At 44.0% G+C, this 57,671-nt stretch carries 47 protein-coding genes and 2 pseudogenes (1 of these 49 running past the window's edge); 32 read left to right on the forward strand and 17 right to left on the reverse strand.

Annotated features, from left to right (window positions below; all coding sequences use genetic code 11):
- Positions 1–683, reverse strand: a pseudogene (locus F0229_RS06170) (hypothetical protein); the annotation flags it as partial.
- A gap of 245 nt (positions 684–928) precedes the next feature.
- Here F0229_RS06170 and F0229_RS06175 point away from each other — a divergent pair.
- The 7 genes from F0229_RS06175 to deoD all read left to right on the forward strand — a co-directional run bounded on the left by F0229_RS06175 (position 929) and on the right by deoD (position 8,275).
- Positions 929–1,084, forward strand: coding sequence for a DUF5363 family protein (locus F0229_RS06175; RefSeq protein WP_171732460.1), 156 nt, complete (start codon positions 929–931; stop codon positions 1,082–1,084).
- Positions 1,065–1,877, forward strand: coding sequence for a TatD family hydrolase (locus tag F0229_RS06180; RefSeq protein ID WP_171732461.1), 813 nt, complete (start codon positions 1,065–1,067; stop codon positions 1,875–1,877). Before F0229_RS06175 ends, F0229_RS06180 begins: the two co-directional genes overlap by 20 nt.
- Positions 1,878–2,081: 204 nt before the next feature.
- Positions 2,082–3,344 carry a NupC/NupG family nucleoside CNT transporter gene (locus tag F0229_RS06185; RefSeq protein ID WP_017058833.1) on the forward strand — a complete coding sequence of 421 codons (1,263 nt, stop codon included), beginning with the start codon at positions 2,082–2,084 and terminating at the stop codon, positions 3,342–3,344.
- A 520-nt stretch (positions 3,345–3,864) separates the two neighbouring features.
- Positions 3,865–4,641, forward strand: coding sequence for a deoxyribose-phosphate aldolase (gene deoC, locus F0229_RS06190; RefSeq protein WP_010436196.1), 777 nt, complete (start codon positions 3,865–3,867; stop codon positions 4,639–4,641).
- A gap of 223 nt (positions 4,642–4,864) precedes the next feature.
- Positions 4,865–6,193, forward strand: a complete 1,329-nt coding sequence (gene deoA, locus F0229_RS06195) for a thymidine phosphorylase (protein WP_017063283.1) — start codon at positions 4,865–4,867, stop codon at positions 6,191–6,193.
- A gap of 76 nt (positions 6,194–6,269) precedes the next feature.
- Entirely contained in the window at positions 6,270–7,490 is a 1,221-nt protein-coding gene (locus tag F0229_RS06200; protein ID WP_171732462.1) for a phosphopentomutase, read from the forward strand.
- A 65-nt stretch (positions 7,491–7,555) separates the two neighbouring features.
- Positions 7,556–8,275: a purine-nucleoside phosphorylase gene (gene deoD, locus F0229_RS06205; protein WP_171732463.1), complete on the forward strand. Its 720-nt coding sequence runs from the start codon at positions 7,556–7,558 to the stop codon at positions 8,273–8,275.
- Positions 8,276–8,372: 97 nt separating this feature from the next.
- On the opposite strand, the gene F0229_RS06210 is transcribed toward deoD, so the two are convergent.
- The gene (locus tag F0229_RS06210) at positions 8,373–8,984 is read right to left on the reverse strand and encodes a YtjB family periplasmic protein (RefSeq protein WP_171732464.1); all 612 of its coding nucleotides are present in this window, start codon (positions 8,982–8,984) and stop codon (positions 8,373–8,375) included.
- A gap of 109 nt (positions 8,985–9,093) precedes the next feature.
- Here F0229_RS06210 and serB point away from each other — a divergent pair, with 109 nt between their 5' ends.
- The gene (serB, locus tag F0229_RS06215) at positions 9,094–10,074 is read left to right on the forward strand and encodes a phosphoserine phosphatase (protein ID WP_017058828.1); all 981 of its coding nucleotides are present in this window, start codon (positions 9,094–9,096) and stop codon (positions 10,072–10,074) included.
- 122 nt (positions 10,075–10,196) lie between these two features.
- Here the strand turns inward: serB and F0229_RS06220 are convergent, their stop codons facing one another.
- Positions 10,197–12,542 carry a PilZ domain-containing protein gene (locus tag F0229_RS06220; RefSeq protein WP_171732465.1) on the reverse strand — a complete coding sequence of 782 codons (2,346 nt, stop codon included), beginning with the start codon at positions 12,540–12,542 and terminating at the stop codon, positions 10,197–10,199.
- 161 nt (positions 12,543–12,703) lie between these two features.
- Between F0229_RS06220 and radA the strand changes: the two genes are divergently transcribed.
- Complete coding sequence (gene radA, locus F0229_RS06225; protein ID WP_017063288.1) at positions 12,704–14,083, forward strand: DNA repair protein RadA; 1,380 nt, start codon at positions 12,704–12,706, stop codon at positions 14,081–14,083.
- Positions 14,084–14,317: 234 nt separating this feature from the next.
- The gene (gene fusA, locus F0229_RS06230; RefSeq protein WP_171732466.1) at positions 14,318–16,405 is read left to right on the forward strand and encodes an elongation factor G; all 2,088 of its coding nucleotides are present in this window, start codon (positions 14,318–14,320) and stop codon (positions 16,403–16,405) included.
- A gap of 257 nt (positions 16,406–16,662) precedes the next feature.
- On the opposite strand, the gene F0229_RS06235 is transcribed toward fusA, so the two are convergent.
- A complete protein-coding gene (locus F0229_RS06235) occupies positions 16,663–16,875 on the reverse strand; it encodes a VF530 family DNA-binding protein (protein WP_012604684.1) in 213 nt (70 codons plus the stop codon).
- Positions 16,876–16,920: 45 nt separating this feature from the next.
- Positions 16,921–17,871, reverse strand: a complete 951-nt coding sequence (locus F0229_RS06240; RefSeq protein ID WP_171732467.1) for a LysR substrate-binding domain-containing protein — start codon at positions 17,869–17,871, stop codon at positions 16,921–16,923.
- Positions 17,872–17,974: 103 nt separating this feature from the next.
- On the opposite strand from F0229_RS06240, the gene F0229_RS06245 reads away from it, so the two are divergent.
- Positions 17,975–18,181, forward strand: a complete 207-nt coding sequence (locus F0229_RS06245) for a DUF1127 domain-containing protein (RefSeq protein WP_171732468.1) — start codon at positions 17,975–17,977, stop codon at positions 18,179–18,181.
- A 112-nt stretch (positions 18,182–18,293) separates the two neighbouring features.
- On the opposite strand, the pseudogene F0229_RS06250 reads toward F0229_RS06245, so the two are convergent.
- The 3 genes and pseudogenes from F0229_RS06250 to F0229_RS06260 form a co-directional block, all read right to left on the reverse strand.
- Positions 18,294–19,199: pseudogene (locus F0229_RS06250) on the reverse strand (LysR substrate-binding domain-containing protein).
- 338 nt (positions 19,200–19,537) lie between these two features.
- The gene (locus tag F0229_RS06255; RefSeq protein ID WP_136973756.1) at positions 19,538–21,226 is read right to left on the reverse strand and encodes an AMP-binding protein; all 1,689 of its coding nucleotides are present in this window, start codon (positions 21,224–21,226) and stop codon (positions 19,538–19,540) included.
- Between the two features lie 93 nt (positions 21,227–21,319).
- Positions 21,320–22,063 carry an AraC family transcriptional regulator gene (locus tag F0229_RS06260; protein ID WP_171732469.1) on the reverse strand — a complete coding sequence of 248 codons (744 nt, stop codon included), beginning with the start codon at positions 22,061–22,063 and terminating at the stop codon, positions 21,320–21,322.
- 193 nt (positions 22,064–22,256) lie between these two features.
- Here F0229_RS06260 and F0229_RS06265 point away from each other — a divergent pair, with 193 nt between their 5' ends.
- Genes F0229_RS06265 through F0229_RS06350 form a run of 18 tightly spaced genes read left to right on the forward strand, consistent with a single transcriptional unit; the run spans position 22,257 to position 38,340 of the window.
- A complete protein-coding gene (locus F0229_RS06265) occupies positions 22,257–22,463 on the forward strand; it encodes a Flp family type IVb pilin (RefSeq protein WP_171732470.1) in 207 nt (68 codons plus the stop codon).
- Between the two features lie 6 nt (positions 22,464–22,469).
- Positions 22,470–22,622: a hypothetical protein gene (locus F0229_RS06270; RefSeq protein ID WP_171732471.1), complete on the forward strand. Its 153-nt coding sequence runs from the start codon at positions 22,470–22,472 to the stop codon at positions 22,620–22,622.
- 9 nt (positions 22,623–22,631) lie between these two features.
- Entirely contained in the window at positions 22,632–23,162 is a 531-nt protein-coding gene (locus tag F0229_RS06275) for a prepilin peptidase (RefSeq protein WP_171732472.1), read from the forward strand.
- A 37-nt stretch (positions 23,163–23,199) separates the two neighbouring features.
- Entirely contained in the window at positions 23,200–24,549 is a 1,350-nt protein-coding gene (locus F0229_RS06280; RefSeq protein ID WP_171732473.1) for an AAA family ATPase, read from the forward strand.
- On the forward strand, positions 24,542–25,291 hold the full coding sequence (gene cpaB / locus F0229_RS06285) for a Flp pilus assembly protein CpaB (protein ID WP_059020093.1): 750 nt from the start codon (positions 24,542–24,544) through the stop codon (positions 25,289–25,291). The genes F0229_RS06280 and cpaB overlap by 8 nt, the downstream gene beginning before the upstream one ends.
- 8 nt (positions 25,292–25,299) lie before the next feature.
- Complete coding sequence (locus F0229_RS06290) at positions 25,300–26,754, forward strand: type II and III secretion system protein family protein (protein WP_102319921.1); 1,455 nt, start codon at positions 25,300–25,302, stop codon at positions 26,752–26,754.
- Complete coding sequence (locus tag F0229_RS06295) at positions 26,744–27,016, forward strand: hypothetical protein (RefSeq protein ID WP_061032538.1); 273 nt, start codon at positions 26,744–26,746, stop codon at positions 27,014–27,016. Before F0229_RS06290 ends, F0229_RS06295 begins: the two co-directional genes overlap by 11 nt.
- 16 nt (positions 27,017–27,032) lie before the next feature.
- Entirely contained in the window at positions 27,033–28,301 is a 1,269-nt protein-coding gene (locus F0229_RS06300) for a Tad domain-containing protein (RefSeq protein ID WP_171732474.1), read from the forward strand.
- A 2-nt stretch (positions 28,302–28,303) separates the two neighbouring features.
- A complete protein-coding gene (locus tag F0229_RS06305) occupies positions 28,304–28,732 on the forward strand; it encodes a TadE/TadG family type IV pilus assembly protein (protein WP_105057538.1) in 429 nt (142 codons plus the stop codon).
- Positions 28,732–29,226 (forward strand): TadE/TadG family type IV pilus assembly protein, encoded by a 495-nt coding sequence (locus F0229_RS06310; protein ID WP_061032541.1) that lies wholly within the window; start codon positions 28,732–28,734, stop codon positions 29,224–29,226. Before F0229_RS06305 ends, F0229_RS06310 begins: the two co-directional genes overlap by 1 nt.
- Positions 29,227–29,242: 16 nt before the next feature.
- Positions 29,243–30,457, forward strand: coding sequence for an AAA family ATPase (locus F0229_RS06315; protein WP_171732475.1), 1,215 nt, complete (start codon positions 29,243–29,245; stop codon positions 30,455–30,457).
- A gap of 33 nt (positions 30,458–30,490) precedes the next feature.
- Positions 30,491–31,942, forward strand: coding sequence for a CpaF family protein (locus tag F0229_RS06320; RefSeq protein WP_171732476.1), 1,452 nt, complete (start codon positions 30,491–30,493; stop codon positions 31,940–31,942).
- Positions 31,943–31,951: 9 nt separating this feature from the next.
- Positions 31,952–32,917, forward strand: a complete 966-nt coding sequence (locus tag F0229_RS06325) for a type II secretion system F family protein (protein WP_102319926.1) — start codon at positions 31,952–31,954, stop codon at positions 32,915–32,917.
- A 3-nt stretch (positions 32,918–32,920) separates the two neighbouring features.
- Entirely contained in the window at positions 32,921–33,892 is a 972-nt protein-coding gene (locus F0229_RS06330) for a type II secretion system F family protein (RefSeq protein WP_102319927.1), read from the forward strand.
- Positions 33,889–34,893, forward strand: coding sequence for a lipopolysaccharide assembly protein LapB (locus F0229_RS06335; RefSeq protein ID WP_061032546.1), 1,005 nt, complete (start codon positions 33,889–33,891; stop codon positions 34,891–34,893). The genes F0229_RS06330 and F0229_RS06335 overlap by 4 nt, the downstream gene beginning before the upstream one ends.
- Before the next feature lie 34 nt (positions 34,894–34,927).
- Complete coding sequence (locus F0229_RS06340) at positions 34,928–36,691, forward strand: hypothetical protein (RefSeq protein WP_171732477.1); 1,764 nt, start codon at positions 34,928–34,930, stop codon at positions 36,689–36,691.
- Complete coding sequence (locus F0229_RS06345) at positions 36,688–37,614, forward strand: glycosyltransferase family 2 protein (protein ID WP_171732478.1); 927 nt, start codon at positions 36,688–36,690, stop codon at positions 37,612–37,614. The genes F0229_RS06340 and F0229_RS06345 overlap by 4 nt, the downstream gene beginning before the upstream one ends.
- 12 nt (positions 37,615–37,626) lie before the next feature.
- Positions 37,627–38,340 (forward strand): class I SAM-dependent methyltransferase, encoded by a 714-nt coding sequence (locus F0229_RS06350; protein ID WP_171732479.1) that lies wholly within the window; start codon positions 37,627–37,629, stop codon positions 38,338–38,340.
- Positions 38,341–38,415: 75 nt separating this feature from the next.
- Here F0229_RS06350 and chrA read toward each other — a convergent pair whose 3' ends face one another.
- Complete coding sequence (chrA, locus tag F0229_RS06355; RefSeq protein ID WP_171732480.1) at positions 38,416–39,564, reverse strand: chromate efflux transporter; 1,149 nt, start codon at positions 39,562–39,564, stop codon at positions 38,416–38,418.
- Positions 39,565–39,665: 101 nt separating this feature from the next.
- Between chrA and F0229_RS06360 the strand changes: the two genes are divergently transcribed.
- The gene (locus tag F0229_RS06360; protein WP_171732481.1) at positions 39,666–40,592 is read left to right on the forward strand and encodes a LysR family transcriptional regulator; all 927 of its coding nucleotides are present in this window, start codon (positions 39,666–39,668) and stop codon (positions 40,590–40,592) included.
- A gap of 270 nt (positions 40,593–40,862) precedes the next feature.
- Here F0229_RS06360 and F0229_RS06365 read toward each other — a convergent pair whose 3' ends face one another.
- The 8 genes from F0229_RS06365 to ebgR form a co-directional block, all read right to left on the reverse strand.
- Positions 40,863–42,203 carry an MATE family efflux transporter gene (locus F0229_RS06365; protein ID WP_171732482.1) on the reverse strand — a complete coding sequence of 447 codons (1,341 nt, stop codon included), beginning with the start codon at positions 42,201–42,203 and terminating at the stop codon, positions 40,863–40,865.
- Positions 42,204–42,588: 385 nt separating this feature from the next.
- Positions 42,589–44,982: an alpha-glucosidase gene (ygjK, locus tag F0229_RS06370; RefSeq protein ID WP_171732483.1), complete on the reverse strand. Its 2,394-nt coding sequence runs from the start codon at positions 44,980–44,982 to the stop codon at positions 42,589–42,591.
- Positions 44,983–44,997: 15 nt separating this feature from the next.
- Positions 44,998–46,062 (reverse strand): protein YgjJ, encoded by a 1,065-nt coding sequence (gene ygjJ, locus F0229_RS06375; protein WP_171732484.1) that lies wholly within the window; start codon positions 46,060–46,062, stop codon positions 44,998–45,000.
- 428 nt (positions 46,063–46,490) lie between these two features.
- On the reverse strand, positions 46,491–47,924 hold the full coding sequence (locus tag F0229_RS06380; RefSeq protein ID WP_171732485.1) for an amino acid permease: 1,434 nt from the start codon (positions 47,922–47,924) through the stop codon (positions 46,491–46,493).
- 576 nt (positions 47,925–48,500) lie between these two features.
- On the reverse strand, positions 48,501–49,925 hold the full coding sequence (locus F0229_RS06385) for an amino acid permease (RefSeq protein ID WP_171732486.1): 1,425 nt from the start codon (positions 49,923–49,925) through the stop codon (positions 48,501–48,503).
- Between the two features lie 142 nt (positions 49,926–50,067).
- The gene (locus tag F0229_RS06390; protein WP_017066026.1) at positions 50,068–50,520 is read right to left on the reverse strand and encodes a beta-galactosidase subunit beta; all 453 of its coding nucleotides are present in this window, start codon (positions 50,518–50,520) and stop codon (positions 50,068–50,070) included.
- A gap of 3 nt (positions 50,521–50,523) precedes the next feature.
- A complete protein-coding gene (gene ebgA / locus F0229_RS06395; RefSeq protein ID WP_171732487.1) occupies positions 50,524–53,655 on the reverse strand; it encodes a beta-galactosidase subunit alpha in 3,132 nt (1,043 codons plus the stop codon).
- A 324-nt stretch (positions 53,656–53,979) separates the two neighbouring features.
- Positions 53,980–54,963 (reverse strand): transcriptional regulator EbgR, encoded by a 984-nt coding sequence (ebgR, locus tag F0229_RS06400; RefSeq protein WP_171732488.1) that lies wholly within the window; start codon positions 54,961–54,963, stop codon positions 53,980–53,982.
- Between the two features lie 393 nt (positions 54,964–55,356).
- Here ebgR and galE point away from each other — a divergent pair, with 393 nt between their 5' ends.
- Both galE and F0229_RS06410 read left to right on the forward strand, forming a co-directional pair.
- Positions 55,357–56,376: a UDP-glucose 4-epimerase GalE gene (gene galE / locus F0229_RS06405; protein WP_171732489.1), complete on the forward strand. Its 1,020-nt coding sequence runs from the start codon at positions 55,357–55,359 to the stop codon at positions 56,374–56,376.
- A 333-nt stretch (positions 56,377–56,709) separates the two neighbouring features.
- On the forward strand, positions 56,710–57,671 hold the 5' portion of the coding sequence (locus tag F0229_RS06410) for a UDP-glucose--hexose-1-phosphate uridylyltransferase (protein WP_171732490.1). The gene runs 91 nt beyond the window's last position; 962 of the gene's 1,053 nt are visible here — the first part of the coding sequence; it begins with the start codon at positions 56,710–56,712; the stop codon falls past the right edge of the window.

Below are 57,671 nucleotides of genomic sequence, written 5' to 3' on the forward strand. Positions count from 1 at the left end.
TTACCTTCGATCTTGGCAACAAACTCATTGTTGTGTGAATGAGTAACTACAATCACACCATCAGCGTTGTGGACTTGGTACTGAGTGTCGATTTGAGGTAAGTCAAAGGTCGGTGCATCTAAGTCTGGACGGATAACTTGATCTACTCGGTAAAGCTCGTCTCCATTGATTCCTACTATAAGTTTGCGATCGTTCACGACAATGGTTGCTGTACCATCGTTGTTAAGTGTCACATTGCTTGAATCAACATAAACCTCTTGCCCAGCAAGAGTCACAATATATCCACTATCATTATCCGCGACTTTCCATGTACCAACACTGTCCATTGAAGTAGTGACTGGAAGCTCTGGGATTGTATTACCGTTGTCAGATGAACTGGAAGATGAAGAACTACTTAACAGCCCTGCAACCAACGCAGCCGAGGCGGCACCAACTGCAGCCCAGGTACCGTTAGATTGTTTTTCGTAAGTTACATCATCGACTGTAGCTGTCGTGCCTGGAGTAGCATTGGCATATTGTTCGTTTAATTTATACTGAACAGAAGCATCGATAGCGTTCATCTGCCCGTCAATAAGTTGAAGTGTTTGTTGGTTTGCTAGCTCTACGTCAACTTGAGGTGCAGAAGCAAAAGCAGGTGCTGCTAATACGCTAGAAATTGATATGGCTAAGAGTGATGCTTTCATAAAGTAGGATCTCGTTATTGAATGGAGCGTCTTGCTATCAATGCCTCCTTGGCAAGTGCGTTTATTATTCTCGGTGGTGAGGTTTTCAACAATATAGCCAGCTAGTGTTGATGTATAAATTAGATTTATGCTTTTATGATATTTTGGCTAATCATTAGGCTTTTAAATGATTTGTATGTGTAGTTTGAGTCCTCTACTTTATGTGTTGGCTTTTCATAAGTATTGATAGAAGGCGCGAGGTAAATATGTTCGGTTGGATAAAAGCTTGGATTAGGAAATACGATAAGTGGTGTGAAGAGCTTGGGCTAACGCCTGAAAACAAGCGCAGTTGTGTTCCTTATCGTCGAGATCCTCAAGGGCAGCAAGCTGAGAGTGGGAAAGATGACACAGCAAACAAGTGATTTTCCGCTATTTGATACACATTGCCACGCAGACTTTGAGGCGTTTGAGCAAGGTTTTACCCATGAGCTGAGCATTGAGGGATATATCAAAGAGGCAAAACAGGCTCAAGTTGAGAAGTTACTCATCCCTTCTATCGGTCAAAATAACTGGCATAAGCTTGAGAAAATTGCGCAATCTCACCCCAATGTTTACTACGCATTAGGCTTTCATCCTTACTTTTTAGAGCAAGCGGATGAGATGCAATTTGAAGAACTTCACCAACTACTCGCATCAAAAACACGTCAGTGTGTGGCCATTGGTGAGTGTGGGTTGGACTTTTTTGTGGATGTGGAACAGGAGAAACAAGAGCGCTTTTTCATCCAACAAATGGAGCTTGCGAAGGAGTTTGACCTGCCTTTAATCATCCATGAGAGGAAGTCTTATAACCGACTTATTGAGTTGTTAAAGCAACACAAGTTTACTTTTGGAGGGGTCATTCACGGTTTTTCTGGGAGTGAACAGCAAGCTTTGGCGTGGATCAAGCTCGGTTTCTATATTGGCGTCGGTGGAACGATAACTTACCCAAGAGCGCAAAAAACACGCACAACCATCGCAAAATTGCCCCTTGAATGTCTGGTATTGGAAACGGATGCTCCGGACATGCCGATGTATGGAAACCAAGGAAATGTTAATCATTCCAAATATTTAGTTACGATCTTAAATGAACTTTTTTTGCTTAGAAAAGAGCCAAAGCAATCGATTGCAGCGCAAATTTGGCAAAATAGCCATCGCGCATTCGGTATATGTGAATAAAATCGAAGGTTTTTGTTTATCGTTTGCGTAAATCGCACCGAGCTTGTGATTTGGGTCACATTTGCGTGTGAATGGTACATGAATCTTCTACGAAAGTGTGAGGACGGCATTACTTTATTAGTGGTCGCATGAGTATAATTGCCTCCGCTTTATAGCCCCATTTTGTAACACGCCAATAAATAACTAATAAGGAAGTCATAAACTATGAGCCTGTTTATGAGCCTAGTCGGAATGGTTGCACTGATCGCAATCGCAGTACTACTATCTGACAACCGCAAAGCTATTAATCTAAGAACAGTGGGTGGCGCTTTCGCTATCCAATTCGCACTTGGTGCATTCGTACTTTACATCCCTTGGGGTCGTGATCTACTTGCAGGTTTCTCTGCTGGTGTAGCAAACGTGATCGACTACGGTAAAGACGGTACTGGTTTCCTATTCGGCAGCCTAGTTAACTTCTCAGTTGACGGTATCGGTTTCATCTTTGCTTTCCAAGTACTACCAACTCTGATTTTCTTCTCTGCACTTATCTCTGTACTTTACTACATTGGTGTTATGCAAATTGTAATCAAAGTTCTTGGTGGTGGTCTTCAGAAAGCTCTAGGTACTTCTCGCGCCGAGTCTATGTCTGCAGCAGCAAACATCTTCGTTGGTCAAACTGAAGCACCTCTAGTTGTTCGTCCATTTGTTCCTAAAATGACTAACTCTGAACTATTCGCAGTAATGTGTGGTGGTTTGGCTTCTGTAGCTGGTGGTGTACTAGCGGGTTACGCATCTATGGGTGTACCTCTAGAGTACCTTGTAGCAGCATCATTCATGGCAGCACCAGGTGGTCTACTATTCGCTAAAATCATCAAGCCTGAAACAGATACGCCAGACGACAACATCGCTGACGAAATGGACGGTGGCGATGACAAACCAGCTAACGTTATCGACGCAGCAGCAGGTGGCGCATCAGTTGGTCTACAACTAGCACTTAACGTTGGTGCAATGCTACTAGCATTCATCGGTCTAATTGCTCTAATCAACGGTATCCTAGGTGGCATCGGTGGTTGGTTCGGTATGGAAAACCTAACTCTAGAACTTCTTCTAGGTTGGATCTTCGCACCGCTAGCATTCATCATTGGTGTTCCATGGGAAGAAGCAACTATCGCTGGTTCTTTCATTGGTCAGAAGACAGTTGTTAACGAATTCGTTGCATACCTAAACTTCGTACCATACGTTGGTGAAAACGCTCAAGTTGTTGCAGCAACTGGTCAAGTGATGTCTGAGAAGACTCAAGCTATCATCGCATTCGCACTATGTGGTTTCGCAAACCTTTCTTCAATTGCGATTCTTCTAGGTGGTCTAGGTGGTATTGCACCAAGCCGTCGCCACGACATCGCACGTATGGGTGTTAAAGCGGTAATTGCTGGTACTCTATCTAATCTGATGGCAGCAACAATTGCTGGCTTCTTCCTGTCTTTCTAATTAGTTAGAAATCGATATATAGACGCCATAATAATATCGCCCCGTAGCAAGAAATTGCTGCGGGGCTTTTTTGTTTTTAGGCCTGCCGTTTTTAGTATATGCACGCGCTTATGCTTAGATTCGATGTAGGGTCTAGAATGTTTTTTTGAGATACAAACCGTTTGCGTTCTAAGGAGCACTACAATTTATTGATGGATACCTATAATGTATAAGCTAAAGGGATAGGATGTCTCTGTTGGCAAGAAAGTAACCTCGAAATCAACTCGAACGTTATTCTTCTGGGATTAAGCCAAAATTAGCGATACGCTATAGATGTTAGACACAACATGACTGATTTGTTGTGCCATAGACCAAACTGGTACTGTGCGGTGACAAGGATTGCAATTGGTAGCGAAAGTTATCAAGTCTTCAGGGAACCAAGTCCGTTCATTTGTGGCTACTGAGCATTACTAAAATATCCATCTATACTGGATGGAGGGCGAAGTAGTTAACTATTTGAATATATTGATCGGAGATAGAAATGAGCGATTTAAAAGCAGCAGCTCTACGTGCACTTAAACTTATGGACCTAACTACGCTAAATGACGACGATACTACTGAAAAAGTAGTGGCGCTTTGTCATGACGCGAAGACTGCAGTAGGCAACACCGCTGCAATCTGTATTTACCCTCGCTTTATCCCAGCAGCTAAGAAAGCGTTGCGTGAGCAAGGTACTCCAGAAGTACGCATTGCGACTGTAACTAACTTCCCTCATGGTAATGACGACATCGAAATTGCTGTTGCAGAAACAAAAGCAGCGGTAGCGTACGGCGCAGACGAAGTTGACGTAGTATTCCCATACCGTGCTCTTATTGCTGGCAACGAAGAAGTTGGCTTTGAGCTAGTTAAACAGTGTAAAGCAGCTTGTGGTGACATCACGCTTAAAGTGATCATCGAAACAGGTGAACTGAAAGAAGAAGCACTAATCAAGAAAGCTTCTCAAATCTGTATCGAAGCAGGTGCAGACTTCATCAAAACTTCAACAGGTAAAGTGCCAGTAAACGCGACTCCAGAGTACGCGCGCATGATGCTTGAAGTTATCCGTGACATGGGCGTTGCTAAAACAGTTGGTTTCAAACCAGCTGGTGGCGTACGTACTGCTGAAGATGCAGCACTATACCTAGCAATGGCTGATGAGCTACTAGGCGCTGAGTGGGCAGACAACATGCACTACCGTTTTGGTGCTTCAAGCCTACTAACTAACCTTCTTAATACATTAGAAGTGACAGACCAGACTGCTGATCCAGCAGCATACTAATTTACTCGTCATATTTGACACCGCAGCGTTGTTGACTGCGTAAGTTCCTCCTAATCACATAGAGCCTCTATGCTCATAGGAATGAACTCACTGGTCGCCTAACTGCAACGCCAAATATTTAGAGTATTGAACATAATAAGTCTGTTTGATGGAGTGGCGTCAAGCCACTCCATATTACCTCTTTTCCCTACAAACCATACTCACTAGAGTTTGGGAGGCACTAATGTATCTACCTCAAGAAATTATTCGCAGAAAACGTGACGGTGAAGTCCTAACAGCTGAAGAAATTAACTTCTTCATTCAAGGTGTGGCTAAGAACACGGTTTCTGAAGGCCAAATTGCCGCATTCGCAATGGCTATCTTTTTTAATGAAATGACGATGCCAGAACGTATCGCACTAACGTGTGCAATGCGTGATTCAGGCATGGTGATTGACTGGAGCCACATGAACTTTGATGGCCCAATCGTTGATAAACACTCTACTGGTGGTGTTGGCGACGTTACTTCTCTGATGCTTGGCCCAATGGTGGCAGCATGTGGCGGTTTCGTTCCAATGATCTCTGGTCGTGGTTTAGGCCACACTGGCGGTACGCTAGACAAGCTGGAATCTATTCCGGGTTACAACATTACACCAACCAACGATGTGTTCGGTGAAGTAACGAAAGATGCTGGCGTGGCTATCATCGGTCAAACAGGCGATCTAGCTCCTGCTGACAAGCGTGTTTACGCAACTCGTGATATCACAGCAACAGTCGATAACATCTCGCTGATCACGGCTTCAATCCTATCTAAGAAACTGGCTGCGGGCCTTGATTCTCTAGTGATGGATGTAAAAGTAGGTTCAGGCGCATTCATGCCGACTTACGAAGCATCTGAAGAGCTAGCGAAATCTATCGTTGCAGTAGCAAACGGTGCGGGTACTAAAACAACAGCAATCCTAACGGACATGAACCAAGTGCTGGCTTCTTCAGCGGGTAACGCAGTAGAAGTCCGTGAAGCGGTTCAGTTCCTAACGGGTGAATACCGTAACCCTCGCTTGTTAGAGATCACTCTAGCATCGTGTGCTGAAATGCTGGTGCTCGGTAACCTAGCTAAAGACTCAGACGAAGCGCGCGAAAAACTGATGGCAGTACTGGATAACGGTAAGGCAGCAGAGTGCTTCGGTAAAATGGTAGCGGGCCTTGGTGGTCCAGTTGATTTCGTAATGAACTACGATAACTACCTAGAAAAAGCAGACATTATTAAGCCAGTGTACGCGTTAGAAAGCGGTGTGGTATCAGCAATGGATACTCGTGCAATTGGTATGGCTGTGGTTGGTATGGGCGGCGGTCGTCGTGTAGCAACTGACAGCATTGATTACGCAGTCGGTTTTGATCACTTCATTCGCCTAGGTGAAGTAGCAAGTGAAGATAAGCCATTAGCAATGATTCATGCTCGTAACGAACAACAGTGGCAAGAAGCTGCAACAGCATTACAAAATGCAATCACTGTGGGCGGAGAATATACAGCAACGCCAGACGTTTACCGTCAGATTCGTTCTGAAGACGTGTAAATAACAGGTATCGGTATACCTCGCGTATACCGATAAACAGAGTTCTGGTGCAAAGAGCAATAAGTTGGTGAAGAAAATGAAAAGAGCATTTATTTTAGTTTTAGATTCATTCGGTATCGGTGAAACAGCGGATGCAGACAAATTTGGTGATGTAGGTTCTGACACTATGGGCCACATCGCAGATCATTGTGACCAAGGTCTTGCAGACAATGCAGATCGTAAAGGTTCACTGGCACTGCCAAACCTGTCTAAGCTAGGTCTAGCGATGGCTCACAAAGAGTCTACGGGTCGTTTTGCTCCTGGTATGGATGCAGACGCTGAGATCATTGGCGCTTACGGTCACGCTGCTGAGCTGTCTTCTGGTAAAGACACGCCATCAGGTCACTGGGAAATCGCAGGTGTTCCTGTACTGTTTGACTGGGGCTACTTCACCGACAAAGAGAACAGCTTCCCAAAAGAACTGACTGACCGCATCCTTGAGCGTGCAGGCCTGTCTGGTTTCTTGGGTAACTGCCACTCATCTGGTACGGAAATCCTAGATAACCTAGGTGAAGAGCACATGAAGACTGGCTTACCAATCTTCTACACGTCTGCTGACTCAGTATTCCAAATCGCGTGTCATGAAGAGACATTCGGTCTGCAAAACCTATTAGACCTTTGTCAGATCGCTCGTGAAGAGCTAGAAGAGTACAACATTGGTCGTGTTATCGCGCGTCCGTTCGTTGGTCCGGGTAAAGGTCAATTCGAACGTACTGGTAACCGTCGTGACCTTTCTGTTGAGCCACCTGCAGCTACCATTCTTCAGAAGTTGGTTGATGAGAAGGGCGGTAACGTTCACTCAATCGGTAAGATCTCTGATATCTACGCGGGTTGTGGCATCACTCAGAAAACCAAAGCAACAGGTATCCCTGCGCTATTTGAAGCAACCAAAGATGCGATCAATGAAGCGGGCGACAACACTATCGTGTTCACTAACTTCGTTGATTTTGACTCAGCTTACGGCCACCGCCGTGATGTTGCTGGTTACGCAGCGGCACTTGAGTACTTCGATGGTCGCATCAATGAAATCATCGATATGATGAAAGAAGACGATGTGCTTATCTTAACTGCTGACCACGGTTGTGATCCGACATGGCCAGGTACAGACCATACTCGTGAGCACATCCCTGTGATTGTTTACGGTCAGAAGGTTCCAGCCGGTTCTTTAGGCCGTCGCGATACGTTCGCTGATATCGGTCAAAGCTTAGCGTCATACTTTGGTACATCGCCAATGGGACACGGTACAAGCTTTCTATAATAGTTAACGAAGAGAGAGGGAAACCTCTCTCTTCTTTTTTTGTTTTGAGATTAAGGATATTTTCAATGGCTACTCCACATATTAATGCTGAAATGGGTGCGTTCGCTGATGTTGTTTTAATGCCTGGCGATCCGCTACGTGCTAAATACATCGCTGAAACCTTCTTAGAAGAAGTGGTTCAAGTGTGCGACGTTCGCAACATGTTTGGTTACACCGGTACTTACAAAGGTCGTAAGGTTTCGGTAATGGGACACGGTATGGGCATTCCATCTTGTTCTATTTACGCGACTGAGCTGATCAAAGACTTTGGTGTGAAGAAGATCATTCGTGTAGGTAGTTGTGGTGCAGTGAGCGAAGATATCAAAGTGCGTGATGTGGTGATCGGCATGGGCGCATGTACTGACTCTAAAGTGAACCGTATTCGCTTTAAAGATCATGACTTTGCGGCGATTGCGGATTACAAAATGGTGCGCGCGGCAGAAGATGCAGCCAAAGCTCTCGGTGTCGGCGTAAAAGTCGGTAACCTGTTCTCGGCTGAGCTGTTCTACACGCCAGATCCAGAGATGTTCGAAGTAATGGACAAATACGGCATTGTTGGCGTAGAGATGGAAGCGGCTGGCATCTATGGTGTGTGTGCTGAATACGGCGCAAAAGCTCTAACGATTTGTACTGTTTCTGACCACATTAAGACTGGTGAGCAAACGACATCAGATGAACGTCAAACGACTTTCAACGACATGATGGTTATTGCGTTAGACTCTGTACTTCTTGGTGACCAAGAGTAATTGTTCTTCACTGTGGCTTGATAAAGTAACAGATAACAAAAAGCCCCGTTGCTGCCTGAGCGTCGGGGCTTTTTATTGGATAACGTAATTGCGCTATTTATGAATTTACGTTCTTCAGAAGTAAGTTCTCGCCTGACTTGGTTGGTCTTCTACGAATCAACATAATAAACAGCACACCACTGACGAAGCCCATTAATACCATACCGATCATGTAGCGATCACTTTTGCGGTAGTGGTGATCCGATATCGCTGTCATTTTACCTGTCTCAAAGGTGACGCGGATAAAACCGATGATGGTGTTTTCTTTCGAGTAAATGGGTTCAACGAGTTGTTGCCTACCGATACTCGCGGTTGAAAGTGGCGTATCTAAGCCAAGAACCTCACGTACCGAGAGGGCTTTTTCGCTCGAAGCCAGTCGAATACCCTCTGCATCATAGATGGTGGTATCGAACACCAGTCGGTCTTGAGATAGCTGGTTAGTCAGATCAAGCAATCGCTCTTGGTCTTGTTGCGTGATCATCTTGCTGGCTGAAAGTGATGCCTGAGAGATAAGCAGCTTGGTAAGAGTTTCCAACTGTTTTGCTTGGATCTTCTCGTTACCTTTACTGATCACGACCGTATTTTTAATCGTTACAACGAACATGGTAGCCAACAAAATGAGGGCTAGCATTCGTAAAGCGTTACGTATTGAGAACAATGATTCATTCATGTTTCACGAAGCCTGAAATAAACAAATGTTATGATTAAGACATATTGAGACTTGCGTTTTCAAATTGCAATAGGTTAACGTTTAGCATAGTTAATTAGGAATCATACACATGGACGCTCAGAAATATCTGCCGATAAAAAGGCATACGACATTATTAACTCGACTCCCCGAGACTCGTTTCGCTTCTCAACTCGCTAAATCCAAGGCCAATTGGATTGTGTTTGGTGAGTACCTATCTCCACAATCTTTCGATGACATCGACTTTTTCACTGGCACTTACAACACCATCCTCGATACGTGGAAGGTTGGGCATTATGAAGTGGCTTTGATGTCAGGCAATCTAACGCCAGCACACGAAGAAATCCTCCAAGCGCTAAAGCTTGATTATGCTTGCCTTAGCGAGGTCCCAGACTTATCTAAGCCAGGTTTGATCGTGATGGATATGGATTCCACAGCGATTCAAATTGAATGCATCGATGAGATTGCCAAGCTAGCTGGAGTGGGAGAGTTAGTCTCTGAAATCACAGAACGAGCAATGCAAGGCGAGCTCGACTTTGAACAGAGCCTACGCCAGCGAGTAGGAGCACTGAAAGGTGCGGATGAATCGATATTAGAGCAAGTGCGTCAGTCATTGCCATTCATGCCAGACTTGGTCGGGCTGGTGAATACTCTAAATAAGCTTGGCTGGAAAACGGCGATTGCATCAGGCGGTTTTACTTACTTCTCTGACTACCTGAAAGATACCCTTGATCTAGACCATGCTCAATCAAACACGCTTGAGATCGTCAACGGTAAGTTGACGGGTGAAGTCTTAGGCGATGTTGTTTCGGCGCAGACCAAAGCGGATATCTTGGTAGAGTTGGCTGAAGAGTACGAATTGGAACTACATAATACCGTTGCCGTTGGTGATGGTGCCAATGACTTGGTGATGATGGGCTCTGCAGGTTTAGGCATTGCCTACCACGCAAAACCAAAAGTAGAGCAGCAAGCTCAAACTGCTGTTCGTTACGCAGGTTTAGGCGGTGTGCTGTGTATCTTGTCGGGTGTATTGGCTAAGCAACAGAAGATCAGCTGGCAAGCGAAACCTTAGGGGCTCTACCTAAGTGCTATTGGCTATGTATCTTATTTAGCAATAGTGGCTCAGACACAAAAAAAGCAGGCTATCAGCCTGCTTTTTCAATTTTCATGCTTAAGTTAATACGCCACTCGAGGCTAGCGTGTTAGCTCCAATCGAATCAGCACTTCATCGGTAATGTCCTCTATCTCGCCATAACCGATAAACGCCGTTACCTCATTCTCTAGCTTCTTAGCTTGATGCATACTGATGCGTGAAAGCTCTTCTAAATCCGACTGGAATAAACTCGTTAGCGGATTAAAGATAGGTGCCGTGGTGACTCGCAATACATACACATCACCTAAGTGCTGCGCTTTCTTGATGAATAAGATGCGTTCCTTTGCTGAGGCGAAGTCTTTGACCAACTTGGTGTGTACCGACTGGATTTTGTCGCCAAACTTCACTGCAGCAATGTACACGTCATGATGCTTAGGCTCCGCACCTTCAATTCTTTTTAGTGGCTCAGCCAACAGTGAGTTGGTGTGACCCTTGAAGATTGGCTCGAGTGAGAACTTTTGGTTGTGACCAAGTTTAGCAAGTAACGTTAGATGCTTATTCAGTGGGAAATTCACACCAATGATCTTACAGCGCAGCGTTGAACTTGGCTTATCAATGAATATTGGGTTACTGACCATCTTGCTCAACAAAATGTTGTGCAGTGATTCGAGTAGCGAATGTGTTGGCAGTATCTCTTGCTTCTTAATCAGCTTACTTTGGTTTTGATCGATAAGCCCATTAAGGAAAGCGATGGTACGCATTGTCTTGGCGTTCTCGGCAATAACCAACTGCACGTTGCGACCATTCGGACTCACTCGAATTACGTGGTAAGGCACTGTGCTCAGTGGCAGGTTCTTGTCATAGAGCTGCAGTTCATTGAAGTTCACTAATACCGGATCATTAATCTTGAGTACCATTGGGTGTTCAAGGCTAATGCTCAGTCCACGTTTCGAGATATCTAAGGTGTGTCCGTTCGCCGCTGCGCCATCTTGTGATGTAAGTTGCAACGGTGACTTAAATTGGTATCTCGGCTCTTTACGACGGGTCTGAGAGTCAAAGTAAATGCTTTGAATATTGCCGATGACAGTACGCGGGTGACGGAAGCGGTTCAATTCACTGCTTGGAATGCGTGGCTTTTCACTCAAAAGATAGTCAGCAGCACTTTCGTGATCGCCAATCTCTTGCAAGATTCCGCAATGCGTCAGTTGAGCTGAGCTTTGAGCTAGAGTCTCCGAGTGCTTAGCTAATGCTTGTCGTTCTGTGTCTGACAGTTCGAAAACCGAGAACTTGAACGCCTTCCAACTTTTACGTTTACCACCGATGTGCCAGAACAGCTGTCTTTGTTCACGAGAGGCTTCAGGCAGCATCATTGAATAGAACAAGGTCTTGTTTTGGTGTTCATGGGTAAAAGAGTAGATAACGTTACTGGTTCCCTTCACTCCTGGTTTCGCCAACAGGTTCATACGTTGCTCGTTGAACAGGGTACCCAGCGCTTGTTGATTTCGTTCGTCGTGCCAATATTGCCATAATGGATGGTTGTTATCCGTCAGTAGGGCAAGCTTTAGTTCGCTGCCGCTGAAAAACAGGGGTAGGTTACAAGTATGCTTTAGATAGGTATGTTCGATTCCTCGAGTACGAGTTCGAATAATCCTATCTTGATTCTCATGGCTGGTTTTCTTACTGGTGCTATTTAAAGACTCATCGAGTAAGCGAGCCACAATATTGTTGTCGCTTACCTTGATGGTTCTTAGAAATTTGACCGCGTTGTTCTCATAAGATTCGTCGATACCCAAAACACGAAATTCAACCGCTTGGTTAACATCGTTTTCTTGGGACTTTTCGATAAGCTCTGAGAACTTAACGCTGATGATCTCGCCGAGGTTGTATCGAAAGGCGCTCGGTACTTTGAACTTTGCACCCGACGGGGAGATATCAACCGTTACACCATGTAGGCTTTGCCCTTTCGATGTGGTGATCTCGACCTGCGAGCTAATCTTGAGTCTGTTCTCTTGGCGTTTTAAGTCGTAACCTAGGTTAATAGCTTCCGCTTCGTACGGGCTATTGGCGCTAGTAATGTCGTGGTTACCTTGAGAAGATGTTTTAACAACGCTCAGAGGCTGAGTTCGCGGAGTCATTACTAACTCCCATGCGCCTTCTGTGTAACCTTTAAACTTTTTCGTACCACGTTGATATGCGTTTAAAGCGATATCATCGAGCCAGTGCTTACGGCCATCGAGAGTGAACTGACGACACTCATTATCAATACGCCCGCGTAAATCAATGCTCTTTGTACACGGAGCCATGATACGATTCAGTTCCATTTTAACGAGCAGCTTCAGAGACGGTGATTCCCCTTCTGTCATTTGAGAAAGAAGGAATTCGAAATCTTCGGCGTGGTAAGCCGGGATTAAACGTTCTGCTACAGATAGAATTTCAGATTGCTGCATACTTTTCTTGTTAGAATGGACGGTGCGTTTATGTTATCGACTAGTTTAAATCGATCTTTAAGTATAAGTGGTATGACTGCAACTTTTATTTTCATCCGTACGGTCAAATAAGTCACAAATTGACAACATCATTGTGTAATTGAGTAAATTATTGAGGTTTTATGGCGAAGGCAAAGCGAGCTTATGTGTGTAATGACTGTGGTGCCGATTTTCCACGTTGGCAGGGGCAGTGCAATGCATGTGGTGCTTGGAACACGATTACAGAAGTTAGGTTAGCCGCTTCACCTCAGGTCGCACGTAATGAACGATTGAGTGGTTATGCGGGCGGTGCAACTGAATCTTCGGTTCAAACGCTGTCAGAAATCGATCTGCAAGAAGTCCCACGTTTTAGCAGTGGCTTTAAAGAGCTAGACCGCGTACTTGGTGGTGGTGTCGTACCGGGTGCTGCGATCCTGATTGGTGGTAACCCGGGTGCCGGTAAATCAACGCTGCTATTACAAACCATGTGTCAGCTTTCTTCTCAATTACCGACTCTCTATGTAACCGGGGAAGAATCTCTGCAACAAGTCGCGATGCGTGCGTCTCGACTTGGATTGCCAAAAGAGCACCTAAAGATGCTCTCAGAAACGAACGTGGATAAGATTTGTCAGGTTGCAGAAAAAGAACAACCTAAGATCATGGTTATCGACTCCATCCAAGTTATGCACGTTGCGGATGTTCAATCTTCTCCGGGCAGTGTTGCACAGGTTCGTGAATCGGCAACCGCATTAACGCGCTACGCAAAACAGAATAACGTTGCTGTGTTCTTAGTTGGACACGTAACTAAAGACGGCACCTTAGCAGGGCCAAAAGTACTTGAGCACATTATTGACTGTTCTGTTTTATTAGATGGCGGAACCGATAGCCGTTTTAGAACGCTACGCAGCCACAAAAACCGTTTTGGTGCAGTGAATGAACTGGGTGTGTTTGCGATGACAGGCCAAGGGCTAAAAGAAGTCAGCAACCCATCCGCTATCTTCTTGTCTCGTGGTGAAGAAGAAACCTCGGGCAGTTCTGTCATGGTGGTGTGGGAAGGGACGCGTCCACTTCTTGTCGAAATCCAAGCGCTGGTGGATTATTCACAGCTGGCTAACCCACGTCGCGTCGCTGTCGGCCTAGAGCAAAACAGGCTTTCTTTGTTATTAGCGGTGCTGCATAAACACGGCGGCTTACAAATGGCTGACCAAGATGTGTTTGTGAATGTCGTCGGTGGTGTTAAAGTAACCGAAACCAGTGCTGATCTTGCGTTGGTGATGGCTCTACTTTCTAGTTTCAGAGACCGCGCATTACCAAAAGATGTGGTGGTATTTGGAGAAGTAGGCCTAGCGGGTGAGATTCGACCTGTACCGAGCGGACAAGAGCGTTTAAATGAAGCATTTAAACACGGCTTTAAGAAAGCGATTGTACCGGCGGCTAACATGCCTAAAGGTGGCATTCCAGGAATGCAGATCCACGGTGTGAAAAAATTATCGGAAGCAATTAATGCTTTTGATGAGTTGTAATTGAACTCACTTCAGCTACTCTATACAGCAGCAATTCAGCCTAACCTTAACGCCGATTAGGCTTTAGGTTAGCACTATAATTAACAATCATTTAGATTGTTACTACTGAGTGCCTTTTTCTATATGTTAGAAAAAGGCAAAGTTTTTTAGTCCCAAATGCATGCAAAGCTATCAGTCTTCACAGATTGTGATATACTCTGCGCGCATTTTATATCCTATTAACAGAGTAAGACAATGGCAGATTTATCGAAATACAGAAACATTGGTATTTTCGCGCACGTTGATGCGGGTAAAACAACTACCACTGAGCGTATCCTTAAGCTAACTGGTCAAATCCACAAGACTGGTGAAGTACATGATGGCGAATCAACGACTGACTTCATGGAACAGGAAGCTGAGCGCGGTATTACTATCCAATCAGCAGCTGTAAGCTGTTTTTGGAACGATCACCGTCTAAACGTTATCGATACTCCTGGACACGTTGACTTCACAGTTGAAGTATACCGTTCTCTTAAAGTTCTTGATGGCGGTATCGGTGTATTCTGTGGTTCTGGTGGTGTTGAACCTCAATCAGAAACTAACTGGCGCTACGCTAACGAATCAGAAGTATCTCGTCTGATCTTCGTTAACAAACTAGACCGTATGGGTGCAGACTTCTACAACGTTGTTGACCAAGTTAAGAACGTTCTAGGCGCTACTCCTCTAGTAATGGTTCTACCAATCGGCCGTGAAGACGAGTTCGTTGGTGTTGTAGACCTACTAAGCCGTAAAGCATACGTTTGGGATGACACTGGTCTTCCTGAAAACTACGAAATCAAAGATGTTCCAGCGGACATGGTTGATGACGTTGAGCAATACCGTGAAGAGCTAATCGAAACTGCTGTAGAGCAAGACGATGACCTAATGGAAGCTTACATGGAAGGTGAAGAGCCTTCTATCGAAGACATCAAGCGTTGTATCCGTAAAGGTACTCGTGATATCGCATTCTTCCCAACGTTCTGTGGTTCTGCGTTCAAGAACAAAGGTATGCAACTTGTCCTTGATGCTGTAGTAGATTACCTACCAGCACCAACTGAAGTTGACCCTCAGCCTCTAATGGATGAGAACGGTGAAGAAACTGGCGAACACGCTATCGTTTCTACAGATGAGACTTTCAAAGCGCTTGCATTCAAAATCATGGATGACCGCTTCGGTGCTCTAACTTTCGTTCGTATTTACTCTGGTAAACTGAACAAAGGTGACACGATTCTTAACTCATTCACTGGCAAGACTGAACGTGTTGGCCGTATGGTTGAGATGCAAGCTGATGACCGTAACGAACTAACTAGCGCACAAGCTGGTGACATCATTGCGATCGTTGGTATGAAGAACGTGCAAACTGGTCACACTCTATGTGATCCTAAGCACCAAGTAACGCTTGAGCCAATGGTATTCCCAACTCCAGTAATCTCAATCGCTGTATCTCCAAAAGATAAAGGCGGTTCTGAGAAAATGGGTATCGCTATCGGTAAAATGGTTGCAGAAGATCCATCTTTCCAAGTTGAGACTGACGAAGAGACTGGCGAAACTATCCTGAAAGGTATGGGTGAACTTCACCTAGACATCAAGGTAGATATCCTTAAGCGTACATACGGCGTTGACCTTGTAGTAGGTGCTCCTCAAGTAGCTTACCGTGAAACAATCACGAAAGCTGTTGAAGATAGCTACACGCACAAGAAGCAATCTGGTGGTTCTGGTCAATTCGGTAAGATCGATTACCGTATCAAACCAGGCGAAGCAGGTTCTGGCTTCAAGTTCAACTCTGTAGTTGTGGGCGGTAACGTTCCTAAAGAATTCTGGCCTGCAGTTGAGAAAGGCTTCGCATCTATGATGGAAAACGGCGTACTAGCTGGCTTCCCAACTCTAGACGTTGAAGTTGAACTTTTCGATGGTGGTTTCCACGCAGTCGATTCATCTGCTATCGCATTTGAAATCGCAGCGAAAGGCGCATTCCGTCAATCTATGCCTAAAGCTGGCGCGCAACTTCTTGAGCCAATCATGAACGTTGACGTGTTCACTCCAGACGATCACGTTGGTGATGTTATCGGTGACCTTAACCGTCGTCGTGGCATGATCAAAGATCAACAAGCTGGCGTTACTGGTGTTCGTATTAAAGCTGACGTACCTCTTTCTGAGATGTTCGGCTACATCGGTCACCTACGTACTATCACTTCTGGTCGTGGCCAATTCTCTATGGAATTCGCACAATACGCACCATGTCCAACTAACGTTGCTGACGAAGTGATTGCAAAAGTTAAAGCAGAAAAAGAAGCTGGTAAGTAATTAGCCCTTTTCTCAATTAGCTAAAAAAGCCCCGCAAGTGAAAGCTTGCGGGGCTTTTTATTGCTTGTAACATACTGCGAGATGCGAGATGCGAGATGCGAGATGCGAGATGCGAGATGCGAGATGCGAGATGCGAGATGCGAGATGCGAGATGCGAGATGCGAGATGCGAGATGTGATATTGATATGGCCCCTAAAAAGTAGACACAGGGGTTGTCCCGTATTTAATCAACACGGGACAGATAAAGTAGGGAGAGATTAACGCTTTAAGTCGATGTAAATCTGCTCTACCTTGGTACGAGCCCAATCTGTTTTACGCAAAAATTTTAAGCTCGATTTAATGCTCGGGTCTTTTTTAAAGCAGTTGATGTTCACCATGTAACTCAACTCTTCCCAACCGTAATGTTCAACTAATTCAGTCAGTAGCTTCTGTAGAGTGATACCGTGAAGTGGATTATTGTCTTGTGTCATGAGATGTTCTCGCCATTTATTTGAGCTAAGTATACCAGTTTCGCTTTATGAATTATCCGACCATTTGAGTTCGTAATCGGTGTGGATAATCGAAAGCTCTTCTCTACCTGTATCACCAAACAATTTAACTTGAGTCTGCATCCATTCTTCGAAGCGTTTTATCTTTTCTCGATGGAAGTAACCTGGAGGCGCGCATAAAAAGTAATTGTATTTAGGCTTCAGCGCGATATTACCGATTCGGACGAGTTTCTTTTCCTGCAAATAGCGATACACCAAGCTGTGCTTAACCAAGGCAACGCCCTGAACGGATAATGCACCCTCTAAAACAAAATGTGAGCCGTCAAATTGCAATGATGAACGTCCTGCCTTCGCCCCAGCAACGTCTAACCATAGATTCCAATCCATATCAGGCCAACGGTCTTCAATTAACTCTGCTTTATGCAGATCGCTGATGTCATAGATTCCATATTTTTCTTGATAGATAGGATGACAGACAGGGTAAACAACTTCGTCCATTAACCAGCGTGATTCGATGTTTGGGTAGTCTCCATGACCATATCGAACACAGATATCGACATTAGAATCTTCAAATGTGACTAGCTTATTAGTCGGCTCAATTAACATGGATAGATCAGGGTGGCGATCGCGAAAGTCGCCTATTCTCGGTACGAGCCAATGCTGAGCAAAGGAAGGCACGGTAGAGATCGACAGCTGAGTGGGGTTTGGATCTTGGTTGATGCGTCTCACCCCATCTTGAATATGAGCAAAGCCTTTCTTCGCTTGCTGGTACAGTACTTCACCTTCATGAGTGAGTACTATTTTTCGGTGCTGGCGAATAAACAGGTCTGCGCCTAACCATTCTTCAAGTTGGCGAATTTGTTGGCTGACTGCTGCAGCCGTGACAAATAGCTTTTCTGCTGCGAGCTTGAAACTGCCAGTTTCAGCCGCAGTATAAAAACAGTAGATCCCTTGGAATGGTGGCGTTCGCTCTCTCACATTAGTTTTCCTTAACTGAGTACCAGTATCTATCGTTTGTCGCTAATGCGTTACTGGTCGATTATTGACCATAAGAAAGCAAAGCGTCAATAGGAGAGCGATTATGAACACGATAACAACGACATCAAATACTCATCATTCATTCTTATCATCATTATCAGGTAAGAAATTCTATTCTAAATTTAGGATTTATCTTCAGAATCGTAGGACGAGAAAATACCTAGCAGAGCTATCGGATCATTTACTTGAAGATGTTGGTATTACCCGAGAGCAGGCTAATGAAGAGATGAAAAAATCTTTTTGGGAGTAAATAAACTTCACGCACGTAACTCTATCTATATAAAAGGAGTTACGTGAACGCGGAGTGTGATAAGTAATGCTGAGTTATCTTTGCAAAGCCAAAGCCAAAGCCAAAGCTAAAGTTAGCTCTTAGATATTTCAGACACTTCTTCATGCAACCACTCAGTAAATGCCTCAATACGTTCTTTCCTCGGCGAGCTAGGGTCAAAACATAAGTTAACTTGAACCCCAGGTGTCATGCCTATATCAAAGGGTTTCACTAGTAAGCCGCGTTCGATGAAGTCACCAGCCAAGCTGTCTGTAGCTAGGCAAACCCCGTGACCCGCCATGACTGTGGTTAGACCCATATCAAATGTGCCTACTTCTACCCATTGGACAGTACTACTTTTGATTGTAACATTTACTCGTTTGAACCACTCCTCCCAAAGATAGTGCCCCCCTTTAAATTGGATCAGCCAACACTTTAGAAGCTGTTCTGGTGACGAAAACTTCAAAGAGTTAGCAAGAGCAGGTGAGCAAAAGGGATATAAAGGTTCATTGATTAGGACTTCAAGCGATAGACCTTGCTCAACAGGGAGATCCTCACCTTGAAGAATCGCGACGTCAATCTCATCATATTTTAGTTTAGGAGTATCATTCTCGGTGAGGAGTTTGATTGGTATTTCGGGGTGTTTGACTGAAAACTTCCACAACCGAGGTAATAGCCAACGCGATGCAAAAGATGGCAGACTTCGAACCACGATAACGCCTTGTAAGGGTTCAGACTGGATCTTGTTCAACCCGACAACAAGCTCTTTAAATCCATCTGACACATGTTGGAAGAGAGTCCGACCCTCTTTAGTCAATGCCATTTCACGCCCTTTCCTAATGAACAGCTTGCACTCTAGTTGTTCCTCTAACTGACGGATCTTTTGGCTGACAGCAGCTTGGCTAACAAAGAGCTCTTCTGCTGCCTTGCTGTAGCTACTCAAGCGAGCTGCGACTTCGAAGTAACGAAGTCAGGAAAGGTGGCGTAGTCTATTATCCATAACGTCTTCTTATAGCTCTTGTTAGAAATGGTTGTTCGCTTATCGAACAGGTTGTTTTCATAATAGCGATAAATAAACAGGGAATACAAGAGAGAGAACATGAAAGCAATAACCTGCTGGGTCGGTATATTTGTTACTCAGGTACTTAAAATCAATGATAATACTAAGGTGAGGAAGCCGACTAAATCTAGACAAGTTGTTTGCTTGGAATCGTTAAGTCATCGAATGAGAAAGGATGTCGGCTTAGATTACGAGAGTAGTGATGCTGCGGATTATACTAAGTACTTATAATGTGAGCTTACAAAAAAGGAGCCATAATGGCTCCCTCTCGATTTTAATTATTCTTCCCAAACCACCAATTTATCTTTCGGCCAGTTATGACCAACTTCATGGTATTTCTGCTCAAGGATATGTCGCTTGATTTTGAGAGTCGGGGTTAACACGCCATTCTCAATGCTCCATGGTTCCTTAATCATCAATACACCTTTGATCTTCTCGTGTGAACCAAGCTGCTCGTTCATTTTCTCGATAACGCGCTTTGTCGTTTTCTCATAGCGAGCTCGATCGAAATTAGGGAAGTCATGCGGTACCACAAGTAGGATTGGACCAGGTAGGCCAAGACCTATCAAACACATCATTTCTACGCGGCTGTACTCAAACAGTTTGTTTTCGATTGGTACAGGGGCAACAAACTTACCTTTAGCGGTTTTAAAGGTATCTTTCTTACGCCCACGAATCGTTAGGTAACCTTCACTATCGATATCACCGATATCACCGGTATGAAGCCAACCATCCGAGTTAAAAGACTCTTGGGTTGCAATATCATTCTTGTAGTAACCAGAGAATAAGCCTTTGCCTCGAACTAGAATCTCTTCATCTTCAGCTATTTTGAGTTCGATCCCTGGACCTGCATTACCAACCGTACCAATTTTATCGGCTCTGAATGGGTAGTTGAGCGTGCTGTAGGCGAAAGACTCTGTCATGCCCCATGCCTCGGTAATGTGCAGGCCAACACTCTCATACCATGCGAGTAGAGCGGGTGATACAGGTGCAGAACCACATCCAAGAACGCGAGCTTGGTCTAACCCTAAGCCATCAGCAAGTTTCTTCTTAATGATGTTGTTGATAAACGGAATCTTCAGTAAGAAGTTCAGTTTCTTCTGTGGCAATTTGTCTTGGATTCGCTGCTGGAACAGAGTCCATAAGCGAGGAACTGAGATAAACAGTGTAGGGCGATGCATTTTCACATCATCAATAAAGGTGTCTAAAGATTCAGGGAAAGCCGTAACCACGCCCCCCATCACTGAAGAACCAAAGATGTAAACGCGTTCTGTAATATGAGCAAGTGGTAAGTAAGAAAACAGGCGATCGCCAGGTTGGATTCCAATATGATCAATCAACCTTTGAACAGACCAAGTAAACGCGCCGTAGGTGAGCATTGCGCCTTTTGGTAGCCCTGATGTACCCGATGTATAAACAAGTGACATCAGCTTATCGTCGTGATGCTGAGGGCGTTTGGTTGATGGTTCATGTGTATCAATGAGCTGTTCGAAAGTGTGTTGGCACTTCGCTGCGCTGTCGTATGGCAGTGAAATACTCACTAAGCTCGGATTGTCATCAAGTACTTTTTGAGTGGCTTTAGGATCGTCAAGCTTACCTGCAATCACAATTTTACATTCACTGTGTTCAATACAGTATTGAATGGTATCTGCACCCGCTGTAGGAAAGATTGGGACGCTGACAAAATCTCCTAACATCATGGCAAGATCGCAGATGAACCACTCTGCACAGTTTTTCGATACGAGAGCGACTCGATCGCCAGGTTGGGCTCCGAGTCCTTCTAATGCTGACGCCAGTTTCAGAGCTTTGTCGGCTACTTCTTTATAAGTAAACTCGACAAATTGGCGGTTAATAATCTGTTTCAAATAGACTTCATCTGGGCGTTCTTCTGCCCATTTTAAAATCATGTCATTGGGTGTAGGGAGAGCTGTTGCTTGTTCTTGGCTAAACTCGTTAGGCTGAATCATTGTCTAACTCCATGTTTTTCGCTAAGTTATTTTTGGTTATTTTTGTTAAAATCATGTTAAATGTACCATGATTTTTTCTTTTAGGGAGTAAAATTAGCGTTTTCTGTTATCTGTGCAGGCACGCCTGTAACTTGCTGGGGTTACGCCCGTCCTTTTCTTAAAAATTCTTGAAAAATACGACACATCCTTGTAGCCACATTGATAAGAAATTACAGCTATTTTTGATTCGGTATCCGCCTCAATCAACTTTTTGGCTAACAGTATTCGTTTATCGCACACAAAGTCTCTAAAGCTTACTCCAAAGTGTAGATGAAACTTTTTAGAAAAATAGGTTGCTGAACAGTGACATTTTTCAGCTATGTCCGTTTCTCTTATTTCCTTGTTAATGTTATCCATAACAAAATTAACAACTTCAGAAGTAAACTGCTTGGTCGGCTCCTGGTTGTTGCTATTCATGTCTCTATCGAGGTCGAAGTGTGCTTCAAAGATATGCTGTGTTTTACTCTTTAATTCTTCGAAGGCACTGGTCAGATGATTGTTACTCGTTTCTATAATGAAAAATATATTCTTATGATTTCGAATGATATTAGGTATCTCAAATGGAGAAATTAAAACTATCCGCTTGTTTAGGTTTTTACAAATAGATAATGCCATGGTAAGTAATTGAATTTCACTTTCTCTATTTAAAATGAAAAATACAATTCTTACATCTAAGTTACTGATAACTGATATATCTTGTTGAAAATTTTCCACAGGGAAGTAGCGACTAATTTTATTTATAATAATTGAATTAAACTCGCTATCTATATCTGATAGCAGTGGTGTTATTAATTTCATTTCTACTAAACCTGTATCATATATAAAGGGCCAGATGTGAAAATTTAGAAATAAGGGAGTTATTACAGAGATTAGAAGTACAACAAAAAAGTGCAAGTAAATGGCAAAAAAATCCTAACCGAATGTGTGACTCACCTCTAGATTTACTTTACAGGTAAACGAAGCCTGTTATGAAAATCAAGGAGAGGTTGTCATGGGTAAGTTTTTGAATAATTGTAAAGAATTCATGAAAGATGAAGAAGGGTTGACCGTTATCGAGTATGTAATCGGTGCAGCTCTATTGGTTTTAGGCTTAACAACTGTATTTTCTGGTTTGGGGAATACTCTAGCAAATAAATTAAATAACATTGTTGCGAATGTTGGTACTACGGGTACTGGTACTGGTACAGGGGCTCAATGATATCTTATGGACATCAAGAGAATTAGAAGCCAAGCTGGATTGACTACGGTCGAATACGTGATCGGTGCTGCTTCACTTGTTCTTGCTGTTGGATTCGTTTTCTCTGGGATGGCAACAGCCTTACTCAGTAAGTTCCAGAGCATTATATCGAGTGTATAAATAGAAAATATGATTAATGAGCCTTCAGTTTTTTGGGCATTACTAATTGCAGTTTCGGTATACGATGTTGAGAAGCATCGTATACCAAACAAAATATTGGTTCTTTTTTTGTTTGTGTACTTCTTATCAATGTTTAATAGCAATTTCACTTTTGATGTTTTTTTAATGTCCTTGTTTGGGTTGGGGGCGTTTTTTTGTTTTGGGTTACTCTTATATTTTGTAAGAGCAATGTCTGCAGGAGATGTGAAGCTATTAGGTATTGTAGGGATGTATCTTGGGTGGGGACAATTACTTGATGCGTCGTACTTTATCTTACTTTCTTCTGGAGTGATCGGGACTTTCTACTTGCTATATAACTTTTCCAACTCGAGCAGTCTTAGTATCAAAGGCTATTTTGAAAATAAGATGATTGCGCTTGGTGGTGTAGCCCCAGTACTAGATAAAAGTTCGATTTTACACGCTAGGTATTCAAATAAGGTGACGATGCCTTTTGCACCCTCTGTTGTTATGGGATTAGCGATGTATAGCTACTTTACTTAAACCTGTTGTTGGTTAGCTTTGTGGAGAGGAATAATATATGGATATTATAGGGCGTACTGCTCCAACAACTTTGAAGCCTCAAATTTCAGCCCCAGCCGTTCCTACATCTATTGATATGTTGGGTGTTCCTGAAGTCGTTATTGAAAACCTCGTACTCAAGCATTTGTCTGCTTACCCTAAATCGGATGTGTTAGAACTCTCTAATTATATGTGTGTAGTTACCCATGTTGTGGAAAGTGCTCTGGCCGTTTTAAGGAAAAAGTCGTTAATTGAGGTATTTCAACCGACTTCAGATCTTTCTCTCTCATCAGTGTCCCATAGTCATGTCCGTTACTCCCTTTCTGAGAAAGGACTGGAAGAAGCTGATCTTGCCTTTAAACGTGATGCTTATTTAGGCCCCGCACCTGTTTCACTTGCCCAATATAGTGATGTGGTAAAGCAGCAGGATCTGAGAGCAGAGCTAGTGACTCGGCCACATGTCGAAGCAGCACTGGATGATGTATATGGTGTCGACAAAATGATTTCAGTGCTAGGGCCTGCAATCAATTCTGGACGTGCTTTGTTGTTATATGGGCACGCTGGTACTGGTAAAACATTTGTCGCGAGCCGTATTGTGAATGCTTTGCACACCTCTGTATTTATTCCTTATGCAGTCTATGCATTAGGTAACATTATCAAGGTGTTCTCGGCGCAACATCATAAACCGTTGGATAGTAACGGCAGCGATCAAAGCATTTCCCTTAAAGATCAGTACGACAAGCGTTGGCTTAATTGTGAAAGGCCAAATATCCAAGTTGGGGGGGAACTGACTATGGATATGCTTGAGGTGAATCACTCAGAAAACAGTCGAGTCTGGTTAGCCCCGGTACAGATGATGGCAAACAATGGAATTTTCGTGATAGACGATCTTGGCCGTCAACCTATGCCTGTAGACACATTGCTGAATCGATGGATAGTGCCGATGGAGTACGCTTTTGATTATCTATCGCTGCCCAACGGTCAGCAAATTACGATGCCGTTTGTTTTAACTCTCGCCTTCTCTACCAACTTAAATCCAAAGAAGATCAGTGATCCCGCATTTTTGCGTCGTTTAGGTTACAAAATTGAATTTAAGCCTCTTATGCAGCGTGATTACGAAGCATTGTGGATGAATGTTGCCGCAGAGAAAGAGGTTGAACTTCAAGATGGTTTCTTTGAGCGTTTGTCTCAAATGCACACGCTGCTTAAGGTGCCACTTTTCCCATGTTTACCGAAAGATCTCGTTGGTATAAGCAAAGATATTCTTTCGTTTGAGCAGCTACCACCTGTTATCACATTCGATATTCTTTCCATGGCATGGGAAGTTTATTTTACCTCTGATGGACACGAGGAAGAGAATAATGAATAAGAGTCAAGTTTTCCTACTGTTTTTACTGTCCGTAGTATTCGGCTTAGCGGCTGTATTTTTTGCTAAGCAGTGGATGGATGATCAAGTTCAGCCAACCGTTGAAGTTGAAACGGTCGAGCGTCACCCCGTTGTTGTCGCCTCACAAGAAATCGAAGCTGGAACCATAATTGAAGAGCAGTATTTAACGACGAAGTTGATGGAAGTTGATTGGATCAATGAAAACAACTATTCGGATCAATCTGAGCTAATCGGTAAGGTTGTCGCTAATACCATTTATGCCGGAGAGGTGCTTCACAAGTTACGATTTACTGTACCAGGAGAAGGGTCAACGCTTGCAGCTCTTATCCCTGAAAATAAACGTGCGGTAACGATACGTGTTGATGATGTTATTGGTGTGGCAGGTTTCTTATTACCGGGTAACAAGGTTGATATTCTCAATACGGTTTCTTACGGAAAAAATTCTGCAGCTACTCAAACGGTTCTTAAAGATATTAAGGTTTTGGCTGTAGATCAAACGGCTAAAACGAATGAAAACAGTCCAATTATTGTACGAGCGGTAACTCTTGAGATGACGCCGAAAGAGGCTGAGAAACTTCTCACGGCTAAAAGCAAAGGCAGTATTCAGCTGACTTTGAGAAACCCACATGAAGTTGAGAAAAAAGTGGTTCGTCGATATGTGCCTAGACCAAGTGTCACCATTATCAAAGGTACAGAAACATCTAATGTGCGCGTCAAGGATTGAGGTGAAATATGAGAATATTAATTGCGTGTGTTTTGAGCCTAATTTGTATTTCGACGGCCAGTGTTGCGGCGTTACAAACGGGAAAAACAGTCACGGTTCCACATCATAAATCTACGCATGTCGTGCTGTCGGGAAAAGCGGCGAAGGTTTCTCTTGGTGATCCTGAAGTTTTAGATATTGTAATTTTAAAATCAAATGAAGTGTTTTTAATTGGTAAAAAATTAGGTGCGACAAACCTAATGGCTTGGGACTCTCGAGGTCGGTTGATTGAGTCTATTAACATTGAGGTTACTCATGATCTTAATAGTTTAAAGGCGAAGTTATATGAGTTCCTTCCTGATGAAACTATCGAAGTACATAGTGCGCAAAACCGTTTGTTGCTGAGCGGTCAGGTGAGCAACCAACAGCAGATGAATGTCGCAATGAGAATTGCAGAAACTTACTCCTCCGGGCAAACCGCAGATGAGTCAAAAGAGAGTGGTAGTGAGCAAGCTGCGGCGACTGGGGTCATCAACTTAATGTCGATTGGTGGTGCTCAGCAAGTCATGCTAGAGGTCACTGTCGCTGAAGTGCAAAGAAGCTTAGTTCGAAAATTCGATGCTAACTTCCATTTCTTCCAAACCAGTGGTTCTGATTTTTCATGGGGAGCGTCTTCTGTGCCTGCTGGTGTATTGGGTGCAACGCCGATTTTTGATATTCCCACCTCAACAGATTATGGGATTTTAGGTTCTTTTATCGATAGCAATACATTGTTTACCTTTGCTTTGGATGTTGCAAAGCAGAATGGTGTAGCCAAAGTTTTGGCTGAGCCGAATCTAACCGCGTTAAGTGGTTCAAAAGCTGAATTTTTAGCGGGCGGTGAGTTCCCAATCCCTGTGCCTGATGAAGACGGCATCACCATTGAATACAAAGAATATGGTGTAGGGCTGAAATTCATCCCAACGGTTCTTAGTGATAAAAAAATCAACCTGAACTTGGCTGTTGATGTGAGTGAAATTGCGAATAGTAGCTCGCTAACGATTGATCCTGGTACTACCAACGCGACTTACTTCATTCCACCTATTACGCGTCGTAGTGCATCTTCAACTCTTGAGTTAGCAGATGGCCAGACTATCGGTATTGCAGGTTTACTGAGTGAGAATGTGAGAGATATCAGCAACAAGATGCCAGGCTTTGGTGATGTGCCGATTTTAGGGCAGCTTTTCAACAGCCAAGAGTATGTATCTGGCGAAACCGAACTGGTTATTCTTGTGACTCCAAGGCTTGCCAAGCCAATCGACCGCACGAAAGTGACATTACCAACAGATGCTTTCGTCGACCCTAATGACTTGGAATATTATTTGTTAGGCCGAAGCGCTTACATTGCTGAACCGTCTGAATCCACTTCAGAGCAATCTCAATCAGCACAGGCCGTATCGCCAACCGACGGCGGTAGTGAAGGCTCATTTGGTCATGATTTATAAGGAGATAGATATGATTAGAATAATGATGGTCTTTCTCGTGATGGTGCTAGTTGGCTGTGCTAATGATGCCCGTTTGGGACATTCAGTAGCACTAGTGAAAACAGAACAAACATATAACCCTAATGCGACCCAAGAGAATCTACTCGAAGTACCGGACGGTACAGGGGAGCGGATGCAGGCTGGTTACGACCGATATGTTGGCAGAGGTGAAAATGATCTGTCCGGAAGCAGTAGTAGCCAGATCCTAGAAGAGTTTAACTAAATCTGGAGGTACTCACATGTTGTATCGAGTATCACAAAGCCCCAAAAAGCAACAAGGCTTAGTCGTAGTCATGATTACAGCCGCTTTGTTGGTTTTTTTAGCTGTCTCAGCGTTAGCTGTCGATATAAACCATATGGTTGTGAATAAAACGCGGTTACAAAATGCAGTCGATTCTGCTGCGCTAGCTGCCGCAACTATTTTAGACAATAGTAAGGATAAAGATGCCGTAGATGCAGAGGTTGGCACCGCATTAAATGCTATGGCAGCCGCCACAGGTAATCATGAATTTGATTTTAGTACGGCTTCTGTAAACATTGATTATTCAAATGATCCTAAGGATTTTACAGGAACAGCAACGTTCGGTGCAGATGATGATGTCTATGTGCGTGTTCGTGTCGATTCCTTGGATATGGATGAGTTTTTCATTCAAATGTTTGGACTAGAAAAAACCGTTTCGGCGAGTGCGGTTGCTGGCCCTAGTTCTGGTCAGGTCGTTGTTAATAATGTTGTGCCAATTGGTGTGTGTATTGGTGATGGCACGTCGGATAATGATGTCTCACCAGAAGATGGGTACCATGATGTTACTGGTGAGGAAATAACCAGTGTTTTTGGTTATGAAGTTGGCACCGTTCATGCATTAAAGGTCGGCGACAGTAGCTTATCTGAAATGGGGAACGGTAATTACCACCTTCTTGATTTTGGATCTGGTGGTAAAACGGTGAAAGAAGGTTTAGGGGGGGACTATAGTTATCCTGTTGCAATAGGTGACGATATAACCACCAAACCAGGAGGAACGGTTGGTCCTACCGGTGATGGCTTAAATACTCGATTTGGTGATTATGGTGGAGGATTATCGGCATCAGATTACCCCACTGATTATGTAACGACTGAGCCTACTAATGAGATTACGATCGATGCTAGTACGGGAGATATCGATTTTGACGGCAGTTATACCTATGCTCAATATGAATCAGCGACTAACACATGCATAGCTAATAATGGTTCTGGGTGTGCGGCTAATGGTGTTGCTTGGCGTCGTATATTACCTATACCTATGGTGGATTGTTCAGGTAAAAGTGGCGGTGCGACTGAATTTACGGTGAACAAAATTGGTTGTTTCTTCTTGCTACAAAAAGCGCCGACAAATAATTCAGGTACTCCAGCCGTATTTGGTGAATTTATTCACTCCTGCAGTGTGACAGGTGGGGCGGGTAGTACGACCTCTACAACAGAAGGGACTTATAGGATTGTTTTGTATAAGGACCCTGATAGTGGGGAGTCTTGATTATGAAACGGTTGAGAAAACGACAAAGCGGTTTTGCAGCTATCGAGGTGGTACTGGCCACACCCGTATTATTGTTCTTTATGGTATTGGTGCTTGAATTCGGAAATATATTGATTCATTACAATGTCATTTCAAAGTCAGTGCAAAATGGAGCGCGTTATGCGGTTAGTGAAGTTTATGGGACTGTTGGCGGCACAATAGCCCCTACGTCAGAAATTCAGAATGTAGTGGTCTATGGTCAAAATAGTGTGGGCACGGCGGTACTCTCTTCATTGACGACAGCAGATGTCACTGTCACTCAGCCATCTGGTGATAGCTATGTGCGAGTAAGTGTTACCTATGATTATGTTCCACATTTCTTGTCTATTCCCTTTTCGTCGGAGAGCTTTGCCATTCCATTAAGTGTGACTTCGGTTATGAGGGTGCTGTGATGAAAAGGCTAAAAGGGCGTATTAAAGGACTTGCCATCGTTGAATTTACATTAGTGTCATGGCTGATTTTTCTTTTGATTTTTTTAATCTTGGCATTTGGTGCTTATATATTTTCACTACAAATGGTCAGTGAAGCGACAAGGAAGGCGGCTAGACTGGCGACAGTATGCTATGTCTTAGATAGAGATAATATTGGTGCAATGGTGGTGGATGAGATCCCGCTGGTTGGGTTTTCTGGTGCTAATTTAGAGGTGGCTTACCTTGATGCGAGTGGAGGGGAGATAGCATCAGATTTCGAAGATAACTTCGATGATATTAAGTTTGTACGTGCCAGAGCGACTGGCTACGGCATTCAGTTGATTAGTAACCTAAGTTTCTTAGGTAACAATGGGTTTCTTGCTGCCCCTGCATTCGAAACAATTTTACCGGCTGAAAGTTTAGGGGTTGTTAGGGCAGATTCTGACATTAAGAATCGATGTCCCGAAGTCATCTAGTACAGGAGTTTGATGTATGGGGGAAGCAATTCAAATGACGCCTAATGAGGGTGACATTACGCGTTTGAGAACTAATTTAAAGGTCTGGTTAATATACAATACTGAGGCTTTTCATTCGCATATGAGCCACGAATTGAAGAAATGCCGAAACGTACATGTGACGGCTTTTTCTCTTGCGGCAATGAGTGAGGAGTACTTAAAAAGTGCGGATGTTCCAGAGCTTATTTTCGTTGAAGCTCACGGGAATTGGGCGCAAAAAATGGTTGAGCTGCAAGGGTATGATTTGTCTTTAGAAGACAAGGACTTGTCTTTAGTTGTGCTCGGTGATGAAAGTGATAATGGGTCACTAAAAATCGCACTGCGTTTAGGAGCTTCAGATTTTTTGTCTCACAATGTGACCCTATCGGACTTACTGCCACTCTTGAAGAAAACGGCCTCTGAAAAGCTTGAGAACTCCAGTTACGGAGAGTTTATTTTGTTTTTGAATACGAAAGGGGGGATGGGGGCGACAACTCTGGCTTTGAATACCGCTATTGAGATGGCCAGTCAGCATCCGAATGAAGTGCTTTTGCTCGATATTGATCTCCAATTTGGAGTAATTCCTGATTACTTAAATATTATTCCCACCTACAGCGTTTCTGATGCAATAAATAGCGCGAATGACCTAGATGAAATCTCCTTAGGTACTTTGGTCAATAAACATGAATCTGGTCTTCATGTTCTAAGCTTTAAACATGAAAACAATGCTGATGATTTCGAGCAGGCACAAAAAATAGGCAGACTGCTGCCTATATTGCGCCGTTTTTACCCTTATGTGGTGATCGACCTATCTAGAGGGTTAGATCATGTATTTGCATCTGCTATATCACCTGCAACGAAAGTGCTTCTGGTTTTACAGCAGAGTTTAGTGTCAGTAAAAAACACAAGTAGATTAATTAAGTCTCTGAAGTTTGAGTACGGCTTACAAAGCGACGCAATAGAGGTAATCCTTAACCGTTACGAAAAACGACATTCTATAAAGTTAAAAGACATTGAGCAGGCGGTGGGCAATCACGACATCCACCTGATGCCTAATGATTTTAAAGTGGCACTAGAGAGTGCCAATTTGGGGCAACCGTTAGTTCAGTCGAGAAAGAAAAGCTCAATTACTCGTTCTATCATCGATTTGTCTCATGTTCTATCACCACCAGAGCAAGAAGAAAAAGGCTGGTTGAAAAAGTGGTTTTCATAACGGGTAGATGAATAGTGAACACGAGGGATTGTGATGTTCTTTAAACGAAAAAATGTAAATCCAGAGTTTGAAAAAAGAGTAGAACAGATTTCGCATGACTCAGAAGATACCAACCCTGTTGAGCGTTTATCCAGTGTTGATACGTCTAGTCAATCTCGCAGTTCTGAAGCGAATGTAGAAAAGGAAAAGGCGATTGATGAAGCTCGAAAAGTGTTAGAGCAAGAGTTATCAATCAAACACTTTTTTCATAAGCAACTGCTTGAGACCCTAGATTTAGGATTACTCTCAAGTTTGGAAAAAGAGCGGGCTAAGGTTGACTTGCATGAAGCCATTTTACAGTTGATGGCTGACGATGGTAGTCATGCGCTGAGTGCTGAAGGGCGAAAGCGGGTTATAAAGCAGATAGAAGATGAGGTGTTTGGTCTTGGGCCGTTGGAGCCTTTACTCGCTGACCAAACCGTTTCAGATATCTTGGTCAACGGTCCTAAAAGCGTTTATGTCGAGCGAAGAGGTAAACTTGAAAAGACGCCCTATACTTTTCTTGATGATCGCCACTTAAGAAATATCATTGACCGTATCGTAAGTCAGGTTGGTCGCCGAATCGATGAAGCATCACCTATGGTAGATGCGCGCTTGGTTGATGGCTCACGTGTGAACGCTATTATCCCTCCTCTCGCACTTGATGGCCCTTCTGTTTCTATCCGCCGTTTTGCTGTGGATCGCTTAACGATGGATAACCTTATTGACTACAATTCAGTTTCACCCCAAATGGCTAAGTTTGTTGAAGCTGCAGTAAAAGGCGAGCTCAATATATTGATTTCAGGTGGTACAGGTTCAGGAAAAACCACCACGTTAAACATATTCTCTGGCTTTATTCCACGTGATCAACGAATAATTACCATTGAGGATTCTGCGGAGCTTCAACTTCAACAACCTCATGTTATTCGATTGGAAACTCGCCCAGCAAACCTTGAAGGTAAAGGCGAAATCAGCCAGCGAGAACTCGTAAAAAATACCCTGCGTATGCGCCCCGACCGAATCGTGGTTGGTGAGGTTCGTGGTAGCGAAGCGGTTGATATGCTGGCTGCGATGAACACGGGCCATGATGGATCTCTTGCTACTATTCACGCGAATACCCCCCGTGATGCTTTGAGTCGTGTCGAAAACATGTTCTCGATGGCTGGGTGGAACATATCAACCAAAAACTTACGAGCTCAAATAGCTTCGGCTATCCACCTCGTCGTACAGATGGAACGACAAGAAGATGGTAAGCGTCGTATGGTGAGCATCCAAGAGATCAATGGTATGGAAGGTGAGGTGATTACGATGTCGGAAATTTTCCGTTTCCAACGTCAAGGTATTGATGAAGATGGCAATATTATCGGCTATTACACAGCAACGGGGGTAGTTCCTCAATATCATGACCAGTTAGTCAAACGTGGACTCGACCTGCCTTTCGAGCTCTTTACTGAGACTCACGGTTAAGGAGAGGTTATGGATAATGTAAGCGTTTCATTAGGTCTGTTATTCATTGCGGTGCTTTTTATCTCTCAAGCTTTGTTATTACCTGCTGCAGGGAAAAAAGCGAAGCATAAAGAGTTGTCTCGGCGTTTGAAGGAGGCGCAACGTAATATCGATGAAGAGAGTCTATCTTTATTAAAAGAACATTATAACAAAGAATTATCTCCTATAGACCGTAAGTTAATAGTTATTCCATACTTTGCTGGATTAAAAAAAATGTTGGAATTAGCTGGTTTTAAATTAGCATTGAGCCGGTTTTTACTTATTGTTTCTCTTTGTGGTGTCTTGCTCACATTGATATCAATAATGACCAATCAAGAATGGTTTATTAGTTTAGCAGCATTCATTTCTGTTTGGGTTATATCTTATCTGTATGTACAAAATCGAGTGGCTTATAGAATGGCTCGATTCGAAGAGCAACTTCCAGAGGCTTTAGATATTATCCGACGAGCACTGCAAGCAGGGCAACCGCTTGTTCAATCATTTAATGAAGTTGGTGAAGAACTTCCTGAACCTATCGGTGCTGAGTTTAAAAATACCTACAACTTACTTAATTACGGTTATGACTTACGTTTAGCTATTTTACAGATGGCAGAGCGAGTTCCCACCGTATCAATGTTGGCTTTTTCTAGTGCAGTAATGCTACAAAAAGAAACTGGGGGGAATCTATCAGAGAACCTGCAAAAGGTATCTGAAGTACTAAGAGCCCGCTTTAAGTTAGAAAGGAAAGTAAAAACGCTCTCTGCTGAAAGCCGTCTGTCAGCATGGATCTTAACCTTATCCCCTTTTGGTTTATTTTTTGCCTTAAAGGTAGCCAGTCCTGAATATATCGAGCCACTTTACAAAGATCCTCGCGGTCTATCGATGGTCAGTGTCGGTATTGTTCTCTTGGCGATCGGAGCCTTGTGGATTAAAAAGATCATCAGTATAGAGATTTAACTTATGGAATTATTAAATATTGAAGTCTGGAAGCAGATGTTAGCAGAGTTTGGGATCAGCTCTCAGGCTGTTATCTATGCGATGATTTTGCTCACTACTGTCTTATTAACATTGACTATTGGGTTCTTGTTTTTAGGTGCTAGATCTCCTTTAGATAAGAAGCTAAGACAAATATCTGAAGAGGGGAGTACTGGTGGTCGAAAACCTTATGATTTTTCAAATACGTTAGAATCATTAAGCCCCTTTATAAGTAAAGGTAATAAAAAGGACAATGAAACTTACTCAGAAAAGCTGATGCATGCTGGGTTCCATGAGAAGAGCTCGTTATCAGTTTTCTACGCGTTGAAGGTTTTATCTAGTTTAATAGGCATCGTCGCTGCTTTTATGGTCTATTACATATCGTTGGGTGGAGATTACAATAATTTACTCATCATGACTTGTGTTTTTCTCGGAACATTTACGCCAAATATTATTCTGAACAAGTTACAAAAAGAGCGTCAGAAAAAAATAAGAAATGGTGTCCCTGATGCGCTTGATCTTCTTGTTGTGTGTACCGAGTCTGGGCTTGGTTTTAATGCAGCCCTTGGACGTGTCGCATCTGAGATCTATGTCTCTCAGCCGGAACTTGCGGATGAACTAGAGACTGTGTTTGCTAAAATTCAAGCGGGTGTCACTATGCCTGATGCGCTTAGACAGCTTATCGAGCGAACCGGTTTAGTCGAATTGGAAGGGTTGGTTTCTTTGCTTTCTCATGCATCGAGAATGGGCGGTAGCTTAGCGCAAACGCTTCGTGATTATACTGAAGACTTTAGAGATAAACGTCAGCAAGCCGCTGAAGAAATTGCGGCGAAAATACCGACCAAAATGTTATTTCCTATGCTGATTTTTATTTGGCCTTGTTTTTTCATTGTTGCACTTGGCCCTGGACTACTTATCGTAATGGACGCATTGAGTGCGCCGGGAGCAAGTTTATGATGTTATACAATAAGTTCCTTCTACTTTTCCTACCAATACTACTACTCGGTTGTGCATCATCTGATGAGCCAACGAATCAATTTGATGCAGAACTGTATTCCGGTAAACCGATAGATACGTTAACGAATGATGACCCTCCTTTGAGTGAGAAAGAAGCGATCATGCGTGGTGACGTGGCATTAAGGGACAACAACATCGATCTAGCCCTGTATGAATACATCCGCTCATTGTCTTTTCCTGAGCAAGAGTTTCACGACAAAACGCTGTTTACTATAGGTAAAATCCATTCATCTCGTGGCAACGCGGCGCTTGCCGAGAAAGCGTATTTGGCGGCCTTAGATTTCAATCCAGCACATACCGAGGTACTGGAGGAATTAGGCGTTTTGTATACGAAGCAGCGACGAACGGATGAAGGTCGAAGTTATTTCTTTAAAGCGATTAATGCCGACCAAGTTCGTTTGAAAAGCAGTGAAACGATTAAAAACCACCAAGCGTTAAGCCAAAGTGAAGTCGCTAGCTTGAAGGTCGACAGTATGTCTCCTGCATCAGCATATATGGGGATTGGTGTGTTGGAAGATGTCGACGGAAAGCATCAGATAGCTCAAGAGTACTTCAAAAAGTCGCTGCAGATAGACAAAAACTCATTCAAAGCTCTGTTGAATATGGGCTACTCCCATTACATGTACGGCAATTACAAGGAAGCGTATCAGTACACGCGTTCAGCTCTAGAGTTAGAGCCAAATAGTGAGAAGGCCCAAAACAATCTAGCCCTCATTTATCTGGCTTCCGGTGATGTTAAGAAAGCCACTAATATGTTTATGCGACATATGGATACGCCTGAAGCGTTGAATAATGTAGGGTATTTCCTAATATTACAAGGTAAGCCGGATGAAGCCGTTCCTTACCTTCAGCAAGCAATAGACAAGAAACCATCGTATTACAGAGTTGCGAACGAAAACTTAAACAGAGCATTAGCGGAAGTGAGAGAGATGGAGCAATAGTCGTTTAAATTTTGGCTCAGTGAAAAGGATATTCATGTCGCCTAAAAGTGAGAGTTTTAATAAAGATATCATTGTTATCTCTGTGATCTGGCTAGTTTGTGCCACAGTGATCTTTATTTACAAGTGGGAGAGTGTTTCAGCTCTTAACCTGAATGACAATGACGACTATATGCGTTTCGTTCAATTTCAGGATTGGATGGCAACTGGACATTGGTACCTAGAGCCAATGAATAATTTTAATGCCGCTGACGGCATTGTTATTCATTGGTCTCGCTTTCCTGATTTAATATTATCGCTCGTAGCTTTTCCATTGTTGTTTATCGTCGATGATAATCTTGCTTATACAATATCAATTTCGCTTGTCCCTCTGCTTTACTTGCTACTTTTTTCTCTGTCATGCTTTTACCTAGCTGACCACCTCTTCGGTGCCAAGTATCGCTTTATTAGTATGATGTTTGCGATTTCTTCGCCTTCAATTATCCATTTTTTACCCGGTTCTATTGATCATCATAATATTCAGCTGGTCTTCGCGGTCCTATTTCTAGCTTTAACGCCATTGAATCATGAGCAGTTGCGCCATGCGTGGCGTGTTTATGCGCAATCTATCTTGCTGTCTCTATCTTTATGGACGGGGCTTGATAATGTTTTGCTATTCATGTTTTTTTTCGCGATTTACACCGTGTATTACGGTCTTGTTCGCCATGAGTGGTTTGGCTATATCTCTAAGTTGTATGCGAATTCCGCTTTGTTTGGGATTTGTGCGGTTTTATTAAATCGGCCTTACGATGAGTTTTTTGTTTTTAAGTACGACGAAATATCATTTGTTCTCATCATCCTTTTCTTCTGTGGCTGGCTTTTCGTTAATGTTTATCATCGGTTTATGAATGAAGATAACAGTCTACTGCAAAAGGTTTTTCTGTTCGTATTTCTAGCTGTTCTATTTTTAATCCCAGTGGCAGTGCTTTATCCATCACTCAGCAGTGCGCTATTAATTGATTACCCTCCGATACTTAAAGTCTATTGGTTAGACCAAGTGACAGAAGCGAAATCGGTCGTTAGATATGTCGCAAGTCATGGTTTTTTCTCGATAGAGAATTACGCTTTGCTGGTGATTCCTGCCACTTTGTATCCACTTTTTAAGCGTAAAAATCACCACTGCACAATTTTGTATCTCATCTTTATGTTCAATTTAGCCCTTGCGATCTTTTGGCAGATTAGAGTCATGAGGTTGTGTTTTGTGCTAGCGGCTCCCCTGCAAGCATACGTGATTCTTCAGTTAGCAGATTACATCCGTTCCTCCATCATAAAAGCGACGGTTATTACTTCTGGAGCACCACTAGCGGTCGCTTTTGTCATTCTAGCGTTGTCGCCAACCGAAGAAATTACAACTACTCTTGATCAAAAGGAGCAATCGCTGAAGATTCATAAGGTGTTAAAAGATAACGATATAAATTCGCACACCATACTTTCAGGGATTGAAACGGGGGCTCCAGTGTTGGCAAAAACGGATAATCGAATTATTGCTGCTCCTTACCATCGAAATATTGTTGGGAACCAATTTCTTATTGAAGTGATGCTAGAGGAAGATCTGAGCTTAGCCGAAAGGAAAATCATAGAGAAAAGCATCGATATCATTGTTATTGGCAATGACCCGCATTTGTTGATTTTAAAGGACTCGGCGAGCGAGGAGGCATTTATCAATAAGCTGTACAGCTCAGATACGCCAACTTGGTTAGATGTTGTGTACGACAATATTGAGAATGGGTACCGAGTGTTTCGAGTCAGGGAGAGTTCATGAAGAATCAAACCATAGCGGTGTTACTCCCGTGCTATAACGAAGCCGGAGCGGTTGGAAAAACGGTGGCTGACTTTCAACGTGCACTACCAAGTGCGACGATTTATGTGTACGACAATAACTCCACTGATGGTACGGTCGAAGAGGCGCTGCAAGCTGGTGCTGTTGTTCGCCATGAGTATCGCCAGGGCAAAGGTGAAGTCGTGCGACGGATGTTCTCAGATATTGATGCTGACATTTATATTATGGCTGATGGTGATGATACCTACGACGCCTCCATTAGCCCTACACTGATTGAACAACTGGTTACTGAACAGCTCGATATGATCATTGGCAGTCGAGAGCGCTCTTCCGAGGCTTATCCTGCAGGACATATTTTGGGTAATAAGATGTTTTCGACTCTGATAAATAAAGGGTTCAATGCTCAATTGAATGATGTTTTCTCTGGCTATCGAGTGATGAGTCGCCGGTTTGTAAAAACGGTTCCTATTTTCAGTGATGGCTTTCAAATTGAGACGGAACTAACCGTTCATGCATTGCACCATAATATGTCGATCAAAGAAGTACCCACTCATTATCACTCAAGGCCTGAAGGCACGGCGAGTAAGCTCAATACATTGAGTGATGGGATCAAAATCCTCTACTTTATTTTGTTCCTGCTACGAGACGTAAAGCCGATGTTTTTTTTCGGTGCTCTGTCGGTGTTGCTTTGCTTTATCTCATTGGGATTAGGGATTCCCGTTATTATCGATTTTATTGATACCGGGCTCGTTGAAAGGGTCCCAACAGCTATTCTGTCTAGTTCAATTGCACTTATCGCGGTGATGTCTTTCTTTTGCGGCTTGATACTCGACAACGTGTCGCGCGGCAGACGAGAGATGAGGATCCTTTCAATATTAAGAAGTCACGATCACAAGCCATCTTAATAGGATTCAGGAATGAGAATAAACAAGGATGAAGACAAGGAGTGGCTCGATTATTTGTCCCGTTTCAGTGATGAATATGACGAGCGAGTCTACGAAAGCAGTACAACAGGCTATGTGATGAGGGCGGGTCATATAGCGTGTGAGAAGTCTTTCAGTAACAGAGAGCATTTCTCGAAGGTGCTAGAAGTGGGTTCAGGAACGGGTGAGCACTTGAGACATGTTCAGCATAGTTTTGACGAGTATACGGTCAGTGATGGCGATTCTGCCGCACTTGAAGTGGCAAAAAGGCAACTCAGTAACACCAGTACTTATGACAAGCTCGTTTTTAATGTAACGAATGCACGAGCGTTAGACTTTGAAAGCAACTGCTTTGATCGTGTTATTGCGACACATATATTGGAACACCTTTATGAGCCTCATCTTGTGATTAAAGAATGGCTTAGGGTATTAAAGCCGGGCGGCACTTTGTCCATTTTGATTCCTACAGACCCAGGTATTGCATGGAAGGTTGGTCGTTATATGACGACAAGAAAACTTGGAGTGAAAAAGGGGTGGAACTACGATTACATTATGGCGAGAGAACATGTTAATCCCTGCAATAATTTGATCGCCTTTTTAAAGTACTATCTCCCTGATAATAAACACTCTTTTTGGCCGTTAAGCCCAATCCCGCTAATTGATTGCAATTTGTTTTTTAACTTCCATGGAATCAAGCCTGCTAGTTAAAGGTTCGACGGCTCCTATCGTTCAGTCGTAAGCAAGAAGTTAGGTATTCACTAACTTCTTGCTTCGGTTAGATCTTTAGTTAACAAAGCCAGTAAGAGCGCCGAATAGCATAAACATGCCGACAAGCCTTACGATTGGCATCTTGACCGTTTTCAGTAGCCACACACCTATGATGATCAGAGCGAAGTCTAAACCGCCACTCACCGCACTTGTGAAGATTGGCTGATACAGAGCCGCAAGTAGTAACCCGACTACCGCTGCATTCACACCGGTAAGTGCACCAGCAACTAATGGTTTACTTGCGATTGCCTGCCAGTTTTTCAATACCCCCAGTAGTAATAAGAAGCCCGGTAAGAACACGGCGATTGTCGCCAAAAAAGCGCCAGTAATTGGTGCCGATGGCATTAATACATAGCCTAGGTATGTCGCTAAGGTAAACATAGGACCAGGTACAGCCTGTGCTGCAGCATAGCCCGTTAGGAACGCATCTTGGGATAGTTGGTCACCAATACCATTCTGCAACAATGGAAGTACCACATGACCGCCACCGAATACTAAGCTGCCAGCTTGATAGAACAGACCAAATACTTCAATACCTTGAGAGTATGCACTGAACAGAGGAAGGCCAACCAACAGCGCAACAAAAATGACGAGCGGTGTTATGGAGATCTTGTGTGTTGATGGAACCGTTTTGATGTCTTGTGAGGTCAAAAACTTGCTGCCAATGATTGCGGCAAATAGAAGTACCAAGATTTGTGGCCAGATCCCAGGAAGCAACAGGAGAACCACGGCAGTCATGACACATAAAGCGGTCGCGACTTTCGATTGGCAAAAGTTTTTGTACATGCCAAATGTGGCATCAGCAACCACCACCACTGCGAGTAGCTTCAAACCGTGAATGATTGAATTAAACAGAGGTGCTTCCAATAGTTGATTGCTCACCAAAGCTAATATCAACATTAAGATGACAGACGGGGAAGTAAAGCCGATAAACGCAGCAATCGCACCTGTTAAGCCTCCTTTCTTGTAGCCAACCGCAAAGCCAACCTGACTTGAACCTGGGCCCGGAAGAAATTGGCTGAGGGCGACAATTTGCCCGTACTCTTCGTCGGACAACCAATTCAGTTTTTCAACAAAGGTTTTACGGAAGTAGCCAATGTGTGCTGCTGGTCCACCGAAGCTAATCCAGCCAAGCCAGAAAAAGGTTTTAAAAATTGAAAGCATGATCGATTCCAGATAAATGTTTAGCGTAATTTAGGTGGAGTTAAACTATGATTCAAATTAATTGTTTTAATTATAACTATGAATGAAATAGGTTCTTCTGGATGGCTGATTTTAACTGGAAAGGTATCGATCTTAACTTATTGATAGCTCTGCAAGCGTTATACAAAACGAACAGTGTAAGTAAAGCGGCTGAGCGCTGTTATGTCAGTCAGTCTGCAATGAGTCATAGCCTTCAACGACTTCGAAAGTTGTTTGATGATCCTCTGTTTGAGCGGGTAGGTAGCAAGATGGAAGCAACGGATAGAGCGATTGAATTATCCAGTACTGTCGATGCCTTGCTCAATACCATTCAATCTGAAGTACTACTCTCTAAATCATTTGATGCAACAACTTACAAAGGCAGTTGGAAGATTGGTCTTACCGATTATGCCGAGCAGATGTTTGCTCCAGTGTTGTTTGATCTCATTAAACAGTCCTCTCCTGATTCTCAAATTGCGTTGTTCAACGTAAATCGATCTAACTATCAGCAAGTCTTTGACGATGCCAAGCTTGATATGACGATAGGCAGCTTTGGTGAGGTACCAAAGCAATATCGAACAAAGCATTTGTATACGGAGCAACATGTTTGTTTACTTGATCAATCGGTTCTATCTATTGAGGAGCCGATGTCGCTAGAACAATTTGTTGCTGTCGAGCACGCGCTTGTTTCCCCTGCAGGGGCTTTAAAGACGGGAGTGGATACTCGTTTAGGTGAACTCGGCTTAAGCCGGAAAGTCGCGATATCTTCCAGTAACTTTTTAACTGTTAAACGACTCATTCGTGGCAGAGAACTATTGTGTATTGTCCCCAAGCTAGTCGCGCGCAAGGATATTGATAGTGAAGAAACCTTACTAGCTGTGAAGCCACCTATTGATGTTCCAGATTTTGATATCCAGCTTGTTTATAGAAAGGCAAAGCATTTAGATGATAAAAATAAACGACTTAGAAAGTTGATTACTAATGCGATCTCATCTGTGATTTCCGAATAGTTTATTGTGTCGGTTAATCGTCAAATTCATATGAATTAATTTTAGAAAAATCCGGTTTATTATAAGAACCCGACTATACTTAATTTACGACTCAAAGCAGTCGTAAAGAATAGGCTTTTTGATTTACCTAAGTAAAAAAATTGGTTATATCCTCATGATATAGCTTAAAAATCTACCAGGCTAAACGGACTTAGTTGGTCTTAAAAGCGCTAGCTCCCCCTAGCGCTTTTTTCTTTTGGTCGAGATAAATTTAGACGTATCAACAACAACCTAAAAAGAGAATCGAGTCCATTTCCTCGCTCGCCAGCGATAGGCCATGATGATTCCACGGAACCACTCGTCCATCGCTATTGCCATCCAAGCCCCTAATACGCCATAACCCCAATGCACGCCAAGCAAGTAGCTCATGGCAACCCCAATGCCCCACATGCTGAGAATACCCATTTTGATCGGGAATTTAATGTCGCCAGCGGCCTTTAGACAAGAGATAAAGATCAGGTTAAATACTCGGCCAGCTTCAAGAATGATGGAACCTGCAATCAGCGCGGCAGTTAGCGCAACGATCTCTGGATCTTGCGTGAACAGATCGAGAATTTCGAAACGGAACACATAAACCATGCAGGTAATCGCAGTTGAGGCGATAAAACCAACCACAAAGTAACGTTGCACGCGCTTGGTGATCTCGTCGATCCAACCCTTGCCAATGTAATAGCCTGTTTGGATTTGGCTGCCTTGACCAATCGCCAGTGCAAACGCAAAAGAGAGGCGAGCGATGTTTTGTGCGTAAGTAAACGCAGCCAGTGAAGAGGTGCCCATCTGCACTACAAAGAAGGTAATGCTGATCTGAGCCATGTTATAAGAGAGCACTTCTCCTGCGTTCATCGAGCCGATCTTAATGATTTTTTGATAGATGGCTTTAGGCACAGATTTAAACTGCTTCACTGGTAGATCTATCCCTTTGCTTCTGACCACACCAATTAAGATCAACATCCCGATCACTTGGCTGATTACAGTCGCGGTCGCAACCCCTTGCACGCCGTATACAGGCAAACCAAAAGGTTGATATAAGGCACAATAGTTGCCGAATACGTTGATGACGCCAGCAATCATGTTGATCACCATTGGTGACTTTGAATAGCCATGACTGCGCAGAATAGTAGTGAGAACCACACCAATGGTTACATTGAAGGTGAGAGCACCACTGATGAATAGGTACTCTTGTGCGTATTGCTCGACTTGAGGTTCGAGTTGATAGAGCGGGATAAAATATTCAGCAACAAGAACGGCAATCACACTCAGTAGCACACCGGCAATAATGGCCAGAATGATGCTCGCTACGCCCACGTGAGCGCTCTCTTGAGTGCGGGAGGCACCGTTGTACTGCGCGATTAAAATCCCTGTACCACTGCTGACCATAGTCGAGACAATGATCAGGAAAAAGGATATCTGAGAAATAACACCAACGGCAGACACGGCTTTGTCCGAGTATCCCGATAACATGAATACATCACTGGTGTTGAGTGCGGTTCTTAAAAGAACTTCGATAAAAATTGGCCAGGTGAGCGCAACGATTCCCATACGTTTGTTTAGGGTGGAATCAGCATTAGGCATTTAGGTTTTCTCAAAAAAGGGGGAGGCGACACTATAGTTTAGCGATTATTTAGTAAACGACTATCAAATTAATGTCCGGAAGGCTAATAAGGATAAATAAAATTCGAATAAGTCTTCAGAACCCAGAGTTTCAGTGAGAGTGATGAAACTTTTGAGCGGGATTTCATAGCATGAGCACTCTTTGTTTTTTGTGAGTAAAAGCTTGCGAGTGTTAGCGGACTACAGCAAAAGGGTCATGATAGGCCAAATAGTCTAAATACTTGTTTTTTTGTATTACTTGGCTTCAAATGTAAAAAAGGCACTCAGCGATATACTGAGTGCCAAAGCCTGAAATTTATGAGGTTATGTTTTCATTGAATTCCAGAAGACAGGTATAGGTTTTGATTTACTCTGCGTCAGTAAAGAAATCGTTGTAAAGCATGTATAAGTGAGCCGCACTCCAAGAGAAGTTTGGTGCGCCTTGTTGTTCACCATTTAGTGGGTTGTAGTTCTCACGGATAGGACCGTCTTGAACTAACCCATCTGCATGGTCAAAGAACGCGCCTGCCATTTCAATCGCATCATCACGGTAGCCGTAGCTGTCCATGCCTTTAAGGCCGAAGTAGAACTGGTCTACCCATACGCGTCCACGCCAGTAAATATCTGGGCCAAATGCTGGGCTAGAAAGCGCTGCCGTACCCAGCGGAACGTAGGTGTTGAACTCTGAGGTATCTTTCATCACAGAAACAACCGCATCAGCGTGATCTTGCGTTGCTGCGCCATTGAACAGTGGTGACCACCCTTCAGGGCCTTTACCACGTTCTACAATCGGTTTACCTGCACAGCCATTGGCTAGTGGTTTGTCTTCAATGCGAATGTCGTAGAAGAAGTTAGTGCCTTCGTCGAACATACAAGTGTTGATGTAGTTCGATAGGTGTTCTGCTTTTTCACGGAACTCTTTTGCTTCTGCGTCTTTACCTAGAATGTCAGCCATTTCTGCTAGGTACTTGTTATCGCTGTACATGTAGCTTGCTTGGTCGACAGATTCTTGCAGTAGCGAGTAGCCTAGCAGTGTGCCGTCTTCAGCGCGGTTTTGAGCGAACTCAACATCCCAATCGCTGCGCTTACCACCGTTTGCAACGTATGCGTCTAGCTGGTCTTTATCAATGAAGCCAAATGCGGCTGCATCGTCACGGCCTGATTCCCAAGATGCAGCCGTTTGTGCGGGGCTCTCGATGTAATCGTAGTTGCCTTCTGCTACCACTTTATCCAGTGCTGCTTGTCCTACGACTGTTTCGTGCTTATCGCCACGAACCACGGTGAAGTACATTTCACCTTCAGGTGTGTTGTGTGCTTTGTCACGAGCAGCGCCATACTCTGGAACGCCATTGCCGTTGTTGTCACGGTTGCGTAGCCACCAATCATGGTATGCCACTAGTTTTGGATACATCTCTTGTAGCCAAGCTTCGTCGCTGGTGGTTTTGTAGACTTCCATTACTGCCCATGCTGCTAGGCTTGGTTTGGTATTACGTTCATTCCAGTTACCGCCATCGCCGCCACGTTCTGGACTTAGGTTGTAAGCGAGTAGATCGGGCACGTAACCTTCATCCCAAGGACGAACGGCATCGTCAGCCTGAATTTGGTAAGCGAACATCGCGCGGATGTTATCTTTCGCTACATCTGGGTTGAAGTGAGCCATTGCGTAGGCTTGCTTCCATGTGTCCCAAGGCCAAGTTTGGTTGCCCGAGAACCAACGCGCCGTCACGGATGGTGTCACAGAGTCAAACTCCATCGCACCTGCAGCGCCACGCCAGTTACCGTTTAGGGTTTCCATCGCTTTAACCGCAACACGCTCTTGCTCTGGTGTCGCGTTCGGGTTGGTTAAACCCATCTCAAGATAGCCTTCCCAACGTTCTGCTGATGCCGCTAAGAAGTCGGTAGGGTTTGCCATGATCTTTTTGATTTCAGGCTGTTCCGCTTGCGCTTCTTCTGCCGTTAGAACATGCGAGTATGTGGTGTAGATAGTCGTCGATGCTTCAATGTTTGCCGTTGAAGTAAACGCTAAACCATCAACCGTGGTTTTCGTTGGAATCGACTTGTGAACTTGGTACTCAGACTCACCAGAAGTCAGTAGATCCCAAGTTGAACGCACCTTACCAAAGGTTACTTTTAGGCCATCGTCAGTTGCGACGATTTGACGGTCATACTCAGGGTACGTCTCGGCAATGGTTTTGTCGGTTTGCGCGACGCCTTCTTTGGCGTGGGTCTTTTCTAGTAGTTCACCATCCCACACTAATTCAACCGGCGAGTCAGTGGTGATTTTAGTTTCTAGTAGAGAGGTACGGTTTGAAGCAAAACGCATCGTCATTTCTACAGTCACATCGTCAGATTTTAGTGTCTGAACCAATGCGCCCGGTAGGCTGTAAGCTTCCATAGTGAAAGCCACTTTTTTGCCATCTTTGAACACGCTTAGGCGGTCGAAGTTATCAGCCATGAAGTTGATGTATTCTTCGGTAAGCAGTGCTGTACCTGGGAATCCGCCCATGCCTTCTGCACTGTCTGGCAGTAGGTGACCGTGCCATGCGCCTAGGTCGAAGAATGGGTTAAAGCGTTGGTGGTCATCGAAGTCGTAATCTCGCATGTATTCTGGCGAGCCAGTACGGTCGATAACGTTCTTAAACTCGTTGGCTTGCAGTTGCTCAGCATCAGAACTTGAGCCAGAGATGGAATTTGATGCACAACCAGTAACGACAAGGGCTGCACCGATAGCGAGAGCTGCGAATGATTTATTCAGTTTCATGATCAATTCCTGTTATTACCAGTAGAAGTATTGCATTGCGAACACCTGAGCGTCGCCGATTTCAGTGTCGCTGCCTACGCCAAAGCGGCTATCGAAAGCTGTCGCAAATGTGCCGTTGCCGTATTCGTACCAAACGCCCGCGTTGATGTAAGAGGTGATCTCTTTGTCGCCGTTGTCACCATCAAAGTTTGCGTAGTTGTAGGCTGCTGAAAGGTAAACGCCCTGAGCCGCTTCGTACCAAGCACTGGTTTGAATACCGGATTCGCTGCCAAATGATTCTTGGTTGCCTTTATCTGTGTCGTGCCAAATACGAGTCGCAAAGTTTTTGTATTCAGCACCCAATAGCAATAGTTCACCGCCATCGTTGTTACGCACTTCACCACCACCCATTAGGGTTAAGTCGTCGGTCAGTTCGTATTGGAGGTAACCGTTGACCATGGCGTTCTTATCTTTCCATTGGTCTGCAAAGTTGTCGTATTTACCGAAGTGAATGAGAGCATCGTCTTCAGAGAAGTCAGACTCTGGCGCGAATGAAACACTGTAGCGAAGTTTGCCTTCTAGGTTTTGAATCTTCACACCAACGTGAACATCACGGGTGTTTGAGATTGCGTAGCCGTACTCGACTGTTGGGTCACCCCACCATTGAACGTCATCCAGTGACGAGTCCATACGACCGACAATAAATTCTGTTTTTTCGTCGGTGCGGTAGCCAGCGTAAAAGCGGTTAAAACCACCTTCGAAGCCGCCCCAACCGTGGCCTGTCGCCCAAGCATTACCTTCGTCATCGGCCTGTACTGTCCAGCCTTCCATGTAAGCTAAACCAAACCAATTGCCATGCTCGATAGCTAAACCCGCTTCAATGTAAGTGCCGTCTGCGTAGCGGCCCTTATCATCACCTTCTAGTGCCACGTGACCACCAAGGCCAAGCTCACCATAAAAGTTAAATAGGGTTTCAGTTTCTGTTTTAGGAGGCTGAGTATCACTGTGGTTTGCTGCGGACTCTTCCGCGTGGGCAGTGGTACTTAGGGCAGCAAGAATACAGCTTGTAATAAGAGTGGTTTTAGTAAAACTACTTTTCATTTTAATCACTTCTGTGTCGGGTTATAAATGAAGGTTCGCAAGCAGTTCTGACTTCTAATATGGGGTGCTCTTCAAGGCGTATTGGTCAGGTTACTTACGATCGCAAAACCGATATTAATGATAATTTTGGTGTTTAAAATTAATTCAGTTTAAAAGTGTGATCTGTTTTTAGTAAATATTTACTTTGTTTTTATTTTGACTTTCAGTTGAATTTGCAGAGGTATGGCTAGGGTTGTAAGTATTCGGGAGGTGAATTGTTTGATGGGTGGTTAGATTGTTGGTTCGAATGTTTTGATTCTTGAATGGCTTTGATTTAATCGAGATGGTTAGTGGAAATGTACCGACAAATAAAAAGGCACTCACCAAATGCGAGTGCCTGAAGTTTAAATGTAAGTGCCTTAAGCTTTCAATCAGAGTATAGGGTAAAGCTAAGCGTTCGCCGGTTCAGGCTTTGCTTCTAGTTTTTTCTCTTCTGGAGATAAGCTTTTCTCGTATTGACCGTACTTCCACCATGCGTAGCCAAGGAAGATCACGATACCGCCCACGTTGTAGAAGATGATGGTCATGATGTCTGCGCCTGTTGGGAAGGTAGAAGCGAAGAAACCAACGGTGAAGATAGCGATAAGAATCGACACAGCAGTAATACCGACCGTACGAGAACCCATGCGGAAATCACGAGGAAGGTGGTCCAGTTTCACGCGCAGGTGAAGGTAAGCAATCATGATGAACAGTGGCGGTAACATAGAAGCTGCTGCAGTCATGTTGATGATGGTGCTCATCAAGTCTTGCACTGTGTCAGACGCCAACGTTGGGATGAACATCAGTGGAATCACGATGAAGAACTGAACCCAAGCCGCACGCTCTGGAACGCCTTGTTTGTTTAGAGCGACCGTTTTCTCACCGAAGATACCTTTAGGGATTTCAGAGAAGAAAATCTTAACGGGTGTTGCCGTCCACATCAGCAGAGAGCCCAGCATCGCCGTGAATGAAACCACACCAACGAAACGGTTCATCAAGATTTCAGACAGGCCAAAGTGTCTTGCTAGCCCTTCAAATACCTGAACTGAGCCGCCTGTGAATTTAAGCTCTTCACGCGAAACAAACACGTTTGCTAACACAGATCCTACCGAGTAAAGCGCACCGATGAAGATACCGGCAATGATGATGACTTTAACGAAAGATTTGTGACCGCCTTTGATGTCGTTAACGTAAACCGCGACCGATTCTGCACCGCCTGCCGCCATGAAGATCCAAGTGATTACGCCAAGGAATGCCCAGTTGAAGCTTGGTGTCATGGCTTCAATGGTGATTGGGTCAGCTGGCTCGATACCGCCTACCAAAGCACCGCCAGATAGCAAGATGTAAGACATCGTTAGCAGCAGCATCAGTGATGATGTTAGTGAGGTGATAGGGCCCAGTAATTTCGCACCGTTATTCGAGATATGAGTCGCGACCGCAAACAAAATAGTACTTAGAATTGCGGTGGTTATTGGCGTGAATATGTACTCAAAACCTAAGAACGCATACGACGCGTAAGCGATGATTCTAGGGAGCAGAGAGGTGAAGAAGAACAGGTTAACAAACCAGTAGGTGTAAGCTGAAATAAACGCCCAGCGGCCGCCTAGAGAGCTTTTAACCCAAGAGTAAACACCCGCTTCAGAGTCTTTATTCAGTGACACAAACTCTGCAACGATCAAACAAAATGGCACAAAGTAAAAGATGGTTGCTAGAAAGAACATCGGAGCCGAGGAAAGACCGATCTCGATGTTGTTATTAATGATGTTATTGAAGCTGTATACCGCCGCGAAGGTCATAGACAGTAGGGCAAATTTGCCTATCGTACTGCGTTTATTTTCGGACATGATGTTCTCCGGTGAATCACGTTGATGATCGTTATAACTTGGTCCTAGAGAGGGAAGCTCTAGGCCGCACTTTTATTGTTATGTTGGTTTGGCAAACACCCGCTTTGTTTTGTCAGGGTTGGCTCATTGTTGTTTTTATAGATTTACGATCGGACTTCTTTGGGATTTTTTTCTTTGGTATTTCAGTAAACTTATTACCAAAACAAAGAGTTAAAGATTAAGAAGTTCATTGAAGAGATTGCTTGTTTCATGAGCGACGATTTATAAGGCGTGTAGGGGCTTTTTTTGTCGCTTTCTTTATATGAATCAGTTTGTCTCTTCAGCAAGAAGATTAAAGATTAAGCGGCGGGAAGTTAATCGAAATTGATCAAATATGTGACCTTGAGTAAATAAATTTAGTTAATGTTTTACCTTGGTTTTTATTTGAGTTTTATTACCTATTAATTGGTGTTTTTCGTGAACTGAAACCTTGACGGAACGCCGTTTTTATTCTTGGGGTTTTTGTTTTAATTATCTGATTTAAAACAAAAAAAAGCGCCAATTAAGGCGCTTTTAACTAGATGTATAGATTCTGGATTACGACTGCTTAGCCGTTTCTAGCTTTGCTTCTTTACTTGCTTGCTTCTTTTCAAAGCGAGAGATCCACCACCATGCGATACCAGAGAATACCGCTGTCATGAAGACGTTGATAAAGAAGGCTTGAACAAGGTCAACACCTGTCGGGAATGCCGATGCTGTCATGCTCACAATGAAGATACCAATCAGTACCGATACTACTGCCATACCTTGAACTCGAGTACCCATGCGGAAATCACGCGGTGTGTCGTCGTGTTTCAAGCGGAATACAAAGTAGGCCACCATGATGAAGATTGGCGGTAGCATTGCGGTACCTGCTGTTAGATTGATTGCTGTATTCATCATGTCTTGTACAGATTCAGAGCCGAAGCCGTTCACCACAAGCATCACGAATACGAACGCAAACTGCCACCATGCTGCACGAACTGGAACACCATGTTCGTTTAGCTCTGTTGTTTTTTCACCGTAAACGCCTTTCGGAATTTCAGAGAAGTGGATTTTAACTGGTGCTGCTGTCCACATCATCATTGAGCCAAACATAGCAACGAACAGAACGATACCAACGAAGCGACCCGTCATAGATTCAGAGATGCTGAAGAACTGAGCCATACCAGTGAAGATTTCAACCATACCACCTGCATACGTTAGATCTTCACGAGCAACGAACACGTTTACCAGTAGTGAGCCAATGGCGTACATAGAACCGATAGCGATACCCGCGCCAATGATTACTTTAATGAAAGACTTATGGCCACCTTTCACATCGTTTAGGTAAGCGGCTGCGGTTTCTGCACCACCGGCTGCTTGGAAGATCCAACACATGATACCTAGCGTTGCCCAGTTGATGGTCGGTGTCATTGCTTCAAGCGTGATTGGTTCTACTGGCTCATGGTTGCCGCCCAGTGCCATTAGTGCACCGATAACGTAGATTGCAAACAGAGCGAATACACCGTAGGCCACGATCTCGGCAATCTTACCTAGCCAGCTCGCGCCTTTGGTTGAGATGTGAGTTGCTGCAGCAAACAGAGCAATCGAGATAGCCGATGTGACGACTGGCGAGAAGGCGTATTCATAGCCCAACATCGCGTAAGACGCATAGGCGATTACGTTTGGTAGCAGGGATACAAACCAGAAAAGGTTTACGAACCAGTATAGGAAGGAACCTAGGTAGGCTGCTTTTGAGCCTAGTGGTTTTTTTAGCCAGTCATACATGCCTGACTCAGAATTTTTATTTGCTGATACGAATTCAGCAATGATGAACACGAACGGAATGAAGTAAATAAGGGTCGCGAGCAAAAAGATAGGGGCTGAACTCAATCCCAATTCGATGTTGTTGTTTACAATGTTGCGAACGTTAAATACCGCTGCAAATGTCATGGAGAGTAGGGCAAATTTGCCTAACTTACCGCGTACAGATTCAGACATAGTGTCCTCCGAGGAATCACGTAATTATAGTCGTTATTTCTCAATGCTTCCTTGTAGGGAGGAAGCATTGAGGCTTTGTTCAGCATGTTGGAGCCTTGAACGGCAAGGCTCGATACATACTGTTAATAGATAGCGTTATTGTTTATTTATTGAGGAAGTAACCGTCTTCAATGGTCACTTTCAGTACCACTTTTCGAACTCGGTTATCACCGTGGAAACGGTAAGCCTGATTGTTGTCAAAGATCGCCACTTGGCCTTCAGCTAGCTCACGAGTTTCACCGTTCCCCATTAGGTGTTCGCGGTCGGTTTCATCGCTATAAGCTTGGATCTGCTCTAGCTCTGATTTCGCTGCGAATTCAACCGTTTCACGGCCTTCTAGGTAGTAGTGCACGTCGAAGTAACGACGATTACCGGTGAAGTTTTCTGTGTTACGAGCCACACCGTCTTCAATCATGTAAGCCAGTGAATCACCAATTGAATACATCACGCCATCTTTGATGTTTCCGATGTTTTCAATCGCTTCTACACAGCGTTGCCATTTACGACCATCGCGGTAGACGACTTTAAATTGTTCTAAGTTCTCTAAAACGATCATCGCTTATGCCTCGTTCAGTTGTGGTTGAGCTTTTGGTGCATTCACCGTAAAAAACTCATCGCCAAAGTTGTGATTGATTAGGTGCTGCGCATCGCAATCGCCTGCTTGGAATGGAATCAGAGTTAAACCGTAGCGGAACTCGTCCATGTAAACGCGGTAAGAATCGAGCACTTCGCTGCCCCAAGAGTTAGAGCCTAAGCCCATCACTTGGTGATCTAGGTTTAACGTGATGTAACCGCTTTTCTCTAGCTCAATGGTGTGTTGTGCTTGGTGCAGGTTTTGGTTGGTGTAGAACCATGCGCTGAAGTTGATTTCTTGCTGTGGTTTTACTGCAATACCATTACCCGCGCGGCTTGAAAGCGCAGCCCAACGAACGTGTTGGCGGTTGCCGTTGTTCTGTGGGAACGGGTAGTTCTCGAACATGTCTGCAACGGTTGATTGGTACACATCAATCATGTTGGCTTGCTTGCTGTCTTGGTAGTTCTCTTCAGGGCCGCGTCCGTAATATTGGACTTGGTCGAAGTCGCCGTTGATGCCCATATCAAAACCAATCACAGGAATTACATGAGGGTACTCACCGTAACGTTCGCCGCTTAGCTCAACGTTCAATTGGCCTTCAGCATTAACTTGGTAGCGATATTCACAACGCATGCCGAAATCGAATACTGGTGGAGCAATGATGCTGGTGGTGGTGATCTCTACCTTGCCATTTACCTGTTCAACGTTAACGCATTCAAGGTCAATGCTACGGAAGTGCTCCTGCATAATTTGCAAGTGTGCAGGCTCCCAGTAACCATCGTGCTCTTGTTTATGGTTATCGATCATTGGCTTGAAGAAGTTGATTCGTGGTTCTGACTTAATCATCTCTTCGCCATTGACCAACCATGACGTCAGCTTGCCGTTCACTTTCGAGAAGTTCAGTGCGAAGTTGTGGCCTTTGATTAGGTAAGCTAAACGAGACTCTTCCACATTCAGTGCTGTCGCATTGTTGTTAGTGAAGGCTTCTAGCTGTGCTGTGTTCTCTTTCACTTGGAATTGATACACCGCGATGTCGTGGTTCGCTTCGCTGTAAGGCGTACGAGAATCCTTGCGCACGGTAAAATTCACAAACACTTCGCGCTCATCAAGTTGTGGCAAGTTAAGTGTCAGTTCACGGCTCGAGTTTTCTGCCAGTTCTTCAATCTTGATGTGTTGCACAGCAATGGTTTCACCTTCAGCACGGATTTCCGCAGTGATGGTGTAGTCATCGATGTTTGAGAACCAAAGTTTGTTGTCTACTGTGAAGGTGCCGTCTTCAGCATTGAAGTCACGGATCTTCACTGGTGCGATAACCTGCTTGTACTCTTTTAAGCCTGGCCCCGGTGTTTGGTCTGGGTAGATCAAACCGTCCATGCAGAAGTTGTAGTTGTTCGGGTAGTCACCGTAGTCACCGCCGTACTTATAGAACTCAGTACCCGCTTCATCACGCGCTAGAATGCCGTGGTCACACCATTCCCAAACGTAGTGACCTTGAATTGCATCGTGCTTGTAGAACACGTTTTGGTATTCGGTTAAGCCACCTGGGCCATTACCCATTGCGTGTGCGTATTCACAGATAATGCGTGGTTTTTCGTGTGGGAATTCACCGAAGGCATTCATCAGTTGAGCACGTGAGTACATGGTTGAAATGATGTCGACCACTTCAGCATCGCGGTCTTCTTCATAGTGAACCAAGCGGGTGTCATCAATCGCTTTTGCCGCATCGTACATAGAGCGGATATTGCAGCCGTAGCCTGATTCGTTACCTAAAGACCACATGATGATAGAAGGGTGGTTCTTTTGAGCGTGGATATGACGTTCGATACGTTCAACAAACACCGCTTCCCATGCTGCATCGTTAGTGATGCGGCTTAGGTCGCCAACGTTAGCAAAGCCGTGAGTTTCGACATCGGTTTCACCCATCACGAACAGGCCGTAGATGTCACACAGTTCGTAGAAACGTGGGTCATTCGGGTAGTGCGCAGTACGTACTGAGTTGATGTTGTGTTGCTTCATCAACACCAAGTCTTTCTCAACGCGATCCATGCCCACAGCACGACCTTTCAGGTGGTCGTTGTCGTGACGGTTTACACCATGCAGCATCACGTATTTGTTGTTGATGTAGAACAGACCATCGCGAACTTTAATGTCTCGGAAACCAACGCGCTGTGGAATCACTTCTAGCACTTCGCCGTCTGTGTCTTTTAGCGTCAGCAACAGTTGGTAAAGGTATGGGTTTTCAGCATTCCATTGAACAGGGTTCACGACATCGATAGAGAATTGAGTGTTCGCATTGCCGCCAGTCTGTTGGTTAGGAACAGTTAAGTTATCTACTGAGCCTTGGGAGATAACTTGGCTGCCATCAAGCAATGCGTACTCAAGAGTTGCGTTAGTCGCTGCTGCTAGGTTTTCTAGAGCAACGTTGCACGAAAGGGTCGCGCTTTGGTAAGCGTCGTCAAAATCAGTACGAACCATTAGGTCTTGAACGTGAAGTTGTTCTTTACCAACAAGGTAAACATCACGGAAGATGCCGCCTGCCCACCACATGTCTTGGTCTTCAATATAGGTGGAATCGGCCCACTGCATCACGCGAATAGAAAGTAGGTTGTTGCCCGCTTTTACGTGGCTAGAGATATCGAATTCAGCGGTTAGGCGGCTGCCCTTGCTGAAACCAACGTACTCACCATTTACGTAAACTTCGAAGTAGGTCTCTACGCCATCGAATTTAATAATGGTTTGTTTCTCGTTCCAGCTGTCGCCAAGGAAGAACGAACGTTGGTATGCGCCTGTCGGGTTATCTGACGGTACGAAAGGTACATCAATTGGGAATGGGAAACCTTCATCTGTGTACTGAAGATCGCCGTGGCCTTCCATCTGCCACATATTTGGCACCGTAATGTGGCCCCAATCGCTCATCTCTTGAGAGTAAAACTCTTCAGGAACCAAGAGCGGGTTAGTGAAGTAGCTGAAATTCCATTGACCACTTAGTAGTTGGAAGTGGCTGCTTAGTTCACGTTGAAATGTTTTAGCGGTTTTTTCTGATGCGTATGAGAAGAAGTAAGCACGTGGTGCCATACGGTTCTCATGTAAGTTCAGGAAGTTTTCCCAGTTGTTCACGTTGCCTCTCTCTCGGTCTGAATGCAGTTTGCTGACCGACGTTCTTATTCGTAATTGGGTCGTAGTGAATACGAGTATTTTTGGATTGAGGTGATTATTAGTAAAAGTTTTACTAAATGAAAATGGTGAAAACGTTTTACTTTAACTTCATCACGTTTTTTATGGTCTTTTTACGGTGCTGTGTGATCCACTTAAAAGAATGCTATCGGCTGATTTATGTAGCAGATTAAAGAGGGGGATACGTGGAGATTGATGTATGTGACGGGCACAAAAAAGGCCACCTTCAACAAAGGTAGCCTTTATTTATCTACTTGATATATTTAATTATTTTGTTGTATAGCGCAGCTTGAGTTTGCTTGGTACATAGACACGTAGTGGGATGGTTCGGCCGTCGCGTACTTTCTCAATCAGCAGATTAACGCCTTGAATTCCCATCAATTCAGAGTGAATACGAACAGTTGATAAAGATGGGAAGGTAAATTTAGCTGTTGGGATGTCGTTTACACTGATCAGCGCAATATCTTCAGGGATGTTTAATCCGTGCTCATGAACTGCTCGTAAAACGCCAATTGCGATGGAATCTGACGCAATAAACATGGCTTTAGGGTAGTCGCCCGTCGCGAGCATCTGTTTTGCAAGCTTGTAACCTGATGAGCTAGAGAAGTCACCACGGTAGATGTCTTGCTCACTGACAACGTTCTTGAGGCCACCATATTCAGCAAAAGCGACTTCACGAATATCAGGGGTATTGACGTCGTCTTGGCCACCAATAAAGCCGATGCGCTCATAGCCTTGGTTGATAAAGAAGTTGGTGATCTCTTTGCTGATCAAAGCCAGGTCGATATCGACAGAGTCATAAGGTTCTGAGTGATCGGTAAAATCGACATAACAGATATTATCGCTCAGCTTTTTAGCTTGCTCGATAACCTCTGGTGTCATTCTACCCACCAACAAAACACCTGTGATTGGTGCTGAATTGATCTGTATTTTACTTTCATAACAGTTGGTTAGCTTAACTTCCATCTTTTCACATTGGGTTTCAATCCCGTGGCGAATCGATAGATAGTAAGGGTCGTTAACTTCCGCTTCTTGCTTGTAGTTATACAGTGCTAGGAAGTGATGGTTTTGTTTTTTACTGCTAACGGTTTTTCGTGAGCTGCTGGTTTTGTATTCCAACTTCTCTGCAATTTCAAAGATACGCCTTTTGGTCTCTTCCTTGACGCTTAATGTTGGATCTTCATTGAGAACCCTTGAAACTGTAGCCAATGATACATTCGCTTCAGTCGCGATATCTTTTAACGTTGCCATACTCACTTCCTGTTATTGGAACATTGCGCTGCTTTGAAATTGGTATTTAGTAAAAAAGCAATGCACCTCTTTATTCTACAGACCTATTGTAATCAAACTGGACGTCATTGCATTAACTTTTAGTAAAATAAATGCTCAACTCATCTGTGATGTCTCAAATCTAACTGTCTATAATTATCTTATTAAAATTCAATGAATTAGAGGTTAATAGCTATACGTTCTCTCTATGTCATGATCAGTTCCAATGATGAAAGTTGGTGTAAACGTTTACACTTCGTGGTTTTGATCACAGAATTATAGTCAAAATGGCTGCTACTATTTCTGACATACGGTGCTACTGAGCTGAATGTCAGTTCGAGTTAGCCCACGAATGACGACAAAGAGAGGTTGATTGTGAAAGTACTGGTTACGGGCGGCATGGGTTACATCGGAAGTCATACATGCATTCAAATGATACAGGCAGGTATGGAGCCGATCATTGTTGATAACCTTTGCAACAGCAAAGAGCTAGTGCTGAAACGAATCGAATCGTTAACTGGCAAGCGACCAACGTTTTATCTTGGCGACATTCGTGACCAATCTTTTTTAGATCGCGTGTTTTCAGAAAATGATATCCAAGCGGTGATTCACTTTGCTGGCCTGAAAGCGGTAGGGGAGTCGGTGGCTAAGCCTTTGGAATATTACGATAACAACGTCAATGGTTCACTGGTGTTAGCTCGAAGCATGAAGAAAGCGGGCGTGAAAAGCATCGTATTTAGTTCTTCGGCTACCGTTTACGGTGACCCGGACGTAGTGCCGATTACTGAAACTTCACCAACAGGCGCGACAACTAACCCTTATGGTCGCAGCAAATATATGGTGGAAGAGTGCTTGAGCGATCTGTTCAACGCGGAGAACGACTGGAGCGTGACGTTACTGCGCTACTTTAACCCAGTTGGCGCACATCCATCGGGCACTATGGGTGAAGACCCACAAGGTATCCCAAACAATCTGATGCCGTTTATTGCTCAAGTAGCGGTAGGTCGTCGCGACAAATTGGCTGTTTTTGGAAACGATTACCCAACAGTCGATGGCACAGGCGTTCGCGACTATATTCATGTTATGGATTTAGCGGACGGACACGTAGCCGCATTGAAAGCGGTTGGCAAGAAGGCGGGTTTACACATTTACAACCTAGGCACGGGCAAAGGCTCAAGCGTACTCGAGATGGTTGAAGCCTTCGCACAAGCATCGGGTAAGCCGGTTCCTTATGAGCTTTGCCCACGCCGCGCTGGTGATATTGCTGAATGTTGGGCAAGCACTGAAAAAGCAGAACGCGAACTTGGCTGGAAAGCGACTCGCAGCGTGATGGAAATGACGGCAGATACGTGGAACTGGCAGTCGAATAACCCGAACGGTTATTCCCCTTCGTAATTGAAGCCGCAGCTTTGTTAGCTGCGCTCACCAATTCCAATCACATAGAAGATCTATGCTCATGGATATTGGAAAGCTTGCTGCCTAGCTGCAACTCCAATTTCATTGGGGAATGCAGAGATAAGAAAAGAGAGATTCCAGATATCTCGTACCTCGATTCTGGAATGACGGATGAGCATAAGGCTATGAAGTGGTTGCCTTTGCACAAATAGCATAACGAGATTACACATCATTCCCTACAGCGAGGCACGAGCGTGATAGGGAATCTCCTTGTAGAAGAATTATTCGTTTTGGTTAATGAACCAGAGCACACAATTTAAGAGCAATGTAAGTATGTCAAAAGTTGAATTTAACCCAGTAGACCACCCGCACCGTCGTTATAACCCATTAACTGGTCAGTGGATCTTAGTCTCGCCACATCGTGCGAAACGTCCATGGAGTGGTCAAGATGAAAAGCCATCCACTGCGCAACTGCCTGCGTACGACAAAGAGTGCTTCCTTTGTCCAACCAACACGCGTATCTCGGGTGATGAAAACCCTGATTATGACGGCACTTACGTGTTCAGTAACGATTTCGCGGCGTTGATGCCTGATTCGCCTGACGCTCCAGAGTCTGATAACCCTCTATTCAAGACTCAAGGTGTTCGCGGGTTGAGCCGCGTGATCTGTTTTTCTCCGGACCACAGCAAAACGCTGCCGGAGCTTCCGGTAAACAAGATCCGTGGTGTTATCGATACCTGGAATGAACAGATTGAAGAACTAGGTAAAGACTACCTGTGGGTTCAAGCTTTTGAAAACAAAGGCGAGACTATGGGCTGCTCGCAACCACATCCGCACGGTCAAATCTGGGCAAATAGTTTTTTACCTAACGAGATTGAACGTAAAGAAAAATTGCTAAAAGAGTACTTCGAGCAACAAGGTTCAAACCTATTAGTGGATTACGTTGAAGCTGAAATGAAAGACGGCTCTCGCACTGTGGTTGAAACCGAACATTGGATTGCTGTGGTGCCTTACTGGGCGGCGTGGCCATTTGAAACTATGTTACTACCAAAAACGCACATTCGCCGTATGAGCGAACTGACTGACGAGCAGCGTGATGATTTAGCGGTTGCGATTAAGAAGCTGACTAGCCGCTACGATAACTTGTTTCAGTGTTCATTTCCTTACTCAATGGGCTGGCACTACGCGCCGTTCTTCGAAGAAGGTACGGACATCGATCACTGGCAGTTGCATGCATTGTTCTACCCACCACTATTACGCAGTGCTTCGGTTCGTAAGTTCATGGTCGGCTACGA

The sequence above is a fragment of the Vibrio sp. AIC-3 genome, from assembly GCF_013114515.1.
Lineage (GTDB): Bacteria > Pseudomonadota > Gammaproteobacteria > Enterobacterales > Vibrionaceae > Vibrio > Vibrio crassostreae_C.

What these genes read in the sequence shown, in the direction of transcription:
- F0229_RS06175 (WP_171732460.1), top strand. Translation starts at nt 929, where the DNA reads ATGTTCGGTTGGATAAAAGCTTGGATTAGGAAATACGATAAGTGGTGT.
- F0229_RS06180 (WP_171732461.1), top strand. Translation starts at nt 1,065, where the DNA reads ATGACACAGCAAACAAGTGATTTTCCGCTATTTGATACACATTGCCAC.
- F0229_RS06185 (WP_017058833.1), top strand. Translation starts at nt 2,082, where the DNA reads ATGAGCCTGTTTATGAGCCTAGTCGGAATGGTTGCACTGATCGCAATC.
- deoC (WP_010436196.1), top strand. Translation starts at nt 3,865, where the DNA reads ATGAGCGATTTAAAAGCAGCAGCTCTACGTGCACTTAAACTTATGGAC.
- deoA (WP_017063283.1), top strand. Translation starts at nt 4,865, where the DNA reads ATGTATCTACCTCAAGAAATTATTCGCAGAAAACGTGACGGTGAAGTC.
- F0229_RS06200 (WP_171732462.1), top strand. Translation starts at nt 6,270, where the DNA reads ATGAAAAGAGCATTTATTTTAGTTTTAGATTCATTCGGTATCGGTGAA.
- deoD (WP_171732463.1), top strand. Translation starts at nt 7,556, where the DNA reads ATGGCTACTCCACATATTAATGCTGAAATGGGTGCGTTCGCTGATGTT.
- F0229_RS06210 (WP_171732464.1), bottom strand. Translation starts at nt 8,984, where the DNA reads ATGAATGAATCATTGTTCTCAATACGTAACGCTTTACGAATGCTAGCC.
- serB (WP_017058828.1), top strand. Translation starts at nt 9,094, where the DNA reads ATGGACGCTCAGAAATATCTGCCGATAAAAAGGCATACGACATTATTA.
- F0229_RS06220 (WP_171732465.1), bottom strand. Translation starts at nt 12,542, where the DNA reads ATGCAGCAATCTGAAATTCTATCTGTAGCAGAACGTTTAATCCCGGCT.
- radA (WP_017063288.1), top strand. Translation starts at nt 12,704, where the DNA reads ATGGCGAAGGCAAAGCGAGCTTATGTGTGTAATGACTGTGGTGCCGAT.
- fusA (WP_171732466.1), top strand. Translation starts at nt 14,318, where the DNA reads ATGGCAGATTTATCGAAATACAGAAACATTGGTATTTTCGCGCACGTT.
- F0229_RS06235 (WP_012604684.1), bottom strand. Translation starts at nt 16,875, where the DNA reads ATGACACAAGACAATAATCCACTTCACGGTATCACTCTACAGAAGCTA.
- F0229_RS06245 (WP_171732468.1), top strand. Translation starts at nt 17,975, where the DNA reads ATGAACACGATAACAACGACATCAAATACTCATCATTCATTCTTATCA.
- F0229_RS06255 (WP_136973756.1), bottom strand. Translation starts at nt 21,226, where the DNA reads ATGATTCAGCCTAACGAGTTTAGCCAAGAACAAGCAACAGCTCTCCCT.
- F0229_RS06260 (WP_171732469.1), bottom strand. Translation starts at nt 22,063, where the DNA reads ATGAAATTAATAACACCACTGCTATCAGATATAGATAGCGAGTTTAAT.
- F0229_RS06265 (WP_171732470.1), top strand. Translation starts at nt 22,257, where the DNA reads ATGGGTAAGTTTTTGAATAATTGTAAAGAATTCATGAAAGATGAAGAA.
- F0229_RS06270 (WP_171732471.1), top strand. Translation starts at nt 22,470, where the DNA reads ATGGACATCAAGAGAATTAGAAGCCAAGCTGGATTGACTACGGTCGAA.
- F0229_RS06275 (WP_171732472.1), top strand. Translation starts at nt 22,632, where the DNA reads ATGATTAATGAGCCTTCAGTTTTTTGGGCATTACTAATTGCAGTTTCG.
- F0229_RS06280 (WP_171732473.1), top strand. Translation starts at nt 23,200, where the DNA reads ATGGATATTATAGGGCGTACTGCTCCAACAACTTTGAAGCCTCAAATT.
- cpaB (WP_059020093.1), top strand. Translation starts at nt 24,542, where the DNA reads ATGAATAAGAGTCAAGTTTTCCTACTGTTTTTACTGTCCGTAGTATTC.
- F0229_RS06290 (WP_102319921.1), top strand. Translation starts at nt 25,300, where the DNA reads ATGAGAATATTAATTGCGTGTGTTTTGAGCCTAATTTGTATTTCGACG.
- F0229_RS06295 (WP_061032538.1), top strand. Translation starts at nt 26,744, where the DNA reads ATGATTTATAAGGAGATAGATATGATTAGAATAATGATGGTCTTTCTC.
- F0229_RS06300 (WP_171732474.1), top strand. Translation starts at nt 27,033, where the DNA reads ATGTTGTATCGAGTATCACAAAGCCCCAAAAAGCAACAAGGCTTAGTC.
- F0229_RS06305 (WP_105057538.1), top strand. Translation starts at nt 28,304, where the DNA reads ATGAAACGGTTGAGAAAACGACAAAGCGGTTTTGCAGCTATCGAGGTG.
- F0229_RS06310 (WP_061032541.1), top strand. Translation starts at nt 28,732, where the DNA reads ATGAAAAGGCTAAAAGGGCGTATTAAAGGACTTGCCATCGTTGAATTT.
- F0229_RS06315 (WP_171732475.1), top strand. Translation starts at nt 29,243, where the DNA reads ATGGGGGAAGCAATTCAAATGACGCCTAATGAGGGTGACATTACGCGT.
- F0229_RS06320 (WP_171732476.1), top strand. Translation starts at nt 30,491, where the DNA reads ATGTTCTTTAAACGAAAAAATGTAAATCCAGAGTTTGAAAAAAGAGTA.
- F0229_RS06325 (WP_102319926.1), top strand. Translation starts at nt 31,952, where the DNA reads ATGGATAATGTAAGCGTTTCATTAGGTCTGTTATTCATTGCGGTGCTT.
- F0229_RS06330 (WP_102319927.1), top strand. Translation starts at nt 32,921, where the DNA reads ATGGAATTATTAAATATTGAAGTCTGGAAGCAGATGTTAGCAGAGTTT.
- F0229_RS06335 (WP_061032546.1), top strand. Translation starts at nt 33,889, where the DNA reads ATGATGTTATACAATAAGTTCCTTCTACTTTTCCTACCAATACTACTA.
- F0229_RS06340 (WP_171732477.1), top strand. Translation starts at nt 34,928, where the DNA reads ATGTCGCCTAAAAGTGAGAGTTTTAATAAAGATATCATTGTTATCTCT.
- F0229_RS06345 (WP_171732478.1), top strand. Translation starts at nt 36,688, where the DNA reads ATGAAGAATCAAACCATAGCGGTGTTACTCCCGTGCTATAACGAAGCC.
- F0229_RS06350 (WP_171732479.1), top strand. Translation starts at nt 37,627, where the DNA reads ATGAGAATAAACAAGGATGAAGACAAGGAGTGGCTCGATTATTTGTCC.
- chrA (WP_171732480.1), bottom strand. Translation starts at nt 39,564, where the DNA reads ATGCTTTCAATTTTTAAAACCTTTTTCTGGCTTGGCTGGATTAGCTTC.
- F0229_RS06360 (WP_171732481.1), top strand. Translation starts at nt 39,666, where the DNA reads ATGGCTGATTTTAACTGGAAAGGTATCGATCTTAACTTATTGATAGCT.
- F0229_RS06365 (WP_171732482.1), bottom strand. Translation starts at nt 42,203, where the DNA reads ATGCCTAATGCTGATTCCACCCTAAACAAACGTATGGGAATCGTTGCG.
- ygjK (WP_171732483.1), bottom strand. Translation starts at nt 44,982, where the DNA reads ATGAAACTGAATAAATCATTCGCAGCTCTCGCTATCGGTGCAGCCCTT.
- ygjJ (WP_171732484.1), bottom strand. Translation starts at nt 46,062, where the DNA reads ATGAAAAGTAGTTTTACTAAAACCACTCTTATTACAAGCTGTATTCTT.
- F0229_RS06380 (WP_171732485.1), bottom strand. Translation starts at nt 47,924, where the DNA reads ATGTCCGAAAATAAACGCAGTACGATAGGCAAATTTGCCCTACTGTCT.
- F0229_RS06385 (WP_171732486.1), bottom strand. Translation starts at nt 49,925, where the DNA reads ATGTCTGAATCTGTACGCGGTAAGTTAGGCAAATTTGCCCTACTCTCC.
- F0229_RS06390 (WP_017066026.1), bottom strand. Translation starts at nt 50,520, where the DNA reads ATGATCGTTTTAGAGAACTTAGAACAATTTAAAGTCGTCTACCGCGAT.
- ebgR (WP_171732488.1), bottom strand. Translation starts at nt 54,963, where the DNA reads ATGGCAACGTTAAAAGATATCGCGACTGAAGCGAATGTATCATTGGCT.